Here is a 57,671-nt window from a genome sequence, read left to right on the forward strand (position 1 = left end):
ACAAACGGTACCTATACCTTCGATCCACTTCCGACCTTCCTTGGCGAAGTACCCGTACAGTACACGATCAGCGATCCAGGTGGCTTGATGGATAACGCGGTGCTGACGATCACAATGATCCCGAACCTGGGCAACGTGACCGTTGCAAACGACGACGCGAACTCGAGCCCACAAGGTGTAGTGCAAACGGGCAACATCCTGACGAACGACTTCGATCCAGAAGGCAACACCCAGACCGTAACGGCGGCGCAGAACAGCGCGAATGCTGCCTTGGTGGTTAACGGTTCTACCGCAAACCCGCTTCCAAGTGGTGGTACGCTGGTACTGGCAGCCAACGGGGCCTATACGTATACCCCTGCGGTAGGGTTCGTCGGAACGGAAATAGTGAGATATACGGCAACGGACAATGGCAGCCCAATTGCAACGGATGTGGCTACGCTGTACCTGACGACCTTGCCAGTGAACGTAACCTATGCGGAGAACGACATCAACCAGACGCCAATCAACATTCCGGCAAGCGGCAACGTGTTGACCAACGACACGGATCCACAGGGCGACAACCAGACGGTAACGTCAGCGAGAGCGGACACGGATGGCGACGGCTTGGTTGATGACAACCTGCCATTGGGTGTAGCCACTACGATTTATGGCCTCAACGACGCGGGCGTAGTCGTGGTAGCTGGTCAGGTGACTTTGAATGTCAATGGTAGCTATACTTACACGCCAGCCACTGGATTCACCGGTGATGTTCCTTTTACGTACACGGCCACGGACAACAATATCAGCCCTGCAAGTGACAATGCAACCGTCACCATCGAAGTAATTCCGCTATCGACACCAGGCACCAACGAGCCTCCCGTAGCGAATGATGATACGAATACTACGGAGAAGGATACCAATGTGAGCGGCAATGTACTGCCCAATGACTCTGACCCTGACGGGGATCCGATCACGGTAACGAGTGCCTTGGTGGCTACGGGTGTTGATGGAATCGTGAACGATCTATTGACCCTGGGCACACCGACCACGGTGTACGGCAAAGACCCAGCGGGTAACCCGGCAATTGCTGGTCAGTTGACCTTGAACCCGAATGGTAGCTACACCTTCGACCCGACTCCGACCTTCTTAGGAGAGTTGCCAGTGATTTACAAGATCAGCGATCCAGCAGGCTTGATGGATGCAGCGACCTTGACGATCACAGTGACAGAGAACCTGGGTAACGCTACTTATGCGAATGATGATGCGAAAGTTGGTCCAAAAAACGTGGCACAAACAGGCAACGTACTGACCAACGATAGCGACCCCGAGGGCAATACCCAAACGGTAGCAAGTGCAGTAAACAGCAACGGTACTGCACTGGTAGTGAACGGCAGCACGGCCAACACCCTGCCCAGCGGCGGTACCCTGGTGCTGGCAGCGAATGGCACATTCACCTACACTCCAGCCACAGACTTTGTGGGTACCGAACGGGTACAATACCGCATCGTAGACAATGGCAGCCCAGTGGCACGGGATACGGCGACGCTGTACTTAACCACTCTGCCAGTGAACTGTGTGACCATTGAAACCTGGGTGTATTTGGAAGGCGCCGCGGTAAAAACGGATGGATCGGCGAGCTATAATTTACCCATGCGGACTAACCTCAATGACTTGGGGATACTGCCGGGTCAGACCTACAATGACTTCTTCCTTGGTACATTCTATACGCCAGCTGGTCAACCTTACAATGGAGCACCCTGGAATTACAGTGGTACCGAAGGCAATGGCTACAATTCCAATGGCATGCTACCGAACGCAAAAGCCAATTATCCAAGCACGGTTGTGGATTGGGTGCTGGTATCCTTGCGCAACAATCCCAATGGTACGGGTGGCCCAATTTGTCAGGCTGCGGCATTGCTGCACAGAGATGGTCGCATCGAATTTGTCAATCAGTTCCAGTGCTGTGGGCTTGCCAACCAGAGTTATTACCTGGTCATAGAACACCGCAATCACTTGATTGTCATGTCGCATCAACCAGTTGCCATCGTGGACGGAAAGATTTCTTACGACTTCCGCACTCAGCAGAGCTACATCAGCGATCCATTTGGTTTTGGTACGTTTTCTGGCCAAAAGCAAATTCAGCCGGGTAACTATGCCATGCTAGCGGGTAATGGCAACCAAACACTGACCAATCGTTCTGACACGGACATCAACTTTGATGACCGTACTTTCTGGGAAATCCTCAATGGCACCATTGCGCGTTACCGAAGCAGCGATTACAACCTGAACGGTGATACGAACTTTAACGACCGGAGAGCCTGGGAATTCAACAATGGTAAGTTTACCAGTGTGCCCAGAAATTAAATAATGATTTTAAAGATGGCCGGCCCCAATGCAAATTGGAGACTGGCCATCTTTATTCGGCTTAAACAGTAAAAAATGGAAGTTCAGAAAAAAACAAAGATCAGGCTATTTCCGGGGCTGCTTGCATTGGGGATACTTCTGGCCAGTAGTGGCGTCATTTGGGGGCAAAGCCTCAGCAAATTGAACACTCGTTTTGCCAATCCACAATTTGATGAAAAGGCAGGCATCTACAGCTTGGATGTCGAAATGCGTTCTGATCGGGCCAACGAGCAGGTTTTTGGCATGAACGTACGCTTCTTTTATGATGAAACGCAGTTGTCCTTTTTGGATTTTGACCAATTTCAGGATGGCTATAAATTATTGGGTGAAGCACCTAAAAGTTTTGTAGGGAATCACGAAAGTGGCGCAGCCATGTTCGGCTTCGATGCCGCTGCTGCTTACATCAATGGGGCCATCCAATTGCAGCAATCCAAGACATCCTTTTCCATGTCTCCCGAGCGTTGGTCCAAATTTTTCCGGGTCAACTTTAAAGTTAAAGAAGGATTCCAAGGCTTGAAAAACTTCTGTCCTTGTGTGATTTGGGACATTAAGGCTGACGCTACGCGGCAAGGTTTTTTTGAAGGATCGAATGGGGTAGTGGTGACTGTTGTTGAAAAAAATACCCAAACTCCGCAAGAGTCAGCTCCTTCACTGGTTTCAGGAGAAGCTTTCAATTGGAATTATAACCGCTGGGGCACCATGCCCTATGGCAACCCTTTGACTAAATCTTGCCTGGATTTGAAAAAAGTGTCCATCAATGTTGCCAATGGAGCACCTAAGAACTTCCGCCTCTTGCAAAATAGCCCGAACCCGTTCACAGAAACAACTTACATCGAATTTATTTTGCCACAGGCAACAAAAGCAAAAATCAATTTCTACGATTTAACGGGCAAGTTATTGTCTCAAATCGAAGGCACTTATGTCGCTGGGTACAATCAACTAAAAGTAGATCGCCAATCCTTGTCTGAAAGTGCTGGGGTAGTCCTTTATCAGTTGATTACTGATGATTACTCTTCCGCTATGTTGAGAATGGTAATGGTGAACCATTGAGGTCTGGTAAAAACAACTAACCTCTAGCTTTTGGTATGCATTTTTAACGTTTTTTCACTTTTAAACCAAAAAAATGGATCATTTTGTACCCATTTTTCCAAGAATATTTATTACGCATAAAATGCTCAAATTGGGTGTTTTAGCCGCGATAATGTTCTTTTGTGGGATTCTGTATCTCTCCGCTCAAACGCAGCCAATTGTTACCGTTCGGTTTGCCAACCCTCGGTTCAATTGCGCAACCAACGAGTATTGCCTGGATGTTGAATTCCAATCCAATACCGCTGATCAGAGCTTGTTTGGCATGAACGTGCGTTTCTTTTACGATGATAGCGCACTTGAATTTGTCAATTTTCGCAACTTTCAAGGGGGATACGGAGCCGTAGCACCCAATCCACCCCAAATTATTACTGGTCCCTTGGCAAGCGCTGCCGCGTTTAATTTTTCGGGAGCTGCCGAATATGTAAATGGAGCAGTACAATTGACCAATGAATCTGCACCTGCAGTTGTGATTTCTACTTCGGGTTGGACCAAGTTGTACGAAGCTTGTTTCACGGTTGATGGTACTCCTAATTCAAGTAATTTTTGTCCAAGCATTGTTTGGGATTTAGAATCCGATCCAAGTCTCGGTGGCTATTCGAATGGTAGCGATGGAGTGGTGATTACTGTGGTTGATCCAACTCCACAGTTTGATTCAGCACCTGCCATTGAAAATGTTGCACAATTCAACTGGCAATATTCAGGCTCAGGAGCTGCGCCTTTTGGCATGCCTAATTCTACCAGTTGTATTTCTATTGATGTGCCTGCCCCAGTCGTAGGTACCATCACGCAGCCAACCTGTACCACGCCGACCGGATCGGTGGTTTTGAGCGGTCTGCCCAGTGGCAGTTGGACAATCACCCGGACACCGGGCAACGTGACAACCACGGGCAATACAACGAGCACAACGATCAGTGGTTTACCCGTGAGTGGCACCTATACCTTCACGGTAACCAATTCCAATAACTGTACCTCACCAGCCTCGGCGAATGTAGTGATCAATGCCATCCCTGCCAATCCTATACTTGGTGGCGCGACAGCTGTCTGCGTAGGCAGCACGGCGAACGTAACGCCGAACACAGGCGGCACCTGGATGAGCGACAACATGGCGATAGCGACGGTAACGGATGCGGGCGTGGTAACGGGCGTAAGCGCAGGTACCGTGACCCTGACCTTCACCGAAACGGCCACAGGTTGTTCCTCAACCAGAAGTGTGACGGTTACGCCGCTTAATACAGTCACGAGCAATGCAACGCGCACCTTGTGCATCAATACAGCCTTAAGCCCCGCGATCACCCATACGACGACGGGCGCTACGGGGATCGGAACCGCTACCGGCTTACCAGCGGGCGTAACAGCAGCCTTTGCCAGCAATACGATCACGATCAGTGGCACGCCAACAGCGGCAGGCACCTTTAACTACACGATCCCATTGACGGGTGGTTGTGGTACGGTGAATGCCACGGGTACAATTGTAGTGACCCCAGACAATACGGTGACCAGCAATGCAACCCGCACCTTGTGTATCAATACAGCCTTAAGCCCAGCGATCACGCATACGACTACGGGCGCTACGGGGATCGGAACCGCTACCGGCTTACCAGCGGGCGTAACGGCAGCCTTTGCGAGCAATACGATCACGATCAGCGGCACGCCAACGGCATCCGGCACCTTCAACTACACGATTCCATTGACGGGAGGTTGTGGTACGGTGAATGCCACGGGCACGATTGTGGTTTCGCCGAATAACACGGTGACGAGCAATGCGACCCGCACCTTGTGTATCAATACAGCCTTAAGCCCCGCGATCACGCATACGACTACGGGCGCTACGGGGATCGGAACAGCCACTGGCTTACCAGCGGGCGTAACAGCAGTCTTTGCCAGCAATACGATCACGATCAGTGGTACCCCAACAGCGTCAGGCACCTTCAACTACACGATTCCATTGACGGGAGGTTGTGGTACGGTGAATGCCACGGGCACGATAGTGGTGACTCCGGACAACACGGTGACCAGCAATGCGACTCGCACCTTGTGTATCAATACGGCCTTAAGCCCAGCGATCACGCATACGACGACGGGCGCTACGGGGATCGGAACAGCCACTGGTTTGCCAGCGGGCGTAACGGCAGCTTTCGGCAGCAATACGATCACGATCAGTGGTACCCCAACAGCGTCAGGCACCTTCAACTACACGATTCCATTGACGGGAGGTTGTGGTACGGTGAATGCCACGGGCACGATTGTAGTGAATCCGCTGCCATCAGCGCCAATTGTAGGCACCATTACGCAGCCAACCTGTACCACTCCGACCGGATCAGTGGTTTTGAGCGGCCTGCCCAGTGGCAACTGGACACTCACCCGGACACCGGGCAACGTGACGACCACAGGCAATACAACGAACACAACGATCAGTGGTTTACCAGTGAGTAGCACCTATACCTTCACGGTAACCAATTCCAACACCTGTACCTCACCAGCCTCGGCGGATGTGGCGATCAATGCCATTACTGCCAATCCAATACTTGGTGGCGCGACTACTGTGTGCTTTGGAATTACAGCGAACGTAACGCCGAATACGGGCGGTACCTGGATGAGCGACAACACTACGATAGCGACGGTAACGAATGCGGGCGTGGTAACGGGCGTAAGCCCAGGTACTGTGACCCTGACCTTCATCGAAACGGCCACTGGTTGTTCCTCAACCAGAAACTTTACTGTAGAAGCTTGCTGCGCATCTATTGAAACCTGGGTGTACTTGGAAGGCGCATCCATTGCAACTGATGGCTCGGCCAACTACAGCTTGCCAATGCGGACTACCTTGAATGGCTTGGGCTTGTTGCCAGGTCAGACCTACAATGATTTCTTCCTTGGTACATTCTATACGCCAGCTGGTCAACCTTACAATGGAGCGCCCTGGAATTACAGTGGTTCCGAAGGCGAAGGCTTCGATTCCGATGGCATGTTGCCTACCGCAAAAGCCAATTATCCAAGCACTGTTGTGGATTGGGTGCTGGTGTCCTTACGTGATACACCTGATGGCACTGGTGGTCCCATCTGTCAGGCTGCTGCACTATTGCACAACGATGGCCGGATTGAATTCATCGATGGATTCAAATGTTGTGGCTTGGATTTTGGCAAGAACTACTATATAGTGATTGAACACCGTAATCACCTGATTGTAATGTCGCATGTGCCAGTGGCAATTGTTGGTGCTAAGATCAGTTACGACTTCCGCAACCAGCAGAGCTACATCAGCGATCCATTTGGTTTTGGTACGTTTTCTGGCCAGAAGCAAATTCAGTCGGGTAAATATGCCATGTTAGCGGGTAATGGCAACCAGACTCTGACCAATCGTTCTGACACGGACATCAACTTTGATGACCGTACTTTCTGGGAAACCTTGAATGGTCAGATTGCCAGGTACCGAAATAGTGATTACAATCTGAATGGTGATTCCAACTTCAACGACCGTCGGGCATGGGAGTTGAACAATGGTAAGTTTACGAGTGTACCTCGGAATTAAATCGACTTATTGCTTTGGAGCTCCCTTTTCAGGGGGCTCCAAATAGTTTTTTAATACACTATGACTCTTCAATCTCTCATGACTAAAGACCTAAAATATGAGTAACTTTTCTACCATTCTTCGAGCAAGTCCAATCAGGACGGCGTATACGCTGGCCCTGTTTTTGCTTTTTTTGTTCAGCAGTATAGTGCTGTCGGCTCAACAACCGGTGATTTCGGTTCGTTTTGCCAATCCGCAGTACAATTGCGTCACGAACGAGTATTGTCTGGATGTTGAGTTCCAGTCAAACACTGCCAATCAAAGTTTGTTTGGCATGAACGTTCGTTTTTTTTACGATGAAAGCATCCTTGGATTTGTCAACTTTCGTGATTTCCAGGGTGGCTATAGTGCAGTTGCACCCACCCCCCCTTTCATCAACACCGGATCTGCTGGAAGTGGACCAGCCCTGTTCAACTTATCTGGTGCAGCCACATTTGTCAATGGCGCTGTGCAGTTGACCAACGAAGCAGCGCCCCCTATTGTCATTTCAACTACGGGTTGGACCAAGGTGTTTCAGGCTTGTTTTACTGTGGACAATACCGTTATTCCTACGGCTAGTTTTTGTCCCAGTGTAGTTTGGGATTTGCTTTCGCCCACCAGTGGACCTGGATTTCTGGCTGGTGATGATGGTGTCGTCATCGTTGTAGTTGATCCAAGCCCAATGTTCGATTCGGCACCTGCCATTGAAAATGTTGTTCAGTACAACTGGATTGACGACCCAAATGGGGATATTATGCCCTACGGTAGTCCATCTCAAATTACCTGCATTTCTACAAGTTGTGTTCCGTCGATTGCGATTGTGAAAACGGGTGCCTTCGTAGACAACGCGCCGTTTGGCGTCATCAACCCTGGCGACCAGATCAACTATACTTACACGGTGAGCAACCCCGGCGACGTAACTTTGTTAGATATCGCGGTTACAGAAGACGGGGGGATTTTTACAGGTACAGGAACGCTGCCTTCGCCTAGTTATGTGAGCGGGGGATCTTTCCTTGGCGGAAATGCTGGGGTTAGAGACCTGGCAGCAGGAGCTTCCATGACGTTTAGTGCAACATATACCATTACCCAGCCCGACATCAATGCGGGTAACGTAACAAACCAAGCCACTGCTACGGGAACGCCCCCTATCGGCCCGGACGTAACGGACTTGTCGGACAACAACAGTCCGCTGGAAAACGACCCCACAGTCACACCGCTGACGCCTACCCCTACTATTGCTTTAGTTAAGACGGGTACCTTTGTGGACAACGCGCCGCTGGGTGTCACCAACCCTGGCGACCAAATTACGTATGCGTTTACAGTGACGAACACGGGCAACGTAACTTTGACGAATGTAACGGTGAGTGACCCCTTGGCGGGCTTATCGGCGATCACTCCAGCGAGTGTAGCGAGCCTGGCACCGGGAGCGAACGCGGTATTTAATGCGACGTACACCCTTACGCAGGCGGATTTGAACGGCGGCAGTGTGGTGAACACGGCGACTGCGACGGGAACACCTCCGACTGGACCTCCGGTAACGAATACGGACACGGAAACTGTTCCAGTGAACCAGAACCCATCGCTCAATATCACGAAGACGGCGTCCCCTGCTATTTACGATGCGGTAGGTGATGTAATTACCTATACGTTTACGGTACAAAACACGGGTAACGTAACATTGACGAATGTAACGGTGAGCGACCCCTTGGCGGGCTTGTCGGTGATCACCCCAGCGAGTGTAGCGAGCCTGGCACCCGGTGCTACGCAGGTATTCACGGCGACCTATACCATTACGCAGGCGAACCTGAATAGCGGCAGTGTGGTGAACACGGCGACTACGACGGGAACACCTCCAACCGGGCCTCCGGTAACGGATACGGACACTGAGACTGTTCCAGCGGACCAGAACCCAGCGCTCAATATCACGAAGACGGCATCCCCTGCGATTTACGATGCAGTAGGTGATGTAATTACCTATACGTTTACGGTACAGAACACAGGTAACGTAACTTTGACGAATGTAACGGTGAGCGACCCATTGGCGGGCTTATCGGCGGTTACCCCAGCGAGTGTAGCGAGCCTGGCACCCGGTGCTACGCAGGTATTCACGGCGACGTACACCATTACGCAGGCTGATCTGAACAGCGGCAGTGTGGTTAACACGGCGACTGCGACGGGAACACCTCCAACCGGGCCTCCAGTAACGGATACGGACACAGAGACTGTACCAGCGGATCAGAACCCAGCGCTCAATATCACGAAGACGGCGTCCCCTGCGATTTACGATGCGGTAGGTGATGTGATCACGTACACGTTTACGGTACAAAACACGGGCAACGTAACTTTGACGAATGTAACGGTGAGTGACCCCTTGGCGGGCTTATCGGCGGTTACCCCAGCGAGTGTAGCGAGCTTGGCACCCGGTGCTACGCAGGTATTCACGGCGACGTACACCATTACGCAGGCTGATCTGAACAGCGGCAGTGTGGTTAACACGGCGACTACGACGGGAACACCTCCAACCGGGCCTCCGGTAACGGATACGGACACAGAGACTGTTCCAGCGGATCAGAATCCAGCGCTCAATATTACGAAGGCGGCATCCCCTGCTATTTACGATGTGGTAGGTGATGTGATCACGTACACATTTACGGTACAGAACACGGGTAAAGTAACCTTGACGAATGTAACGGTGAGCGACCCCTTGGCGGGCTTATCGGCGGTTACCCCAGCGAGTGTAGCGAGCCTGGCACCCGGTGCTACGCAGGTATTCACGGCGACGTATACCATTACACAGGCTGATCTGAACAGCGGCAATGTGGTGAACACGGCAACTGCGACGGGAACACCTCCAACCGGGCCTCCAGTAACGGATACGGACACAGAAACCGTAACTTCACGGTTGCAAAATTGTAGCTGTTTGGATGTTCAGGTTACCTTGGATGCCAATTGTAAATTCACGCTTACCCCTGCCATCATTTCGCCCAATTGTACTGGAGGCACAGTGCGTGTGATGGATAACGATCAATCAAATGGAGGCATCATCGATTGCCCTGGAGTCTGGACTTATGGTCTTTTTGACAATGAGGGCAATCTCATTTGCTGGGGTAAAGTAACTGCAGAAGACAAGACTGCACCAGTTCTGGTGTGTGCTCCTGCTGATTTTACTTTGGATTGCTACGATGTAAACTACGTGTTGAACAATTTCCGGACGATTGGTAATGTAGGTGCAACCAGCTCTCCACGTCCTGCTGCAACGGGTAGCCAAATCATCAACAACGCTGAAGGTGTTGCTGGTACTGGTGACAACTGCCAATTGGGCTTGATTCCACCGGTTTTGGTTGCTGACAACATCAAAAACCTGGGTTATGCTTACTTCCGTGACAACTGCCGCGAATGTGGTTGTCGGGTTACCTTGAAGTGGACTGACAAAGTGGTTTTCTACAACTGTGAAGATGCGGCGCGCAACAGCGGCATCTATGCGACCATCTCTCGCGAGTGGGTAGCTACTGATTGCAACGGCATGCGTTCTGATTACACGCAGAAAATCCACTTTACTCGTCCAAGCTTGGATGAATTTGTATTCAATGGTGATGGCGAAGGCAAGTACGATCGCGTAGTAGAGTACAACGCTTGTACTCCCGACAAGAGCCTGATCAAGAAGGAAGATGTAACGCCATATGTATGCAGCTACTTCAACACTTCTTCCAATCCACGTTGTTTGTTCCTCGACGAAGTGGAGTGTAACTACTCCGTACAGATCAAAGACACTGAGTTCCCCATCTGTGGCGGCAAAGGTGTGAAGATCGATCGGGAAATGTACGTATTTGATTGGTGCGCGGGGGGTATTGTTGATACGTTCCACATTTTGATTAAAATTGGAGACTTTGAAGCGCCTACTTGCGAGTATGCACATGGAGCACCTTACGACATTTCTACTGGCCCGATGGACTGCACGGCAGCCATTCCAGTGACTGTTGCTGGCATCAAGTCTGCCTTTGGTGTAACCATCAAAGACAACTGTACTTTGGGTAACATCAGTGTGAGTGTGTACACCAAAGATCGATATGTTAAAGGTATCCTCGTTTACGAAGGACCTGCAAACCCATTCTGTCCTACTCCTCAAGCTCGTGAAGAAGCTGGTGAACTGCGTGGCGACAATGATGCATACCGCCTTGGCGATTGCAGCAACAAAGCCATCTGCTGGGATAAAGTAGAGTATGCGGTAATGAACGGCATGATGATCGGTCTTCCAGTAGGCAAACACCTGATGGTGATCGACGCTTTCGATGGTTGCTACAATGCTTCCAAGTGCTGCTTCATATTTGAAGTGAAGGACAAAATTGCTCCGGTGATGAAGTGTGATGATGACCTGCACGTTACGCTTAGCAATGCCAATGGTTATACCAGCGGATATGCTCAGGTGAGTGCAGCGGACATTGATGAAGGCTCTTGGGACAATTGCAAACTGGCCTGGATTGCGGTACGTCGCAATGTACCTACTTCTTGTGCTGCCAGCTTCATCCAGAAAGGATATGACACCAATGGCAACGGCAAATTGGATGCCTTACCTGCTGATGGAGATGTAAGCAAAGCAGATGGATTTGACCTGAATGGCGATGGCGACATTGCCGACTTTGGCGAGACCTTCGTGCTCAAGGGTGGCAAGTTGATGACGCCACTGTTGGATTATGCGGAATTCTTCTGCTGCGATTTGACCGAAAGAGTAACGGTTGAATTGTGGGGTGGGGACATTTACGGCAATACGAACTATTGCTGGATGGACTTGCTGATTGAAGACAAAGTAGCCCCAACTTGTTTGGCTCCTTGGGCGATCACGGTTGATTGTGATGACAAAAACCTGGCTTTGATCGATGATAAAAAAGCCTCAGCTGCTGCTTTTGGCGATGTGACCATCACCACGGGTAGTGACTGTGCTGCTTTAGATACGGTTTATTCTACCGTTAAGAAATTGAAGTGTGGAGCAGGCTGGATCGATCGGGTTTGGACTTTGACCAAACAAACGGTTAAAGGGCCAATCAGCATCACTTGTACTCAGCGCATCTGGATCAATCCAGTCCACGAATACAACATTTGTTTTCCTAAAGATGTGTCTACCGATTGTAAGACACCCATCATCGATACGGTGCTTACTGACGAACTGGGCTGCGACATCCTGGCGGTGAATGTGCACGACAAACGTTACGATGCATCTGACGATGAGTGCTACAAGATTTTCCGGACTTACTCCGTGATCAACTGGTGTACTTACGATGATCGCTGTGGTGACCCACTCTTGCAAACCAACATTTCGATCATCAATCGGGCAGTGTTTGAGAACTACGGCAAAGCACCGATTTATGTATTGGTTCGTGACCGCGAGCGTGGCGTTCGGGATGGCGTTGAAGAGTTCTACATTTCGAAGGACTTGATCCACAACAATGCGGATGACATCCGCTTCACTCCAGCGTACTGCGAAGTAGCTGGAGAGTACTTCCACAGTTTCATCTACACCCAAATCATCAAGGTGTACGACGACACCCGTCCAGTGGTAACGGGCACCCGTGATACCTTCTGCACCAGCCCCACGGCTTGTACGGCGAACATCACTAAGGTAGTTACCCTGAAGGACAACTGTACGGACAAGGTGGAATTGGAGACCCAATTCCTGATGATTGCACCATTCCAAACTTTGGACGCTGGCCAGATGATCCTTTACTCAACGCCACGCTGGAGCACCAAGGATTTGGGCAACGGCCAGTTTGAGATCAAGGTAGCGAACCTTCCCGAAGGTACCCACGACTTGATTGTGGTGGGTCGAGACGAATGTGGCAATCTGAGTACTGCTACCCGGATTCCATTTGTAGTGAAAGATTGCAAGGCACCAGCACCGATCTGTATCAATGGCTTGAGTACCGAACTGATGCCCGACGGCACCGGTGGAGGTATGATGGCAGTATGGGCTTCAGACTTTGTCGCTTCCAAGATTTACGATTGCAACGGTCAAGGTCCCGAAACACAGAACGGCTTGAAATTGGTGACCAAGTACTCGATCAATCGGGTAGGGGCGCCAGTAGTAGCTACTCAAACGAGCATCAACCTGACTTGTGCCGACAAAGGTAAGGTTATTTTAGTCGAGCTCCATGCTTGGGATGAAGCAGGTAACCACGACTTCTGTGTAACCTTCATTGAAGTACAGGACAACCGCAATGTTTGTGCAGGCAGCGTAGCTGCAGGAGAGATCAGCGGGGTAATCACCACGGATGACTTGAAACCCGTATTGGGTGTCAACGTCGACCTGAGTGGTGGCGCACAAATGAATCAGAATACTGGTTCGAATGGCATCTACCTCTTCGGCAACCTGACTAAGGAAAGCGACTACACGGTGAGCCCACAACTGGACAAAGACCACATCAACGGAGTATCTACCTTCGACCTGGTTCAAATCCAGAAACACATCCTGGGTGTCAAAGCAATCGACAATCCCTACCGGATGATTGCGGCGGACGTGAACAACTCCAAGTCGATCTCGACCCTGGACATGATCCAGATTCGGAAGCTGATCCTGAGCATCGATACGAAGTTCACCAGTGTCCCCAGCTGGAAGTTTGTGGATGCGAGCTACCAATTCCCTGATCCAAGCAATCCATGGTCAGTTCCATTCCCCGAAGTGGTGAATGTGAATGACTTGGCAGGCAAGGTGAAGGCCGACTTCATCGCCATCAAGATGGGAGATGTGAATGGCAATGCCAGTGTGAATGGATCAGTAGCGGTGGAAACGCGCAGCGACAAAGCCATGATCATCAGCACGGATGAACAACAACTACAAAGCGGCCAAAACTACAGCGTAGTATTTAAAGCCAAAGATTTGGCCAAAATCCAGGGTTACCAGTTCACCTTGAACATCGACCCTAGCCTGGCTACCATCGAAGGCATTGATTACACTGGAGTAATGAAGCCAGATAACTTCGGGATTTTTACCAAAAATGGGATGATAACTACCTCCTTCGTGCGGGCACCCCTCGCGGGTGCCCTTGCAGGGAGCGCCGAAAGCGAAACCATCCTATTTACCCTCAAACTGAAGGCCGAATCCAATACCGCCCTCAGTAGAGCACTAATACTGAACAGCCGCCTGACCAACATGGAGGCTTACAACCAATCCGACGAAGTAATGGGAGTCCAACTGGCGTTTGGAGCAGGATCAGCCGCTGAGCGTGCTGTCCTGCGCCAAAACGTTCCCAACCCATTCTTCGAGGAAACTACTGTAAGTTTCTACTTGACTCAGGCTGCTAAGGCCGTACTCACCATCCGGGATGTCAAAGGAGCTTTGATCTATCGGGTAGAAGGCAATTACCCCAAGGGCAACAACCAGTTGCTCCTCAAACAGGAGCAACTGCGGGCCAGTGGGGTGTTGTACTACACTCTGGAGACGAGTGATTTTACTGATACCAAGAAGATGGTGTTGCTGCAAAAGTAGATTGTAGCGATGCCCCTTCAAAGTAGTGAAGCGCATTTTCTTAAAGAGATGATGGCCTCCTGCACAAAGAGCGTTTTTTTTTATGAGAATTTATTTTGTAAGGGGAGGGACTCTGTTCCCTCCCTTTTTTATGGTTCAAATTGATTTGGCAAAGAGGTGTAATACTGACATGCCAAATAAATAGCAACCTCATTGTTTTGAAAGTGATTATGATTCATATGGTCGGGTTGTCCTGTTTTAGGGCAGCCCCTTTTTTTATTCCGTTACGTAGGCAAAATGAAGAATTGATTTTGTCCCTCTTTTATGTAGGTTCATCGGCTATAGGCATCATTCATCCTTAAAACAAAAGTAAATAGTACATATTAGACTTAATCTTACACAGGTTCACATAGAAATGCTTCAGGACGTCCGAAGTTTTTCTTTCTATAAAATTTTGTAGGAGGGTTTTCTCTCCTACTTTTTATTGATTCATTTTAATGATGATTTGCTATTATTGGCACCATTCCTTTTTGTTTAAATACTTTTAGAGCTAATACATACCATATCAAGATCAATCGCATAGCACGCTCCCCCGCTGTGCGCATTCGATTCTAACAAGAATTTCTTCAATCAATGCAACAGTATTCCTTTTTGGTATCGAACCCAGATTGGAAACGCTTCTTTTTGCAAAATTTCAATCAAACAATTAAATTACACAACAATGAAGAACCTATTAATCGCCTTTTTACTGGTGATGGGAACCTTTGCTTTAAGTTGTTCTTTGCAAGCACAAGACTTAAAAAAGTATTCACCGCTCTTTCAAGCTTTGAATAAAGGCGAAAAAGTACAATTATTGGCCACGCTCAAAGATTTAACCAGCAGCGCTCAAGTAGGAGATCAATTGCAAAGGGATCTCTTTGCTGACCTCAAGAAAGGGTTGCCAGTCGCCAACCCTACTGCAGGGATTGATTCGCTTTTGAATGCCTGGAGTGCTGGGCGTTCCGAACTGACTATTTTCCTGCAGAAAAATCCTGCAGAATTTGATGCTAAAGCTATTGAAGCCATTCTTGGAGCCTATGATCAGGCCAATGTTGGGTGGATCCAAAATTTGAGTCAAATTCAAAATGGATTCTCACAATATCGGGATAGTATGCAGGTAGATCCAGCTTTGGTTGCGGAGGCAGAAATCAAGTATGAAGAGAGTTCTACCCAGATGCACAGCGCCCTGAACAGGCAGTATCAAGATTTTGCCAATGAATTGTTGTTGGTTAGCAATAGTCAGAATCGTTCCTGGGATAAAATTGTCAACAACTTGCTCAATGATTTTGGCGCCTTGGAAATAGGGGCGGGTTTTCAGTCCTTGTTGGCCACCTATTACGATGAGGCTCCGGATAGTACCACGGCTATTTTGCTTCGGTTTGGTTCTGCACCCAATTACAACCAACTTTGGGGCGCAGAATGGAATGCCTGGGTTTCTTTCAAAGGAGGGCAAGAAAATGCTGAGCAACCTACTACCGCTGGATTCAAGTCCTATTTGGCCGGAGGCAGCGTTTCCTTTCAATTTCGCCCGGAGGTACCCTTTACCCAGGGAGTGATGCGTTTGATCACTGGAGTTGGTGCCAACGTAGGGGCTTACATGCCTGCCCGGATTAACTCGGCCAAAACAGCTTCGTTCAATAACAAAGGGAAAACTACAGGTTTTGGGCCAGAGGTACGCCTGGGTTTTGCCGTGAATACCGGAAAATTAGGCTTTTATGCTTATTCCAATCGCAGTATAGGTTATGTTTTGCGTTGCCCCGACTATCCCTTCAATAGCTGGCAGGTAGTTAGTGGTATTCAATGGGAGGCATTACACTTAAGGTTTGCGCATGGTGATATTGATTGGGCAAAAGACAACAATCGACATGCCACGTACAATGAGCTATCTATGAGCGTTCGCATCAAGTAAATTCAATAGCTATGAGGTAAATATACACTGCACCGTAAACACACAAGAGGGATGTCATTTGGCATCCCTCTTGTGTGTTTACGTCCCTAAACCAAATGTTGTTTGCTTTCTTTTTGCCCATGCAGATGATAAGGCTCCGCTGAACGGGAAATAAAAAATTGATTGATTTTGCGGAGCGGTTTTAAAACTGCAGTAAAAAAATAAGGCTGGAGTCCGTTCATTTTCCAGGCTCGACGATCTTCTAAATTTGCTACAACCCGCTTTTTCCAGGACTGATTACTAGCTCCACCTACCCGCATACGTACAAGTAACTCGGGTAAATAATGGCTGGATACTTTGTGCTTGTACAAAAAACGCAACATCAACTCATAATCCGCCGAAGTTTTGAGCTGTGTATTGAACTGACCCAGAAATAGGTAGAGTTTTCTTTTTACAAAAAACGCTGGATGTGGTGGCATCCAACCAAATAGAAATTTACGCAGTTGATAATGGCCTGAAACCCAGTGACGAATGACCCTACTGGTATTCTCACGACCCACGTATTGGAGGTTGCCATAGATGGAATCAACCTCGTGTCGCTTAAAATTATCAACAACCTGACTGATTACATGCTCATTTACATAATAGTCATCAGAATTTAAGATCGCAATAATTTCTCCTGTAGCCATACTTATTCCCTTGTTCATTGCGTCATAAATGCCATGATCAGGCTCGGAGACCCAACAGGTAACCAGGTCTATATTTCTTTTGATGATGTCAATCGTTCCATCTTTAGAGCCACCATCAATGATAATGTATTCAAGATCAGCGTAAGTTTGCATCCCAATGCTGTGGATCGTATCTTGAAGGGTTTCTACACTATTGAATGTAGGTGTAATAATGGATACTTTCATTTTTTGGAGTGAGTTTAGATTTAATAAAAAATCAAAACTCAATATATACGAAAATTCAATAAACATATAAGCACTGAGGATGAACAAAGAAATGAAAGGGATGAAATAGGTTTTTTTAGCGATTCTAAAGAATCTAGCACTGCCGACGATTACAGATCGTAACTACACAACTGGACATTTTTTAAAAATGTGTAGTTGTGTAGTTACCCCCTCTACTTTATCTCACAAGTCAAAAATTGCTTATTTCCAGCTTTTAACTCAACAAAACCCTCCAAAGTATCCCCAACTTTCACCGGGCCAACCCCCGCAGGAGTACCCGTATAAATGATGTCCCCCATCTGCAATTTGAAAAACTTGGACACATAGACAATGATGTCTTCAAAGGAAAAAATCACATCAGCGGTGTCGCCCTTTTGAGCGGTTTCTCCGTTTTTCTTCAATTCAAAGCGAATGGATTTGGGGTCAGCGATTTGATCCATTGGAACAAAGTCGCTCAACACTGCGGAGCCATCAAAACCCTTGGCAATCTCCCAAGGCAAACCTTTGGCCTTACATTTGGCCTGGATGTCCCGGGCGGTAAAATCGATGCCAAAAGCAATTTCATTGTAGTACTCGTGGGCAAATTCAGGCTGCACGTGGCGTCCATTTTTGCATACTTTCAGTACAATTTCCCCTTCGTAATGCAAATCTTGGGTGAACTCGGGATAATAAAAGGGTTTATCGCCCACCAACAATGCAGAAGGTGGCTTCATGAAGACTACCGGATCTTCGGGTACGGCATTGTTGAGTTCTTTGGCGTGTTCAGCGTAGTTGCGTCCGATGCAGATGATTTTCATATGCTTTAATATTTGACATTCATCAAACCTGCCAACTCCTTTACTTCCTTCAAGGTTTGTTGCGCTCGGCGACGAATTTGTTCAGAAGATGCTTTGATTTCTTCCTTCACTTCCTTTTTGCGGGTATTGAGTTCGGCGCGTTTGTTGCGTGCAGCTTCGGAGACTTCTACCAAAGCTTCGGCGACGGCTTCTTTGAGTGGCGCATACTTCAGTGCGCCTGCATCATAATCAGCTTTGAGTGTACTGAAAGTATCCATTTTGCCACAAGCTTTGAGCAACTCAAACAGGTTTTTTACCCCTGGGCTCATTTCCGCTCCTGTGTTTTCCCCCGTATCCGTTACCGCTGAGCGCACCTGCTTGTGGATTTTATCACTTTCGGCAAACAAACTGATGTAGTGTTTCTCTCCCGCGCTTTTACTCATTTTACGATTGGGGTCAGCTGTAGAAGTGATTTTGGTAAACTCGGTGTACAAGGGCTCCGGCATCACCAAGTATTCTTTGCCGACCTGATTGTTGAAACGTTGTACGATGTTGCGGGCCAGTTCCAGGTGTTGTTCCTGGTCTTTGCCTACTGGGACGTAATCGGCGCGGTAAATGCAGATATCTGCAGCCTGGAGCACGGGATAGTCCAACAAACCCGCAGAGATAAAGCCGTCTTCACCCTCTGAAGAAGTGGCACTTTTGTCCTTAAATTGGGTCATCCGCGACAATTGCCCATAAGAGGCAAAGCAGTTGAATATCCAGCACAACTCCGTATGCTCGGGTACCAATGACTGTATGAACAGATTATTGGGCGCAATCCCTACTGCCATGAGGTTGAAGATCAGTTCCCAGGTATTTTCCCGCAATTTGATGGGGTTGTAGGGCATAGTCATGGCGTGGTAGTCTACTACGCCATACACACACTCATAGGTTTCCTGGAGATCTACCCAGTTCTTCACGGCCCCAAAATAGTTGCCGAAATGCATGTCGCCCGTGGGCTGGATGCAGGAGAGTACACGTTTTTTATCACTCATGATGCAGAAGTATAAAGCTTAGGGACAGAAACGAGATAAAGGTACTTTTCAGTTCCCTAGTCGAATGCGGCAATAATGGAAATTTCTACATTGCCCCCTCTGGGTAGTGCGGTAACTTGCACCAACTCCCGGGCTGGAGCAGTCGCTTCATCAAAATAGCTGGAGTACACCGCATTGATGCGGGCAAAGTTGTTGATGTCGGTGACAAAAACAGAGGCTTTGACGATGTCTTTGAATGAAAGCCCCGCTTCTTCCAGAATGGCCTGGATGTTCTGCATCACCTGGGTGGTCTCTGCCTCAATGGTGTCGGTGATGAGGACACCAGTAGCAGGATCAAGGGCGATTTGGCCAGAGGCATACAGGGTGTCATTGTGGATGATGGCCTGGCTGTAGGGGCCAACGGGATCGGGAGCCTTGTCGGTTTTGATGATTTTTTTCATGGACGTTGGTGTTCCCACGGATATACAAGAAAAGCCCCACATCAAATCAACTGATGGGAGCTATTTTCTTATGGTCTCCATGGACTCGTCAGGATGTTAAGCGACTTATTGTTGCTCTTCTTCCTGTGCTTGTTCTTTTGACTGGATAAACATCTTGCCGCGATAGAACATGTTACCTTCCGCGTCGAAATAAGCGCGGTGCATCAGGTGCTTTTCACCTGTGGTTTTACAAGTAGCTACGGTCGGCGGAACCGTTTTGAAGTGCGTCCTACGCTTATGCTTTCTCTGCTTCGATCCTCTACTCTTGGGATGTGCCATCGTTCCAAAATTTATCGGGAATCAATCCCGTTCGTTAGTGTTATTAATATTCAAATCTTTGAGAGCGCTCCAAATCGGATTTTCTCCGGCTTCTGGATTGCCCTGGGCATCGGTACTGTCGACTAGTTTTTTGCTCAACAAGTCGAGCATTTCCCGGTTGCATTGCCGATAGTTATCCGCTACACAATCGTACGTTTGGGTCATGGGGATTGCCAGAATGATGAATTCATAAGCAAACGTACCAACATTCAACTCCGAAGATTCAGGGTGGATGTAAACCACTTCATCATCTTCCACTTCGTTTTCTTCACTGAGTTTGACGATCAATGATTGACGATCGGCAATTGGAAGATCAATTTCGGCTAGGCAGCGGTCACAATCCGTACGGACGGTTCCAGCGAAGTCAAAATCGAGCACAAAGAGCGTTGGTTGTTTATCCAGTATAACTTTTAAAGAAAGTTTTCCATCTTGCACCGGCGATTCCGGAAACTCGGCAAAAAACTCAGCCCCTAGCTCATACTGGAACTCGTGTACCCCATTACGCAAACCCTTGATTGGTAAGGAAAAAGGTATGAGCCCGTTCATTGTTAAAGAACTTTTGTCAAAAGTGTCCGCAAAGATAAGTCTTTTTAGGAAAAAAAAAACTGAAAATAAACTTAATCTAAGCTTAACACTTTGAAAGTCGAGTTCAACGTTGGAAAGGGAACCTAAAACTTCCAGTCTCCCCAAATCCTATAAACTATTTTTTTCATGAAGCCATTAGCCGTACGGCCACTCCTAGTCACTGTTCTAGTTTGTCTACAAGTGTTTTGGATCAAAGCCCAAACTCGTCTGGAACCTGGTGACCTGGCCATTATCCAGGTAAACGCCAACAATTCAGCTTGTAGCGGAACCGCCGTCGATCGCATCAGTTTTATTTGTTTCAAAGACATCACTGCGGGTACCAGCATCGACATTACCGACAATGGTTGGGAGCGTTTGACTCCTGGCCGTTGGGGCAATTCCGAAGGATTTGTTAGAGCTACGCGTAGCGGCAATACGATCCCCGCAGGTACAGTGATCACTTTTGAATTTCCTCCAATTGGTAGCACAACCTATCGGGCTATTTTACCAGATGATACCTGGAGTTTTAGTGCTCAAGGTAGCACCAATACAGTCAACCTCAACTCAGGTGGCGATCAATTTTATTTCATGCAAGGCGGCATCTGGAACCAAGGAACCGGAACCGCGGGTAATTTTGACCACGATGCAACCTATACTGGAGGCCGGATTTTGTTTGGATTCAACACCAAAATGCAATGGCTCAACAACGATTCCTCGCAAGATTCTAAACTACATCCCGAGGTAGCCAACTGCTTCAATATGGCCCCTACTGGCAATGCAACCGACTTCATTGCCTACAATGGCCTCACTACTGCAACTACTCAACTGGAATGGATTTCCCGCATTGCCAATCCTGCCAATTGGCAGACGGCAAGTTCTTGCACCAACTTACCACTCATTCCATCGCGTTTTACCATCGCAAATAGTGGCATTGAACTAAAATGTACCACTTGTCAAGGTTGTGATACCATTAATGAAGTGCTGCGTTTGAGCTTGCCGACTACCGGTGGCCCATTTATCCTTGAATACAGTGATGGACTGGACACCTTCCAAGTCGCTCAAGCTCAAAACAACGATTCTATCTCCATCCAGGTAGGGGAGACGACGACCTTTTTTATCATCTCAGTTACCGACGCCAATGCCTGTCCAATTTATTCCAATTTTGGGCGACCTACTACTGTGACAGTTACCCCGGGCGTAAGCATTCAACCCATCGTTGACCCTGTCGTAGCCTGTACCAATGGCAATGCCCAAGCAACTTTCGCCCTGACCGCCCTGGATGGACAAATTCGGGGCAATACTGGACTGGTCGTGCAGTGGTACCGCGATCAAAACTTGCGCGATACCATCGTCGATCCTGATCAGTTTAACTCAGGTGCTGCCACCGTTTATGCCCTTACCACGGATGGGGTGTGCCGCAGTCGGGCCATTCCGGTTGTGTTGCAACTGGCCAATCCGCCCAGTTTGACAGTGCCTGCGGGTGACACCCTTTGTGGTGGGACTTGTACCCGCTTGCCCCTCTCTTTCCAAGGCAAAGCCCCATTTATTTTAGGCTTTATTGTGAATGAAGGAGGAAACATTCAACCTGGTGGCCTGGTTGCCAGTACGGATCAAGATTCGCTAGTGTTTTGTCCTTCGCGGAATGGATCCGCAACGATCCTTTTTTCCTCCATCATTGATGGCAATGGTTGCCCAGCGCTCATTGATCAGGCGGTCAATATTTTAAGCCAGGAAAGTGACACTACGCTGATTCAGCGCGACCTCTGTCAGGGTGAACAATTGATCGTCAATGGACAGGTTTATGATGCAAGCCGCCCCAGAGGTATGGAGTTTTTATCGACCACTGCTGGTTGTGACAGCATCATTTCGGTGGATTTGCGTTTTTCACCTCGACCGAACGGTAGTCTGAGTGGCGATACGACCATCTGTGGCGGAGGAGCGGGAAATTTGCGATTTCAGCTCAGTGGCGGTACCTTGTTTAACCTGATCATTACAAATGGAAGGGACACGATTCCTTTTAACAATGTGAGCAACGGAACCGTTTTACCGGTTATTTTATCCAGAACTTCAACTTTTACCTTGCTGTCGGTAAAAACAACCACCGGTTCTTGTGAGGCCAATCCCAGTAGTTCTGCCACCATTACCATCAGTGAACCAGTCGCAACAGCGCGATCGACCACTAACTTTGGTCGCTACAACATCAGTTGTTTTGGGGCTGCGGATGGCGCAGCAACAGCGGAGGTACAAGGTGGTAGCGCTCCCTATCGTTATGCATGGAACAACAACAGCAATACCCAAAGCATCAGTAACCTTGGGCCAGGAACGTATCAGGTGGTGGCGACGGATAGCGCGGGTTGTCAGGCACCACCCGTGAGTGTTACTTTAATCGAACCCGATTCTTTACTATTTCAGTTTGCCTTGGATACGGCAGTTTGTCCTGGGCAAAAAAATCAGTTGCGCATCCTCAACATTACGGGCGCAGGGGGGCCATATGCTTATTCCCTGGATGGAGGAGCTTTCGCCGCTTTTGGAGGGCCCTTGACCATCTCGGATTTGGCCTCGGGCAATCGGACCTTGCGCGTTAGTGACGGCAACAATTGTATTGCTTCCAGAAATGTTCGGGTCCCCAATTCCTCGGAATTGAGTCTGGATCTCGGCCCCGATCGCAGCATTTTTGCAGGTGATAGTGTATTGATTAAACCTCAAATCAATTTTAACCCTAGTTCCATCACTTGGCAACCGGGCACTGGATTTCAAAGCCTGGACTCAGCCGCCATCATCGCCCGCCCGACTACCACAACTGTTTTTCAGCTGACTGTACGAAGCGCCAATGGCTGTGTGTTGCGCGATAACCTCATGGTTTTGGTGGAAAAACGCCTGCGCATCTATGCCCCCAATGCCTTTAGCCCCAATGGCGACAACCAAAATGATTTTTTCACCTTGTATTACGCCCAGGAAGTTGAAAAAATCAACGTGTTGAGAATTTTTGACCGCTGGGGCAGCCAGGTTTTTGCTAGCGAAAATCTGGGCAATACGCCAGAGAGTGGCTGGGATGGATTGATCAACGGTGAAAAAGCACCAGTCGGAGTGTATGTCTTCATGGCGGAAGCGCTATTGCGTACAGGAAAAACGGAAATAGTTCGAGGCTCCTTGACCTTGCTGCGTTAATATGTACTATTTTTACCTAATTAAGCTAATTGATTATGGCCAACTCATTTTTCCCCAGTGTTCAATCCTATTACGAAGGCACCCGCTGGGACTACCGTTGGGTCTGGGGTGTTCGCAATACGTATGCAATCCATTTTGGATATTACGATGAGCATGCCACTCACCACCGGGCCGCGGTAGCCAACATGAATAAGGTCATGGCAGATTTGGTCGCTATTCAGTCTGGTGAAAAAGTGCTGGACGCTGGTTGTGGGGTAGGGGGCTCCAGTATTTGGTTGGCCCAAAACCGCAATTGTACCGCAGTGGGAATTACCCCGATTGAAAGCCAGGTGAAAGACGCCCTGCGCAATGCCCGCAAACAAAGGGTAGCTACTCAAACCTCTTTTTTACTGGCTGATTACTGCAAAACCCCTTTTGAAGACGGCAGTTTTGACGTGGTATGGGCCCTGGAAAGTGTTTGCCACGCTGATCGAAAATTGGATTTTTATCAGGAAGCAGCCCGTTTGTTGCGCCCAGGCGGTCGCCTGGTCATGGCCGATACTTTTCGGAACAAGCGACCTTACTCGGAAGAAGATGAATTTCAATTGCGGCGTTGGCTGAATAGTTGGGCCATTCCAGATTTGGATTCCCCATCAGAACACGCAGCACACGCCCAAAAAGTGGGTTTGGTAGATTTTACTTTTCGCGACATTACCCAGCACACGATGCGTTCCATCCTCAACATCAAAGAGCATGGCTACAAATGGTTGCCGATGGCCCTGTCTTTGAATAAATTGGGGATTGTATCTGATGTACAAATCAGCAATGTTTGGGGCTCTATTCATCAGTACCACGCGCTGGAAAAAAAATTGTGGAATTATGGTTTGTTGAGTGCGCGCAAACCAGTGTAAAATCAAGGCTGAAAGACTGCGTTTTCGCCAAAATCAGTCCTATTTTCTTCCTCATTCGTTAATCCCTCTTGCAACTGCCGGGAGGTTCGTACAAGTTAGGCTTGTCTTTGGTGTTGAAACATTTGATTATCAATTATTAGAAAAAAAAATATTGAAATAAAACACCTAATGGCCTTATCTTTAGGGATCGAAAAGTTCCTTTATAAACAAAGTTCAATCTTAATTATCTAGAGTATCCTTTACACTGGTTTTGCTCAAACCGATTCGGACTTATTGAATCATAAGCGATTGTGACTAATTAGTTAATTGCAGCATACGATGAGAAAACTACTAACAACATCCCTGGGTGGCCTACGGTTTTTTTTGCCATTGGCCTTATTTTGTTGTGGAATCACCCAACTCTACGCGCAACAAAATCAATCGATTAATCCCGATCTTTTGGCTTTTTTTCACATCAATGACGATCGAGTATGTGAAAAAGCCAGTATGAGCACAGCAACTCATGCTTTATTTCAACAAGCTTACGTGTTGAATACCCAGGTTACGACAACAGCTCAATTGAGGCTGGTCAAAAACTTGATTATCCCGCGTGGTGAAAACCTGATTCTGGAAGAGGACTTTGCCATTTACTCCGCAGGAGATGTACGCATTGATGGCAACATCCACGGGAAATCCATTTTGCACAGCAATGCACCCGGGCAAAACCTGATTATTTGTGCCGCCGGGACCATCGAAATCAATGGCAACATTCAATTGAGTAATGGTGGTAATGGCTATTTACCAGAAAACAACTCCACTGTGCAAACCACTTCATCACGAGGAGTTTGGGCCCAAATTGGTGTAAGTACCATGGGCTTTACCATTAGCAATCAAGCGGCTCAAAGCATCAATGGTGGTCGTGGCGGGAGTATATTTTTACAAGCCCCACGAATCGTCATCAACGGTCGGGTCGCAGTTGGTGCAGGGGGCAATGGAATCGCCGGTGGCCAGGGTGGCGACGGTGGTTCTGTGGTCTTTTTGTACGAACAATTCCAGGCTGGCGCGAAAGATCGCCGCTTCTTAGCCGGAAACGGTGGTCATGGTGGCAATGCTGAAGCCTGGCTAACCCTTGATGGCGGCACAGGTGGCAGTGGTGGCGAAACGTATTTTTTCGCTTGCAGCAATGGCAGCAATGGCAGCAATGGTCCTGGATCGCCTACTACAAATGGCGTAAATGGAACAAATGGTGGTCAAGGTGGCAACAGCACCGATGGAATTGCTTGTGGTGGCGGCAATGGCGGAAACGGTGGTAGTGGCGGCATTAATATGAGTGGCAACGGTCTCCGAGGCGGCCATGGTGGCCATGGTGGCGATGGCGGAGTCGCTTTTAATAGCGTCCCGGGAGGCTCGGCAATAGCTGGCAATGGCGGTCAGGGCGGCAATGGGGCACAGGGCGGCAATGGCTTTGGTGCAGATAAAAATGGTGGAAGAGGAGGTCAGGGCGGCGACGGCGGCGCTGGCGGTTTTGCCATTGGAGCAGATGGCTCTACTGGCGGAAGCTGTGCAACTACCACAGGTGGTGATGCCACCGGTGGGAATGGCGGCGACGGTGGCCCCGGTGGTGCTGGTGGTTTTGGCACAGGCATGGGCATCGGTGGCAATGGTGGCCGAGGCGGAGCCAGAGGTGCGGGCGGTGATGGCAATGGAGGTAGCGCTGGCTCTTGTACTGCGGTTACTTGTTCTACCCCCCAGGGTGGTACAGGGATTGGTGGCACCAGAGGCGCGCGTGGGGCAGGTGGCCCTGGTGGAACGAGTGGGGTAGGAGGGACAACTGGGAACAATGGTAACCAAGGTTCTAATGTGCCCACTAATGGAGCAAGTATAGATGGAAACGACGGGGTTTGCATCCTCCCCATCGAATTGACCCAATTCGACGCCAAACTCCAGGATCAAGGTATCCTGGTGACCTGGAAAACCGCTACCGAACTCAACAACGATTACATGGTACTGGAGCGCAGCGCCAACGGCCAAAATTTTCTGGAGGTCACCCGTATCAAAGGCAAAGGTACGACCCAAGAAACCCAGCATTACCAGTATTTTGATCCAAACCCATTGGCAGGCATCAACTATTACCGCTTGCGGCAAGTGGATTTTGATGGAACCACGGACCATTCCAAGGTAGTGGCCATCACGCTGGACAAAGGTGAATTGATGTCCATTTTCCCCAACCCAGCCAAAGACCGCATCAACATCCAAACTTCTTTGACCTTATTGGCCGAGGAAGTCTTCTTATTGGATGCACTGGGCCGAAGAATAAGCCTGAACCTACAGGGAAGCCCCGGTTGGTATGAAATCAAACTGCCCACTGAATTGCCTGCTGGAAATTATTGGCTGCGCTTGCAAGATCGGGCGCAAATCCATAGAGTAGTGGTCGTTAGAGAATAAATCAGGTTTTTTCAGGGAGGAATCTTAATAAAACGTCAAAGCTTAAGATGAGTAGACTAATACACATCTTAAGCTTCGTTTTTTAAGGTAAAGGCATATTTAAATAAAATAGGCTATGCAGCACTCGCGGAGAAAATTCATACAACAGACTGGGCAATTTGCCCTTGGGGCAGGATTATTTGGCACCTTGCCACTAGAACTCATCGCTGCACAACGTCGTTCGATCAGCCCCAATGACCGCATCGGAGTTGGATTGATTGGCTGCAATGGGATGGGTTTTGTTGATCTACAGTCTTTCCTGAAAAATGATCAATGTTTTTGTGCCGCCCTCTGCGATGTAGACAATAATGTGCTTAGCCGCCGGAAGGCCGACTTGGAAAAAGCAGGTTTGCCTGCGCCCAAATTGTACAAAGCCTACCAGGATTTATTGGCCGATCCGGCGGTAGACCTTGTGATCATTGGTACCCCAGATCATTGGCATTGTTTGATGTTTTTGGATGCGGTATCCGCGGGCAAAGACGTGTACGTGGAAAAACCCATCGGGAACTCTATCATTGAAGCCCGCACGATGGAACTGGCTGCAGCACGCTCCGGTCGGGTCATTCAGGTCGGGCAGTGGCAACGCAGCCAACCCCACCTGGAAGAGGCTAGGCAATTTCTGAGTTCCGGTAAATTGGGGCGGGTTCGCAGTACCAAAGCTTGGGCTTATGTAGGCTGGAAATCGAGTATTCCCAAAGCGCCTGACGGCCCGGTTCCCACTGGAGTAGATTACGATTTGTGGCTGGGCCCGGCACCCAAACGGCCGTTTAATCCCAATCGGTTTCATGGCAATTTCCGCTGGTATTGGGACTATGCTGGAGGGGTGATGACCGATTGGGGCGTACACATGATTGATACAGTGCTGCAATTTATGGAGCCCGAAATGCCCCATACCATCCTGGCGGCGGGAGGCAAATTGGGTTACCCCGATGACGCCCAGGAAACACCTGATACCCTCACCACCGTCTACAATTTCCGCGATTTCACCCTGACCTGGGAGCACATGATGGGCATTGGACTGGGCAATTATAACCGCGGCCAAGGGGCAGCTTTTATTGGAGAAAACGGCACCTTAGTGATTAGCCGGGAAGATTGGGAAGTAATCCCCCACAATAAAGCCATCGAAGCAGTACCTTCCCAAAAAGCAAAGAACTCTTTCGGTCTGGATTTACACGTACAAAATTTCCTGGAGGCGGTTAAAGTGAAAGAACCCGAAGCGGCAAAGGCGAGCATTGGCATTGGTGCTCGGGTATGTATGGTTAGCCAAATGGGCAATATTGCCTACCGCAGTGGACAAGCCTTGCACTGGAATGGCGAAAAAGGAAAATTTGAGGAGAAAGAGGTGAACGGGTATTTGAAGAAGAAGTATGAGAATGGGTATAAATTAGTAAGTGAAGAGTGAAGAGTGAAGAGTTGGTAGTGGAAAACTAAGTGTAAACGTGCTTTTCACTATTCACTATTCACTTTTCACTATTCACTTTCAAGCTGCATTTTGCTGCAGGAAAAAACTAGCATCCCGCACCGTGTCAATTTTTGCGGCTTGCTCTTGGTTGAGGAAAACGCCAAATTGAGATTCTAATTTTGCAATCAACAAGTCTTTGTCAACCGAGTCTAGGTATAAATCGTCAATGAGGTCAGTGTGGGGGTTAATGCGCGAGGATGGGATGTTGAGTTCCCATGCAATCAATTCAATGATACGGTCCTCGGCGGTCCATTTACTCTTTTTAGCCATTACCACAGTTTCACAGTTTAGGTGATGAAATATTTGGGTTAACAGGATCTTCAGTAAGACAACAGTCAGTAGAATTTGGTTTCTTTATTCATCCAAAATCGAATAAAGAACGAATCCAGATAGCGATAGGTTGCCTAGGAGTGACAATATTTTTGACAAAACCCAATGAAGCGACGCTGAACTGCGCTGAAATGACGATTATCTGCCTTGAATTGTAAACCTAGTTTTCAAAAAAGAGTCAGTCAACTTGTAATCTTATTTTGCTTCCTTTCCGTAAGGTTCGTCGGGTAAACGAATCAGCTGTTTTTTATCTTGTTCCAATTCCAACCAATGACAAAGCAGGATGCCAATGCCCGCTGCGCCTTGCATGTATCCTGTTTGGGCGGCCAATGCTTCGGGTTCTGCACGATTCTCTGCCTGGATCCAGCGCAGGCCCTGGGCGTCGGAGGTAGCGCGTTTGAGCAGGTCTTGGGTGTGTAACCAGGCGTAATCGCGGTATTTCTTTTTGCCCTCCATGCGGTACAAGGTCAAAAAGAACTCGGCTACTCCGGCATTGCCACAGCATTGGCTCACATTGTTCCAAAATCCTGGTGTACGCTTTTGGGGAATGGGCGATTTTAACAGGGTATTGATCGCAGCATCCCAGGGTTTTTTCCAGTTTTTGCGCTCTTTTTTATAAGAATTGTACAACACGTAGTACAAACGCGCCGTACCCACCGGGCCGTGGCAATAGCCGTAATAAAAGAGTTGTTTTCCATCGCCCTCTTCGTGGTGGGGAATTAGGCCTTCGGCATTTTTTAAGGTTTGTAAATACCGCGCGCCGTTCAGCGCAACCCGCAAGTAACGGCCTTCTTCCAAAATCGCGAAGACCTCCGCCGCGAAATAGGCTACCCCGGCGGTGCCGTGGGAAAAATTGGGCATGGTTTTCTCCGCCCCGGGCCACATGCGCCATTTCCATTGTTCGGTATTGACGCGTTGGGCCACGGTGATAAGCCAGTTACAGGTATTGGCGGCCAGTTCGAGGTAGGTGAAATTTTTGGTTTCGCGGTAAGCGTACAGCAGGAATAAACCAATGCCCGAGTTACCAGCAATGACATCGGTGACATAGCCCCAGTGGGTCGTTTCGCCCCGAGTTTCAGAGGCATTGAGCAGCAATTTGAGGACACGCTGAAATCCTTCGTTGTATTTGGTATCCTTGGTGGCTTTGTACACTTCTTGCAAGGTAAAACCTACGCCACAGATGCCGGAAAAAAGCCCGGTTTTGCCTTGCGCATCCATCTCGCTCAATTGTTCGGGCAAACGGGCGAGCAAAAAATTGGCCCCGTTTTTGGCTTCCTCCAGGTATTCGGCGTTATTGGTGGCATGATGGGCTTCGAGGTAAAACAGCACAATGCCGGGAATGCCACTGTACAAGTCCAAACTGATTCGTCCATTGCTTTCGCCGGGAATCACGGGCCAAGAGCTGCCTTCGGCACTGGTTTTGACGTGTTGGTGCAACCACAAATGAATGCGTTGAATGCTATCGGCCAGGCCACTTTGGGCCTGAAGCTGAAGGACAAAAAATAGCAAAAACAGGCCGATGATACTGCTGCGAAGGCGCATTGGCAATTGGTTTTTAGAAAAATAGTATAGAGACGATATTTTCCCCCGCTTATAACAGCTCAAAGTTCGGCTTTAGTTTATTGGTGTGCCCATAAAAGTCGTTGATGATCTTAATGACCTCTTCAGGATCGTCTGTCAGCGGCAAAAGATCCAAATCGCCGGGCGAGATGTTGTGCTCCTGTTCCTGCATCACTTCGAACATCCATTCTTTTAATCCTGACCAAAATTTGGTGCCAACCAGGATCACGGGCACTTTGTTGATTTTTTTGGTTTGGATCAAAGTGAGGACCTCAAAAACCTCATCCATGGTGCCAAAACCACCCGGTAGCGCAACAAAAGCCTGGGCATACTTCACAAACATGACCTTGCGGGTGAAAAAATAGCGGAAGTTCAGGTTTTTATCGTTGTCGATGTACAGGTTGTTGTTTTGTTCAAAAGGTAGGTTGATGTTCAATCCTACCGATTTACCGCCATACAAGGTTGCGCCCTTATTGCCTGCTTCCATGATCCCCGGGCCGCCGCCTGTAATCACGCCGTAGCCTTCGATGGTCAAGTGGCGGGCAATGTCTATGGCAAGTTTGTAATAGGCATGGTCGGGTTTGGTCCGCGCAGATCCAAAGATGGACACACATGGCCCAATGACATTGAGTGTCTCGAAACCCTGCACAAATTCTGAGATCACTTTGAACATGGTCCAGGAGTTCTGGCCCTTCAGTTCCTGCGACCACTCCTTCATGTGGGGGTGCGCTTGGGTTGTTGGTTTGTTTTCCGACATACGTTTCTGGTCGTTTTTGAGAAGAAAAAGGACGGAAATATAGTTTTTTTTGGGAAATGTAGGCGGGGAAAAGTGGGGAAAGTTTGTTCGTTGGAAAACAATGAGACCAGAATTTTATCATTTTGAGTTAATGCCGCTGGTCGATTCTAACTGACTGCCTTCAAAAGTTCACAATAAATCTCCAAATTCTCCTCATCAAAACAAACAAAAATCGCCCTTTCAATTCCTGCATTAGTCGCCAAAAATTCTTGAACAGTAGCCACCGCAATCTCCGCCGCCCGTTGCTTAGGAAAACGATAAATGCCCGTACTGATATTCGGAAAAGCGATCGTCTTTACCTCATGTTCAATGGCGAGCTTAAGACTGCTCAAATACGCTGACGCCAACAAGATTTCTTCATTTGATTTCCCCTGATTCCAAACTGGGCCTACTGTATGGATAACATACTTCGCCGGGAGTTTACCCGCAGTAGTGATCACAGCTGTACCAACCGGACAGCCTCCCTGTTTGCTGCGGATTTTTTTGCAATCCTCCAGAATTTCAGGGCCACCAGCCCGATGGATGGCGCCATCTACACCACCGCCGCCAAGCAGGGAGGTATTGGCTGCATTGACAATCGCGTCGACGGGGATTTTGGTGATGTCGCCTTGGATTAATTCGATCATGTAATATTGATGGCTAATCCACCTTGGCTTTATATTCTTCTATAGTGACTAAAGCTTCCATTTCACTTAACCCCTCTGCTTGTAGTAAGTTTACAATCACCTCAATCACTTTTTCCACCGGACTCTTGACCATCATAGCCATTTTTTCCAATGAAAACTCTTGGAGTGACCAGAGTGTTTGAATGAACTCTTGCTTTTCAATCTCAATTCCCTCTTCGCGTCCTTCCTCTCTACCCTGCTCGATACCTTGCTCAATCCCTTGTAGATATAGCCCATCAGTTTCTATGTCATAATGAATAGTCATGGCTTCAACTTGAGTTTTTACAATGAGTTCCATCTTTCTTAAACGTGATAAAATTAACAATTGTTTTTGATATTTTTTGACTCTGAAAGAGCCTTTTAGGATTTTGAATAGGCTGCTCAAAATTTGCCTAACGACCACATCTGGTGCGTCTTGTCCAAAATCGCAAAGAATAGCCAGAATCACTTCCTCGGGAATAGTTGAGTTTAAAAACACCTCCTTGGGTATATCTTTCAACACGATTACTTCAAACTGAAATTCCAAACCACTAAGGGATAAGTGGTTTTTCTTGATTTGAGTGCCCAGGCCCATGCCACCATAAATCACTACTTGTCTTAAGGGTAGAGCTGTGATCTGGTGAAAAAGGGCATAATGCAGAAAATTGCGTTTTCGCAAGTCTTCATCGCTAACATGAAATTCTATTTGCAGGCCGTAGTCTAATTTTATATCTTCATGTACTACTCGTCTAATATTGTCCATTTCTGCTTCTTGGGTTACCTGCATTTTTGCATCAATGGGGACGAGCTTGGGGGGCGATAATCCTAACACCTTATTTAATAGGTGCAGGAGTAAAGGTTCGATATTTTCCTTGAAAATGCGATCGTAGCTATTTGCCATAATTTACATTGAGGGCTATTTCAATGCAAAATTGGATGATCTGAATTTCCGAGTCACGTCACTTTATACAACTTTTGACCAGGGCAAATTTCCGCAATTAACCCTACCCATCGATCACTGCAGCCCCGCAATCATTTCAAACTCCTCCTCCAATTTCCCACTCAAGCGTTCAAAAACCTCAAAATACCGCATGTACAAGTCGTGATTTTGTTCATCGGGGCTATACGTCCCCGTAAAATGGGTACTTGCCGAAGCTTCCTCCAAACCACTGAAATACCCCATCTGGGTCAAGGCGATCAAGGCCGTGCCTTGTGCAATGCTGTCCACTGTGGTATTGACCTGTACCGGTAAACCATAAATGTCGGTCAGGATTTGCGCAAAGAGTGGCACACTGGCATAAGAGCCTGTCAAGCTGATGCTGTCAAAAGAGCGCTGCGTGCTCAGCAGTTTGCCAATGCTGTACATCTCTAACAAAATCCCTTCAACACAAGCCCTCAGCAGGTGTTTGGGCTCATGGGTGATGTTGAGCCCAAAAAACACGCCCCGGGCATTGGCATTCCAAATCGGGGCTCGCTCGCCCAATAAATAAGGCAAAAACAACAGCCCTTTGGCCCCAGCTGGTACATACACCGCATCCCGGATCAACTCTTCCCGCACCTGTTCAAATTCCTGGCCCTGGTGAAAATTGCCAAATTGCTGGGTGAACCAATCAAAAGCCACCCCGACGTTGTTGCTAGGGCCACCCGATACATAATAATCATCGGCGAGCAGGTAATTGAAAAAACGCTGTTGCTCGTCGACCAAAAACTCTTTGCCCGCTACCCGCACTGCGCCACTCGAAGCAATGGTCACGGTTGCCCGTTTGTGGCGAATGTCGCCCGAACCCAGGGTAGCCGAACAGCCATCACTGGAACCCAAAATTACTTTGGTCGTGCTGGCCAGGCGCAAGGACTTGTAATACTCCTTTTTTAAGCCCACCTCATCAAAATAGATCGAAACGGGGGTGGACAGCTGCTCTTTGTCGATGCCCGCAAAACTCAGTGATCGGGCATTCCACTGCAATTGATGGATGTCAAAAAGTCCGGTCGAAGAAGCAATGCTGTGGTCAACGAGGTATTCCCCCGTCAATTGCAAAATGATGTATTCCTTGAGCGAGATGAATTTATGGGCTTGATTGAACCGTTCCGGGTCTTGGTGCTGCATCCAGGCAATTTTTGCGAGGGGCGACATCGGATGGATTGGAGTGCCAGTGGCGTTGTAAATGCTGTTGCCTTCCGGGCTATTTTTCAACATTTTCGACTGCTTGATGGCGCGATTGTCGGCCCAAATGACTGCATTCCCCAGGGGGCGTCCGTTTTTATCGACAGCCAATACGCTGTGCATCGCTGCGCAAAAACAGATGGCTTGCACCTTGTATTTTTGGGGATGAATCTGCTCGTTCAAAAAGTTTTTCAACACATATAAGGTCGTGATGAATACCTGCTCTGGGTCTTGCTCGCTGTAATCTGCTTGGGGGTGAAAAGTGGGATACGAACCTTTGCGCATGCCCAATACTTTTCCATTGAGGTCAAATGCATGGATTCGAACTGCCGAAGTATTGATGTCAATGGTAAGAATACAATCCATGATCGTCGGTTATATCATTAGTCAAAGTAGTTCATTACTGGTTCTTCCGGTACGCACGTGGCGTATAACCCGTTAGTTTTTTAAAGGTTGAGGAAAAGTGCTGAGAGGAATAAAATCCAGTTTCGAGGGCAATCCGCGTCAAACTGTGGTTGCTTTGCCGCAACAACTTGATGGCTTCTGCAATCCGCAGGTTGATGAGGTAATGCAAGGGGGAAAATCCCGTAAACACTTTTACCTTTTCTGTAAATGCAGTGGTGCCCAAACCCACCAGGCCCGCCATTTCTTCCACAGTCCAGGGGTGAGCGAGGTTACTGCGCAAGGTTTGCTCCAGTTTCAGGAAAATTTGGGGGAAATCCCGCCTGAAATTTTCGGCCTTGCTCAAGTGCCGAACCATTTCGATGAACAGTTCATCCAACAGGTGATTGACCCGCGTGCGGTAGCCCATTTCTTGCTGCATGATTTCGTATTCGATGCTTTGCAAAATAGTCGCTCCAGCCCCAAAGCGGGTCAATACTGGCGTTTTGTTCATTGCTAAAATTTTGCCCATCACGCCTTGTTCCGATTCAGAAATTCCACTCCAAGTGCCCAATTGTAGTTTTCCCTGTGCGTCAAAAAACTCGGGTTGAATGCCAATCCAGGTCAGGGTGCCAATGTCCATGATTCCCTTGGTACTACCAATCGCTTGCCAGGGACAGGCCAATGCCGTATCCCCAGGAAAAAGGGTGTAACCTTGTCCTGCAATGTTCCAATCGAATTTTCCTTCGGTAATCAAACCTACCCTGAGCTCGGAGTGGGTTTTGATGGTAAATGAGTTCAATTGTATGTTCTGGACTTTTAGTTTTACCAACTCAGTGATGTAAGGAAAATGTCGAAGTTGTTCCGCCTGGCCTTGTTGCAACAACAATAAGTGATTCATAGTCGGCTTCAGAAAAGATTTTATGCACAAGCAACCTTGAGTACATAAAATCAAGCACGCTTGTTTAAGCTAATTTCCAACAAAAATAAGTCAAACTTTGAGTAAAAAAGTACAAAATTCGCCGCCAAGCTTATATGGAAGTTAGATTGTTTTGAATCCATGACATTTGTAACGATTTATTACGCACTTTAAAAACCTAATCATCGGATCATGGAACAAAATCAACTCACTGGTCGACTCTGGGCTATTAGTTTCCCCAGAGGCGCGTTACTTGCCGGCTTGTTTTTATTTTTTGCCAATTTTATTTTCGCTCAACAAATTACTGGAACCGTCAATGACAATTCGGGGGTAGGTATTCCCGGGGTATTGATCCTGGTGAAAGGTACCACCCGAGGCACTGTTACCGAGGTGAATGGTACCTTTAGTATTGCTGCCAGTAGCAATGACACCCTCGCTTTCAGTTCAACGGGTTTCGCTACCGTTTACGAACGGGTGGGCAATCGCACCCAACTTGTAGTGACCTTGGCAGAATCCATCCTGCAATTGGACGAAATGGTGGTTACTGCTTTGGGCATCCGCAAGGAGTCGAAAAAACTGGGATACGCCACCACTACGATTGGCGCAGAAGCCCTTACTGAAAACCGTTCCCCCAACTTTATCAACACCCTGCAAGGTAAAGTGGCTGGGGTAAACATTTCGGGCTTGGGTACCGGGCCTGCGGGAACCTCCAAAATTCGGATCCGGGGCCAATCTTCTATTTCTGGTCAAAACAACCCCTTGATTGTAGTCAACGGGGTGCCGATCGACAATACCAACTTTGGTACCAACCCGGGTAATGCTGCCGCCGATAACTCCATTGGCGTGCGCGGTGGTGGTAACACCTCTGACGGGGGCGACGGTTTGTCCAGCATCAACCCTGATGACATTGAAAGTATGACCATCCTGAAAGGTGCTACCGCTGCGGCGCTTTATGGCTCTCGTGCCAAGGATGGGGTCATCATGATCACTACCAAATCCAAGGGTACTGGTAAAGGGATTGGCGTCACTTTTAATTCCAATTACACCAATGAAACACCCCTGGATTTCACTGATTTTCAATACGAATACGGACAAGGTGAGAATGGTGTACGCCCTACAGCACCCAACCCTACTTCCGGGCAGTGGTCATTTGGGGAAAAATTCCAGCCAGGAATGACCCAGGTTTTGTTTGATGGGGTGACGGTACCCTACGCGCCAGTTCGCGACCGCATCAAGACCTTTTTCCAAAATGGCTCCAACTTGACCAATACCTTGTCCTTGGCAACAGGTGGCGACAAAGGAGGATTTAATCTTTCCTTTTCCAATATGGACAACCAGGGGATTGTGTCCAACAACAAATTCAACCGCAAAACCATCAATGTGGGCTTTGGTTATGATTTGTCCAGCAAACTCAGCTTTTCGGGCAATGTTAATTACTCCAACGAGTACAACCAAAATCCACCCAACATTGCCAACCAGGACAACTCGATTCCAACCGCAGTTTACAACCTAGCCAACTCTATGCCATTGGATTTGCTGGATGAAAAAAAATACGACGCTGCTGGTAATGAATTTGTGTATTCCCGTTTCCGCAACCGGACCAATCCCTATTGGACCCTTGCCGAACAGTTCCAAAACATCCGCCGCGATCGCCTCTTTGGCAATCTGGCTGTCAAGTACAATCTTACCTCCTGGTTATTTGTCCAAGGTCGGGTAGGCCAGGATTATTGGTCCCGGGATCAGGATTTCAACAACTTTCCAACTGGGCATGCCTCACTTGCAGCTGCTCCTGCTGGGTTCGTGAATGGAACCTATACCCAGGAGTCACGCCGTTTCCGGGAAACCAACATGGACATCTTGCTTTCAGGTACCCGTACTTTTGGCAAGATTGGTTTCGACTTCAACGTAGGGGGAAACCAGATGTATCGGCGCGCTGATTTGAATTCCGTCCTCGTAAACGACTTTGTCGTTCGTGATTTGTATACCGTGATGAATGGCCGGGTAAAAGATCCCATTTATGGCCTGTCCGAACGGGCGGTGAACTCCGTTTATGGTTCCGCTGAGGTTTCTTACAACCGGGTGTTGTATGTGAATGTAACCATGCGGAATGACTGGTTTTCTACCCTTTCGCCTGAAAACCGTAGCATTAGTTATCCCTCAGTATCGGGTAGCTTCATCTTTTCTGAGGCATTTGGAAAGGCTCCAAAGTGGTTGAAATTTGGTAAACTCCGCGCAGCCTACGCCGAAGTGGGGAGTGACACCGATGTATCGCCCTACGCCAATAACCTATTTTATGGCATCAATGCCAACTTGTATCCTAATCCATCTGGAGCCTTACAACCAGTGGGTGGCCCACAAGGCTCAACCTTACCCAACGCCGGGCTACGCCCCATGCGTGCTACTGAAGCGGAAATCGGAATTGAGCTAAAAATGTTCGACAACCGGGTTTCACTGGATGCAGCGATATACCAAAAAACCACCAACGACCAAATCGTCTCTGCCCAGATTTCGGATGCCTCCGGCTTTACCAATACGCTCATTAACTCAGGCAAAAGCCGCAACAATGGGGTGGAAATGTTACTGAACCTGGTCCCTGTACGCACTTCCAACTTCCGTTGGGATCTGAGCTTCAACGGATCGTACAACATCACCAAAGTATTGAGTTTATTGACAGATACACCTGGAGAACGCATCACTGTTGGTACCCACGTATTCAATGGTGAACTCCGGCAGGTAGTAGGTCAGGAAATGGGTCAAATTTATGGCTTCGGCTACCGCCGGGATGCTCAGGGGCGCATCATTTATGGTGGCAACGGGATTCCATTGCGTACCACCGACCTGATTTCTTTTGGTTCTGCCTTGCCTAAGTGGGTGGGTGGGATCAACAACGGATTTACCTACAAAAACCTGAGTGTTTCCTTCCTGATCGACTTCAAACTGGGCAACATGATGCTCTCTGGTACCAACTTTAACTTGACTCGCCATGGGTTGCACCAGATGACTTTGGCCGGGCGTGCCGAAGGAGGGATTATTGGTGAGGGCGTGAACCAACAAGGAGAAGTCAACACCGTAAGAGCGAACGTACAGCCTTATTGGGAGGTAGTGCGCTCTTTGGCTTTGATCGAACCAATTGTCTACAATGGCGGCTATTGGAAACTACGCCAGATCACCGCTGGATACGATTTTGGCAGATTTTTGCCAGCCACTTCACCCATCAAAGGTTTAAAACTCAGCTTCGTAGCCAACAACGTTTTGATGCTTAAAAAATGGGTGGACAACATCGACCCTGAAACCTTTGGTTACAGCTCTGACAACCTGGTGGGTATGGAATCTACCGGCTTGCCTTCTACCCGTAGCATAGGTTTTAACCTCAATGTTAAATTTTAAAAGAACCAGCACATGAAAAAGAATTTTCGCTATACGCTTCTCTTATTGTCGATGCTGGCCCTGGCCGCCTGTGATGAAGGTTTTGACGACCTCAACATCAATCAAACTGCGGCCACCAGTGTCAATCCGGTATTCTCTTTGAACAATGCTGTGATCAATGCTTCGTTTGTAGCCACTACGGTACAATACGAGATTGGGATTGTTCAACAAATGATCTCTCCCAACTCGGGGGTATTGACGGGTGCCAATTTTAACCAGGACAACCGCGATGCGACCCAGGCTGCCTGGCAGCGTTATTACCGTTCAACAATTCGCAATACTGTTGACGCACTCGAAGCGACCAAAGACCAACCCACCCGCAGCAATTTGTACAATATGTCGCGGATTTGGCTGTCCCACGCCATCATGGTGATGACCGACACGTACGGTGATGTCCCTTACAGCGAAGCAGGTAAAGGATACATCGAGCAGGTGCTTTTGCCGAAATACGATTCCCAGCAGTCAATATACACGGCACTGATCAAGGAATTGACGGAGGCTACCGCAGCATTGGACGCCGCTAAAACGGTTGAAACTGCCGATGTACTGTACGGTGGGAACATCACTCAATGGAAAAAATTGGGTAACTCTTTACTTCTACGAGCTGGGATGCGCCTCGTGAAAGTAGACGCCGCGCTAGCTCAATCAACCGTGCAAAAAGCGCTGCAAGGGTCCTTGATCGACGCCAACGCCGACAACTGTGTGATTCGGCACGATGCCAACTACGTGAATGGGATCGGACAAATGCTGAACTCAACGGAAGCCAATAACTTTTACCTGGCCAAACCATTTGCTGATCACCTGAAAAACACCAGTGACCCTCGTTTGGGCGCCATTGCAGTGCGTTATGTAGGGGCTAAATCAGGGCCAGAACAAAGTGCGGCAAAGGCTAACATCGACCCCGCTGTACAGATCGGGATGCCGCTTGGTTTTGACAACAGTGGCATTGTAGCAGAAGCCACCAAAGCAGGATTGGCCAGCTTTTATGACTTTTCTCAAGTGGATCGGACTCGGATGGTCAAAAACACGGCACCTATGTTTTTGGTTACGGCTGCTCAAACCCAATTGTTGGTAGCTGAAGCCATTCAAAGAGGGTGGGGGACTGGCAATCTTGCAGATACCTACCAAAAAGCCGTTCGCCTGCACATGGAGCAATGTGCTTTATATGACGCCAGATCAACCATTGTGGGTAGTGCCATCGATGCCTATCTGACGGCCAATCCATTTGACGCCAGCAAAGCCCTGGAGCAAATCAATACCCAATACTGGATTGCTTCTTTCCTGAATGGACCGGAGGCCTTTGCCAATTTCCGTAGGAGTGGATTCCCTGTACTCACTTCGAATCCTTTCCCAGGTAAAGCCATCAAGGGTGCATTTATCCGCCGATTAACCTATCCCAACTCTGAAATTTCGGTCAACAAGGCCAATGTGGACCAAGCCGTTGGCCGCCAGGGCGCCGATGACCTGGATAGCCGCGTTTGGTGGGATAAATAAGATAGGGTGTGAGTGTGATGGTGTGAATGTGTGGGTGTGTTGGGGTAACCCGATGTAGCCGCACAACATCCAATGTAGGGGCAACCCTTGCGGTTGCCCTAGACCGCATAGGGCAGCCGCAAGGTTGCCCCAACGAAAGCAAATAGTGTTTTGTCCAAGGAGGCTGTTCGGTTAAATCACCAATTGGTATTTTTTTACACCGAATGGCCTCTACTTTCTTCAACTCTCGTATAACTTTGCCGGGCTCCTCCCATTCGAAAAGGCATTAAATTGTTGTGGAGCAAGTTCAAATGTAAAAATGGTTCATTCATACATCGGCATTGACATTGGTACTACTGCGACCAAAGCAGTGGTTTTTTCTCCAATTGGACAAGTTTTGTATCAAACGAGTCGGGAGTACCCCATGTACCACCCCCAACCCAACTGGTGCATTCAGAAACCTGAGGACTTACTTCAGGCGGTGATGGATTGTATGCAGGAAGTGAACAACCGGTTTCCTGACGCTAGCTTCATCAGTTTCAGTGCGGCCATGCACAGTTTGTTGTTGTTGGATGAACAAGGCAAACCCTTGACCGATTGTTTGTTGTGGGCAGACAACCGTGCTACCACGCAAGCTGAACGACTACGTGACTCCGCAGAGGGGCTTTGTATTTACCAAAGAACTGGAATTCCACTACATTCTTTCAGCCCCCTTACCAAGTTGTGGTGGTTCAAAGAAGAAGCACCGGAAATTTTTCGAAAAGCACACAAGTTCATCAGCGCCAAAGAATACGTTTGGCACCACCTGACGGGGGCTTATCAGGTTGATTCATCAATGGCTTCAGGGACTGGAATGTTGAATTTGAAAAGCCTACAGTGGGATGAGGGAATATTGAAGAATTTGGAGCTTAAACCTGAGCAACTTTCGAGAGTAGTTCCTACAACCTATTCCACCCAAAGTTTAGATGGCCAGTATACCCTGGTCATTGGCGCTGGAGATGGGCCTTTAGCTAGTTTAGGTACCGGGGCTATCGGAGCAGGTAAAATGGCCTTGACCATTGGCACCAGCGGGGCCATCCGTCTACCCGTACGCGGCCCCAAAGTGGACCCGGAAATGCGCACTCAGTGCTACCACTTGATCGACGACCAATACTTGAGCCTGGGCGCGGTCAACAATGGAGCGGTAGTCTTGCAATGGTTGAAAGAAAATGTACTGCGCAGTGAAGCCAGTTACGAGACTTTATTCGAGCAGGCTGAAACAGTAACTGCCGGGGCGGATGGTTTGTTATTTGTACCCTACTTGTTGGGGGAAAGAGCGCCTATTTGGGACGCCAATGCACGGGGCTGTATGCTGGGCTTGAGTATCCAACATCGACAGGAGCATTTTGTGCGCGCTGCCTTAGAAGGGATTGTACTGGGTTTGCGCCATATTGCTGAGGTCTTGCTCCCTAGCGAAGCTGATCGGGCCAATGTAGAAATCTGCGCCAGTGGTGGTTTTGCCAAAAGTGAGTTATGGGTTCAAATTGTAGCTGATGTATTTCAAATGCGGGTGGTACTGGCCCAAACGGTGGAGGGCTCTGCCTGGGGCGCGGTGCTATTGGGCTGTAAGGCGCTGGGGCTGGATTGCAAGGAGCAAGTAGGGGAGGAGCAGGTTTTTGAACCGAATCCGGCGAATGCAGAGGTATATGCTGCTGCTTTTGAACGATTTCGGGCAGTGTATCCTATGTTGAACAATCTAAAAAAAATAGCTAGTTGGGAACTTAGCACTCCAATGGGCTAAATTCCCAACAAAATTACCATCAGGGTTTATTTACACGTCTTCGCATACTCGAACACGTGTTTTTCAATATCCCCCCAACTAGGATCTTTTCCGTATTTGCTGAACAAATCAGCACAATCTTCAAACAGCGGCTTGAATTCATCGTCATAGTCCGCTTTTTTCAAGCGGTATGCTGGTGCAGTGCCCTTGGCTACGTAGTACGACTTTTCATCGCCACCAACCATCTGAATACCACCTATACCCAAACTGGTCGTTTCTTTTGCCAATGGATCAAAGTAGACTTTCAGTTTGCCACTGAAAGAAGGGTTGACCAATTGCAGCAGCAAATTGCGCGTCTTTTTGCCCATTCGTACTGGAGCCTGCTCAAAAAAAACGTAGCCTTTGCCGATGATGTCTTTGTCCAGATCAACATTGTCCCACTGGGTCGCGTCGTTCAAAAAATCGAGGGATTTGCCCAGTTTGTCCCAGCCAGAGGGTGGCAAGTACATGTGTTTGATTTCCGCGGGCTTCAGCTTGCGTTTTTTAGTGGAGCCACCTACGTTTTCCAACACTACTTCTTCGATCAGGCCTTTTTTTCGATCAAGGTCTTTGATGTTGCCCTGCAATTGGGTGCCGTCCTGTAAAGTTACATAGGCGGTTTTTTTGCCAGAAAAACTGAAGGTTCCAGGTTGGAATTTCTGGGCTTGTAATACACTAAGAGTAGTGCTGAAGGTCAAGATGACCAGCACAAGTTGAATGCTTAACTTCATGGTTAGTAAAGATTTGTATGTAAACTGGTTAATGAAATAAATTAAATGATAATCGGTTGAAAATGAGACAGTGGTACACTGAATCAGTTAATTGTAAAACGATCTGTAAAGCAAGTCTCAAAATTAAAATACTTAAGCGTGAAGCTTTTTTGATGCGGCAAAGCTCTACTATTTTTTTGATTTAATAAAACATCAGGGGTTTTCTTTGTTTTAAAACGCCTTCATCAATTCTTTACTTTTCCTCTAGATGCAACGCCGTCAAAATTTGGTGTTTGTTTAAAAGAACTTAAAGTTTTTAATTTCTCCCTCCCCCTCAACCAAACGCCCCATTTGCGGGTTTCCAACTTATTGTGCATCTTTGTAGACTCGAACACCCGCATCCTGATTCAACATGAAGCAATTAGCTTACCTGAACAAATACTTTTGGAGATACCGTCGGCAATTTTTCCTCGGCTTTTTGTTTGTCTCCTTGTCCAATTATTTTCGGGTCTTGCAGCCCCAAACCATCCGCGAAGCACTGGATTTGGTGGTGGAAAACCTCTACCTGTACCGCGTATACGAGGGGACAGCTCTTGAGGCTGAGTTCTTTAAGATGCTGGGGCAGCAACTGTTTTATTTTGGCTTATTGGTTTTAGTATTGGCAGTGGTCATGGGTTTGTTCATGTACTGGATGCGACAAACCATCATCGTGATGTCGCGTTTGATGGAGTACGACATACGCAAGGAGGTTTTTGCTCACTACGAAAAACTCGACCTAGCATTTTATAGGCGCAACAACACGGGAGACCTCATGGCGCGCATTACCGAAGACGTGAACAAGGTGCGGATGTACCTGGGGCCAGCTATTTTATATGGTGTCAACCTCATTTCTTTGTTTATCCTGGTCATTTCTTCCATGCTGGTGGTCAGCCCGGAGTTAACCTTGTATTGTTTGATTCCACTGCCTTTTTTATCCCTCTCCATTTATTATGTGAGTACGCTGATCAATCGGCAGAGTGAAAAAATTCAGCAGCAATTGGCGGTGCTCAACAGCACAGCCCAGGAGGTCTATTCGGGGATTCGGGTGGTGAAATCCTATGTGCAGGAGGCACCTACGGTCAAACATTTTGCCGACCAGAGTGATCGATTCAAACAGCAGTCGTTGCGTTTGGCGTTGACCAACTCCTTGTTTTTTCCACTCATGCTGTTGCTCATTGGCATTAGCACACTCTTGGTCGTATATTTTGGCGGCTTGCAAGTAGTCAAAGGCACCATCACCCCGGGTAACATTGCCGAGTTTGTCATTTACGTCAACATGTTGACCTGGCCGGTAACTGCCATTGGCTGGATTGCTTCGATTGTACAGCAGGCGGCGGCTTCCCAGAAACGCATCAACGAGTTTTTGAATACCCAACCGAGCATCACCAACATTGGGCACAATACCGAAAACCTCAAGGGCGGCATCGAATTCCAAAACGTAACCTTTACTTATCCAGATACGGGCATTACTGCATTACAAAATGTGAACTTTAAATTGGCACCAGGCCAAAAAATGGCCATCATCGGGCGGACTGGGTCCGGCAAAACAACCATTGCCGACTTGCTCCTGCGTATGTACGATGTGAGTGCAGGACAAATTCTGTTGGATGGGCAGGCTTTGGTAACCCACGATCTAGCCAAAATCCGCCAGCGCATTGGTTATGTGCCCCAGGACGTTTTCCTGTTTTCGGATACCATCTCGGCCAATATTGCTTTTGGGAAAAAAGACGCGCCTCAGGCTGAAATTGAAGATTTTGCCCTCTATGCTTCGGTGTACAACGACATTGTGGAGCTGCCCCAGCGTTTTGATACCATGGTGGGCGAACGTGGGGTAACCCTTTCAGGTGGACAAAAGCAGCGGGTATCCATTGCCCGGGCCCTCATCAAACAACCGGATATTGTGATCCTCGACGATTGCCTCAGCGCGGTTGACACCAATACCGAAAAGCAGGTGCTGGAATATTTCACCACCGCCCTGGCCAACAAAACGGCCATCATCATCACGCACCGGATTTATTCGCTCTTACAATTCGACCAGATCATTGTGATGGACGGTTCGCGAATCGTAGAAGCCGGAACGCACGAGACATTGCTACAAAACAAGGGCTATTACGCCGACCTTTTTGAAAAACAAACCGAAGAGGTTCCTGCATCCAGCTTGTAGTCGATGGCGTTAATTTTCTGTAAACTCATTTTTTGTAGGCATGCCTAATCCATTCAGCTTTGGGGCTTTACTCCATCGTGCTAGGTTAGTTCCTTGCTGCTGGGGGGAACTTTTTTTACGAATTCTTTGATTATTCAGGCAATTACTTACTTTTGTACAGTGGTAATCTTATTTATCCGGTAAATTAAAACATCCAAAGCAGTGGATCAGGAGAGAAACCAACGGAGATTTGAGAGCGTGTATTCGAGGAAAATCCGCGCGGGTAAGAGAAGGACGTACTTTTTTGACGTTCGCAAAACGAAGGGTGAGGATTTTTATTTGACACTTACCGAAAGCACTCGTAAATTCAATGGTGATGGCTATGAGCGCCATAAAATTTTCTTGTATAAAGAGGATTTTAACCGTTTTATGGATTCGCTACAAGAGGTAGTTGAACACATCAAAACGGAGCTGATGCCAGAATACGACTACGACGAATTTACCCGTCGCCACGAAGAATACGACGCACAAGATTTCGATGAGCGGGATGACCGCGGCGAGGAAGAGTTTGACGATGAGCCAGTTAAAGAACAACGGCCAGCCACCCCGCCGGCTCAGCCAAGTACAAAAAAACTGGAAATATCGGGCACGCCCTTCAAGGAAGACGATATGGCTTGGTAATAAAAGTAATTCTTCTTTGAATTACCAAAAAGGAGATCACTGACAACGCAGTGATCTCCTTTTTTTATGCGCTTACTACAAAGTGTATACGTGTTTAAATGATTAGTCTCACGCCTCCTAGCTCCGACAATCGATAAGGAAATCGATCACCAGGAGAACCGATGAACATAAAGTTTTTGGGGATGCCCCATTTTTTGGAATATTCTTCAATAAGTTCTGGTCCAAATGTTCCGACAAGTTCCAAGTATTCAATTTTTACCTCAGGATATGCCCGATCCAGTACTTCAAGATCGTGACGCAAGGGTTCGTTGAAGGCCTGACCTGGGTTCATTACGGTTACAATTTTCAATCTTCCGGTTTTTTCATTGTTCTGCACATATTGCAATACCGTATTGAGCACCGCTACATCATCTCCTTTGGTAAAAAAAACAAACTCTTGGGAATTGATCTTGTGCAACATTTTCCGCAAATACAAGCTACTTTTGAGAACATAATGGCGGACTGGGCGATACAGGTAATCAATGGAATAAAGCAGTATCCGTAAAATGCGCCCACGGTTGAGCATAAGAAAAATAAAACCCAGGGAAGGCACCAGGTATTGAAAAAACACAAACAGCGAACTGGGATTGAGCAGTGCATTGCCCCAAAATGCTGCGGATACACAAACAACCGCTATCAATACAGCTATGGGATGTGCCTTTACTGGCCGGGGAAGTTTAGCGCGTTTTATTTTCAGGAGCAAATTACCCAAACCAAATAGCGCCATCACGGCCAGGAATGAAAAAGTATATACTCCTGCTAAAGCCCCCAGGTCCCCCTGTGTTGCAAACAATACCGATACGCAAAGAATGAAAAAACCAATCACGATGCGGTAATTGACTCCACGCTTGTTTCTCACCAGAAAAAAATTGGGTAAAATACGATCAAGGGTGATGCGTTCGATTAGGCCGGTTACCCCAACGAATGAGGTGAGTACTGCACCACTTAATACGAGTACAGCATCAACAGAAATAATCAGTCCCAGCCATCTTCCCCCTGCAGTTTCACCCAGAAATGCCAATAAAGACTCTTTGTGTGCTCCAACTTGCGCAAGCGGAATGATGCACAAAGCGAGCAAGGTTATGGCTGGATTAAAAAAGCTTACCACCATCCACATGTTGCGCAAGGTTTTGCGAAATACACCTGCTGCTTGTTCTTCGACAAAGTTTGCCGAGCTTTCAAATCCCGAAATGCCTAACATCGCCGCCGAAAACCCGAGAAACAAGGCCGTCATGATCCCTCCTGATGCGATGGGCAGCTGCCAATTGGCCTGAAAAACCTCTATACCATGGGTCAATAAATAAAAACACCCCACAATGACCAATAGCGACAATGCTGCGAGGTGAGTAATAAAAATAACAACTGCTACGATCGCTGATTCCCCAATGCCATTGAGGGCGAGTCCCATGAATATTGCCAAAAGGACAATGGTGGCAATGACAAGGGGGAGTACCGGGATCATATTGTGCAGGTAGTGCATTGCCTCACTGGCGGAGATGACCGCAGTCGCCATGTACGACAGGATCGTCAAACAAGCAGCAACCGATGCCATTTGTTTGGAGGTCGTGTTCAACAAAGCATTGTACGCCCCCCCATTGAGTGGCAATGCGCCAACGACCTCACCATAAATGCGTTGGAAAAGAAACAATACTACGGCCACTACAAGCAGTGAAATCCAGGCAAATTGCCCTGCGTAGAGGATGGTCAAGGCAGATACGTAGAGGCAGGAGGAACTGATGTCATTGCCACAGATTGCCGTGGCTTGCAATTCATTTAGCTTTGTCGATTTAGACTCTGTATGCATCAGGAAGTGTTTTATCTAAATTTAATTCAAAGGAGCTGATTTCTTGTGCCAAGGTAATAATCTTGATTTAGTACCAGCTTAATTTATCCTGACTTATTGGGAAAACCTGATTTATGTCAGGTTTTGGGCAAGCAGGAACCCCGAACTTTGTGAAAACTCAGCTTATGAATACAGACCAAAGCAAGCATCTTCTGGTACCTCTCGATTTTTCAGAGGCGTCTTTAAATGCCTTGGAATCGGCATTACAGATTGCAAAACGACAGGACTTAAACATTACTTTGATTCATGTAATCTCCCATGAATCGCTGATTCAAAGCGGTTATGAATCTATGCCAGTAGCTACCATCGTGTTTGATAGTATCAAAAAAGAGGTAAAAGACCGGATGCGTTCTTTGGCAAAGGACATCTTGGAAAGGCATGGTTTGGGAGTGAATATGCTGATGCCTACTGGAGCAATTGCGGTCGAAGTCACCCGAGCTGCCTCCCAAATGCAAGCTGAAATGATTGTGATGGGAACCCACGGTTCATCTGGACTGAAGGAGTTTTTTTTAGGCACCAATGCTTATGACGTCATCAAACGATCAACTTGTCCGGTGCTCACCATTCCTCCAAATCAAAAATGGAATGGTTTCTCCAAAATACTGTTTCCGGTGCGTGAGGTGGCGAATGCTTTGGATAAGTACCAGCACCTGCGTAAGATCATTCAGAAAAATAAAGCTAAACTCATCGTATTGGGCATCGTTAAAAGCCCTGCTGCGAAGAGCATCCAATCGATTCAGCACAGCATCAATTATCTGGATCATGAATTAAAAAGGGATGAGGTAAAAGCGGTGCTTAAAATTAGCACAAGCCCCAAACCTGCGGAGCAGGTGCTGCGATTCGCCAAGCAGGAATCCATTGATTTGATTGCCATTACTGCCGATTTTGACTACGAAATTGCTGATTTTTTCATCGGCCCCTTTACCCAACAAATTGTCAATCACGCTAGTGTCCCTGTTGTAAGTATCCGCCCGGGAGTAATGGCATCCGAAGGGGCAGAGATCATCAAACAAATGCAGGAAGCATTGTATCAATCAAAGTAAATTATGCAGGGATTTTTATCAAAAGCTACCATTTGGTTTGTCTTTATAGGGTGTTTCATGTGGTTGAGGGTTTTTGGGCAGGCCGATTCGATGTTGGTCAATAGCAGTCCACATGCAGTCATCCACAATCATCTGAGCAATTTAGACAGGGACTTTTACCACCCAGAGCAAGCTGCACTTTCTTTTCCAATCGATCGCGAGAAGGGCAAAATCCTGGCCGTCCAGTTGAAATACATCCTGGACGGCAAAGGATTGTTTATCGATCAAAACCGACTACCCAAAGACAAGCACTTTAGAGACTCCCTTTCTGGAGAAGCGATTTATTTTATTACCCGGAATGAACCCTTGATTTATTTGGAACAAATTGATTCAGTCTGGTATTATTCTCGCACAACGGTAGCCGCAATTCCCAAAATATATCAAAAGATTTTCCCACTGGGCAACTGGGCTGGGGTGTACTTTCAGTCCCCTGGTTGGCAAATCAGCATCTTGGGTATTCCACTTTGGAAATGGCTGGGATTGGGTCTATTTTATGTATGCGCAGTCATATTGTTTCGCCTGATTCGGTTTATTTTTGACAGATCAGTGGCACCCCGGTTGAACAAATACCTGGAACTTAAGCTCGAAAATGGCCCACCATTTCGAAAACTTTCCCGTTTGTTGGGTTTTTGGGTAGGGGTAGCATTTTTTCAATATGTACTACCCATGCTTTACCTGCCAGTGACATTCAATGCGCGAGGGTTGAAACTATTGTACATTTTGAACATTTTGGTAACCATTTTTATCGGCAACCAATTGATCAGAATTTTCATGGTCAAAGTACAAAGCGTTACCGAAAAGTCGGATACCCCTCTTGCTGATCAGTTTATGCCCATCATCAAAGTGGCCGCTTTCTCTGTAGTATGGGCCATCGGAATTTTTTACATCCTTAATTATTTGGACGTCAACATTACCGCTTTATTAGCAGGTATTTCAATTGGCAGTTTAGCAATTGCCCTAGCTGCTCAGGATACGATAAAGAATTTTTTTGGGTCAATTATGATTTTTGCGGATAAACCTTTTAGGGTTGGGGATGCCATTTTATTCAAAGACATTGCGGGTGTGGTGGAAGAAATTGGAATCCGGTCTACCCGAATTAGAACTTTTGCCAATTCATTAACGACAGTACCCAACAGCCAATTGGCCGACGAAGCCATTGAAAACCTTGGCTTGCGTTTGTTTCGTCGGTACAAAACAGAAATTGGCATTACTTACGATACACCGCCAGCTTTGATTGATTCGTTTGTAAATGGTATTCGAGTTATCCTTGAACAACATCCGTTTACCCGAAAAGATGTAATTGAAGTACACCTGAACGATTTTGGTGCCAGTGCACTGAATATCATGGTATTTACCTTTTTTGATGTATCCGACTATACGCTCGAACTCAAAAGTCGCCATGAAGTCATGACTGCGATCATCCAATTGGCCGAGGAATTGGGCGTACAATTTGCTTTCCCGACCCAAACCCTACATATCGAAACGCTACCAAGCCGGAAGGGGCATACTCAAATTCCAACCTCCAATTTGAAGGACGAAGCGCAGCTGGTTAACAAACCTGAAGAGCACGATTTTAAAAATGAACACAATTCCGAACCACAAAACAATTAGCGGCCAATCAGATCATGGATCAAAAATCACTTTCATTTTCAAGTGCAGTTTTGTTTCCAACCAATTTTGAAGCTGAATCTTTTCTTTGGAATTCAGCACTTTCGAAAATTGCAAAAAAGCCAGTTGATTTTCCAGGTTCTTGCCCTTGAGCGTATCCGGAGAACGCAGGGGCGTAATGGCAATATTCTCGAAGTTAGGATACAATGCCTTAATCTCTTTGGTGAGTTGTATTGTATTTACCTCTTTTGCCTCTAAGCTATCAATTCTTGCTTTTAGTGCAATCATTTCTATTTCTCTCTCCGCCAATATTTGCTTTAATGGGTTTTCTTCCGAGGTCTGTTTTATTTCATTTAAATATTCAAATCCTTGCCGGACCGTGACTGTTGCACCTTCCAATTGATAATAACCCAATTTCTTTTTCATCCCTTCGATTTCTGAATCGGTTATCCTTTTGCCACCAAAGGTAAGCACGATCGATTTTTGCCTTGCGTCGATTGACTTTTCCAATAAATAGTCATTCGGAAAACGGGTTTCGTTCTGGATAAAACGATGGGCGGATTGGGTGAATTTTTCTTGCTGTACGATATCATACCCTAGATATAAACTAGGCAACAATGTAGCTACCACTACTATCCAGGCTATTTGGTTTGCTCTTTTTTCATCCTGCGGATTCTGTAATTTTTTATAAGGAAATTTGAGTAATCGAACAACAACCAAGGTGGCCAATGCAATGAATACCGTGTTGATCAGAAACAAATAAAAAGCCCCAAAAAAATAAGACATCTGAAGGGTAGCGAGCCCATATCCTGCAGAACAAAGCGGAGGCATCAGTGCGGTAGCAATGGCTACGCCAGGGATGACATTTCCCTTGTGTTTACTGGAAGCAGCAACAATCCCGGCCAGGCCACCAAACAAAGCAATCAATACATCGTAGATATTTGGCGAGGTTCGGGCAAGGATTTCAGAATGTGCTGTACTGATCGGAGTAATTAAAAAATAAAGGGTTGAGGTACCCAGACTTACCCCCGCCGCAAAAAGATAATTGAAAAAAGATTTGCGCAGCAGCAATAAATCATTGATGCCTATCCCCAGCCCCAAGCCCATAATGGGCCCCATCAGTGGAGAAATCAGCATGGCACCAATGATCACCGCAGTTGAGTTTACATTCAACCCAAGTGAAGCGACAAAGATGGCAAAAATCAATAGCCAAAGATTTGTACCATAAAATTCAACATTGCTTTCAATGTCCTTGATAACCTTTTGGAAATCCTCTATTTGATTGCTGAGTGAAAAATAGCTGAAAAAAGTATTCATATCGATCAAGGTTGATTGAACTACCAGATAAACCTACTATTTTCCCAGTAATAATTTTACTGCGGTATCAAAACCACTGGGGCCTATTGCATCAATGCTGATCATGTGGGGTATTTCCAGCGCAGCCCAGGAGTGGTCTGGTCTTTGTACCAAAAAAGGGATATCCACAACTTCCAACATCGGCACATCATTGGGACTATCGCCAATCGCTGCAAAAACCACGCCTTGGGCATGGCTTTGCCGGAACAATTCCATCATCCACAGCACCGCTTTCCCTTTATTTACCTGTGCAGACTGCACCGTAAAAAAACGTCCACCCCTGCTGAGCGAATAGCCCATTGCTTGGAGTAGATTTTCGACTTCGAAAAAACGTTCTCCGTTCAAAGGCGAAAGCAGGGTTTCGGTGAACCAACGCTCACGAGCGCGGAGAAGTGCATCTCCACTCAGGCCAGTTGCCGCGGATAATTCGGCATCCGAAGCATACTTATACCCCTTGAGCCCCCCAATCTGTTCCAAAGCAGTACCTAAACTTACGGCATCGGCATGTGCAAAAACAACAACATCGTAACCGCCTTCACGGCGGGCAGCCGTGTACATTTTTTTGGGAAAGAACCCATCTGGGATGGCTACTGCACTACCGTTCTCAAAAATAAAGGGTTGGCGCATACCCAGTTGGCCCTGTAGGTCACTTTGTTCAGTAAAAGTTTTGGATGAACAAAATACCAAGGGCACCGACCGATCGACCAGCCGGCGTAAAGCCCCCTCACTTTCACGTGTGTCGTAAGTGTGGTAATCGATCAGGGTGCCATCCAGATCGGTGAAGAGCACTAGTGCCCGGTCGGTTGAAATGGGCAATGGGATCATAAGGGGGAATAATTGCCATGTTCTTGCCAATCTATTTTTCGGGCGGCGGCAGTGAAATTAAGCGATGAGAGCACAGGATATTGCCGAAGTTTTATCGGCTCTTCATTTTTACGTACAATTTTGAGCCGACTCAATTCATGGGAGATGTCCTTTTTTAAACCCTTCGGGCAAATAGAAGAATGCCAGAGCACTGAAAGGGAATACTCAATCATTTCCTGGATATGATCATCTCCTTTTGCTGCATCATGAAAGTGTGGATTGCGCGATTCTATTTGAAATACCTCTACTCCATTTTTCATGATTTCGGGAATTGGGCTTGGTAAGACTCCACCGAATTTCTCCATCAAACTAACGAAATGGTGCGTTTCTACCGAAAAACCGGTTGAATAATCCAAGGACAATGCCAATGGCATCGAAAGGGCATGCTCGCCAGCATTACCCGTGCGTAGTACTTCACTTTCGTATCCAGTGTAGTGGCTCAAAAACAAGTTCAGGTATTGATTGGTGATGCGCGAAACACGCCCCCATTTGGTAAAAAAAAGCTCCCCCTCTACGATTTTAGGCTTGCTGTGCCACTGGATACGGACCATCGAATAAGGAGACTTACTCTGCGATAGCCCAGCTGAGAAAATGCGCACGTACTCAAAAACTGCACCCGGGAAATAATTGTCCGAATCGATGAATCCGACATATTTTTTACCCGCCAAATGAGCAAGTGCAATCCCTGCCAACATGCCTTCCGCTTTTCCGTGGCGGATCAGGCCCTGGTCATCCAGCAGGTGTGGATAGCCACCATCTTTAAAAATCCGAGCCAGTTCTGCTGAACGTTGGTGGGCAATGATGTATTTTTTTTTCGCATGACGGCAAAAGGTGTCCACCATATTGCGTTCCATGCGGTATCGATCGATTGGTTCGTTTTTGCTATTTGAAATAACAATGGGCAAACAATTGTGGGGAATGCCACACAAAACACCTTCCAACAAGCGCAGGCGCTCGTCTTTCACGGGAATAACAATGGCCAGGTCTTTCTCAATCTCGTACAATCGCTCATAAGGAATCTGCTGAATGACATGAAAGGGACTATCAAACTCGGAATCTGTGCCATAGCCGCCTTCCAATTCATAGATTTTTTGAACCTCGTAAAAAAGATTGGCTCCAAAGCGTTCAGCATTGGTAGGAATTTCCAGACGCATAATTTTCAAATTTGGGAAACGTTAAAAAAAACAGCTTTCGGTTACACATTTTTTGTCTCATCAATTCCTGTAATCTCCACTGGACGGTCCCTGTAAAACAATGCACCGAGCATTAGAATAAGGCCCGTTGCTAAAATAACAAAAAACAACACCCCTTCATCAAAAGATTCAATACGTTGCCATTCTGGAATTTTGTAAAACAACAAAATGGTGATCAAACCACGTGGTATGTAAAACAACTCAGGTAGTAAGTTGTACCGGTGTACAATCCGCAGGTAGATGAATCTTAAACCTAACAGTGCCGCAACAATCAAAAGACCGAGTTGCAGTACTTGCATGTTCTGAAAATACGCTAAATCAATGCCATATCCAAATATTACGAAAAAGAAAGTCCGAATCAAAAAGGAAGATTCAGCGGTAATGGATTTTAAAAAGCGAACTTCGTTATTGACCCGCTCATCCGTAAAAAAGCGCTTAAGGGGTTTCCATTTAATCAATTCCCAGTTGTTGAATACCAATCCAAACATCATAATGGTAATGAGCGCAGGTAAGTGCAATATTTTACCCCCTACATAAACGGCAATCAGCACAGCGAATGACAGGAAAAATTTGATGTCCACCCGGTTTTGTATCAAAAGCCAGACCATGCCGAAACAAACGATCACCGACAAGACCAGCGCTACCACAATGCTGCCTCCAAACCAAAGGATCTCGGCACCTCCAATGTGATGCCCCGCTGTGAAAAAATTAAAGACCATAATTCCGATAATGTCCGAAAAAGAGGCTTCATAAATCAGGAACTCTTTTTTTTCGTGACTCAAATGGTGTACACTTGGCAACACCACCGCACTGCTTACTATGCTTAAAGGTATGGCATATACCAAACAATAGACCAGCGGAGTTTCAGGCAACCACCAGTACAAAATTCCTGCTACGCCAAGTGATGAAACGATAAAAATGACCAATGCGGACAAAAATGAACGGCCGATCAATGGCAATCTATCACGAGTAATTTCCAAGTCTAATCCCGCCTCCAACACGATCATGATCAGTCCCACCGTGCCGAGTAATTCGACCAACATCGGGGGAATTACAAAGTTTAGCCCCATCAAGTCAGACACATACCGCAATAAAATGCCTGTCCCCAGCAACAGTAATACAGAAGGTATCCGGGTAAGTCGGTTAATGACAGAGAACAAGTAGGAGAGAATGATCAGCCCACAAACCGCAAAAAGCCATGTATATGTAGAAATATTTTCCATATGGTAAAGATAACAAATCGATGAACTCGGTTTACAAAAAACCCTTACCCGTGAGTGTATAAAAGTGGACAAGGTCTCACTTTTTGTTTAGTTGCTATCACCATATGTATAAACATGACGTTTATCAGGTATGGCCTACTGCTTTGTGTTTATCTTAAAGTGGTTTTTCCAATAAATAATTGGCACGTAGAATGCAAATTGTTATTACTGATAAAAAACTATGACAGACTTAACTTCTTACACCAATGAGATAGCCACTGATGCCCTGGTTTCAGCCGCAAAAACTGTTCTTAAAAACAATAGACTCGGCTCCTTTACCAAACCAGCACCAAGCCTGTATCCTCATCAGTGGAACTGGGATGCCGGATTTATTGCCATCGGGTACGCCCGCTCAGATTACCAACAAGCTTGCGCTGAGCTGAGCGCACTTTTTCGCGGCCAATGGGCCAACGGGATGGTTCCTCAAATCGTATTCTCTGTTGAAAATACCGGGCAATATTCCCCCGGCTATTTTTTCTGGGATACCAAGGGGGTTCCAGGTAAACCCAGAAATGTGCGCACTTCGGGCATCACCCAACCGCCAGTTCATGGGTTTATCTTGCAGCGATTGATGGAATGTTCCCCTGATCTAAAAGCTTCTCGCCCCTATTTTCAGCGCATGTTCGACCGCATTGTGCTCCTTCATCAGTATTATTATCAGTTTCGTGATCCACAGCGGGAAGGATTGGCTTTTATTTGTCATCCCTGGGAATCCGGCATGGACAACCTCCCGACCTGGGAAGAAGTTTTTACCCAAATCCATTTTGATGCTTCCGAAGTCCCCGCTTATGAACGCCGTGACCTCGAACATGTAGATGCACCTTATCGACCCCGCAAACAAAGTTATGATCGTTACATGTATTTGGTCAATCTCCTCCGAAAAGGCCGTTACCAAGAACCGGAAATCTGGAAGGATTATCCTTTTCAGGTTCAGGAGCCGCTCTTTAATGCGCTCCTCAACCGCAGCAATGAGACACTGATTGAAGTTGGTCAATGGCTCGGTCGCGACACCAGCCAACTGCGCGAATGGCAAATCCAAACCAACCATGCCCTCAATACCAAGCTCTGGGACAAAGAAAAAAGTTGTTATACCTCTTTTGATCTTGTCCATCAGCGTTCCATTCCAATCCGCACTGCTGGCGGCCTGATGCCTTTGTTTTGCGGCGCGCCCAATGCTGCTCAAGCGGAGAAGATAGTGGCATTGTTGCAAAGCCCCTCTTTTGAAGGTACCGTGGAAAATCCTGCCTGGCTTTGCGCGTCTACAGCACTCGATGAACCAGGCTTTGATCCATGTCGATATTGGCGTGGTCCAGTGTGGATGAACATCAACTGGATGCTCATCCATGGGTTGAATCGTTATGGATATGCGGATTTAGCTACCCGAATGCGCAGCGACTCCCTGGATTTGGTGCGTAAATTTGGTTTTTGGGAATATTACAATCCATGGAAAAACCTGCCCGAAACGGAGAAGACAGGTGGCTACGGTGCCGATCAATTCTCCTGGACGGCAGCATTGGTATTGGATTGGTTGGAGGCTTAGGGGCGATAAAAAAATGAACACTTATTTTTGCCCTACTACTTAAAAGCGAAAAGCCTGTAGTTTGACCTACAGGCTTCCGCAATAACCCCATTTTAAATCACCTGTAGATTCTCTCATCTTATCATGAATGGTTCATTTGGTTGATTTTTGGCCAACACTACTTTTCGATGCATCTGATAAGGGACAAATGGCTCCGTCTGGATCAATGCCCTAGCTACTGCTGGCCGGGTACCGAAGGGCATTGAAAGTACGGGTACAGTAGAATGCTCAAGAAAAAACGGGCCAATCATTTTGCTAAATAAGCGGGCAAAAAAATTGGTTGGTTCCACACCAATACAAATCAAACCAACTTGCAATTGTTTCGCTCTTTCGAGTATTGCGCTTCCAAAATGAGTACCCTGCGCGGTGTCGGTTGTCACCTCAATACCAGCAGCGAGTAAAGTAGCCTTCATCTTTTCCATTAAGTAATGAACACGAAGCTCTTGGGTAGATGAAGAACCATTTTGAATAAAGCCAGATAGAACAACGGTACCCCCGTATTTCTTTGCCCAAGTAATGACGCTCGGAAGTTTCTGTTCGATCTGAGCGTTAACTCTCACTGGTACCAGTATTTTCAGCTGAGTTGGAGGGGTCATTCCTTCCCGGACAAAGAGAACAGGACAGGGGCTATTGTACATTAATGCAGTGAGCTTGCCCTTGAAAACTAAATTTGGTATTTCCGTAATTAACAAATCTGCTTCGTCATTGCGGATATGCCGGATTAAGTCCTGCCATTGATTACTAACTTCCACCGTAAATTTGGTCTTACGGACATGGGGTAAGGAATTTCCTATATTCCTTAACAACCCTAAGGTTTTTAGAATCAATTTTGAAATCTTTTTTCCTTGTCCTACGCTGGCATTATTGTAGGAGTTTTTTCTGTCTAGATGGATTGCGTTGTACAAATTCACTTCAGCTTTAAATCGTTTGGAAAGTTGTTCTGCCCAAGTGATTATGATTTGATTAGCGTGAAGCAGTTCCAAATTCGCGATAATCTTTTGAATGATATATGGTTTCATTGCTATTTGTTTGTAATCAATTAATACCCTACAAAGATCAAGGTTTTTGATGGACAAGAACTTGATAATAATCAGGTTACGGTTATTTTGATCGCAAAACTCTAAATCGCTATCCCGCTAGAGAATGTATTTTCAATTTTTTTATGCCCCAGATCAAAAGTCCCTTCGATAAACTGCTCCTGAAGAATGTGTAGCCCAAGAATGTGATTGAGTAGGGCATCTTTGCGCACCAGAGATATCGGGTTTTGGTCCAGATG

38 protein-coding genes (1 of these 38 running past the window's edge) are annotated in these 57,671 nt (G+C 47.2%); 17 read left to right on the forward strand and 21 right to left on the reverse strand.

Going from position 1 to position 57,671, the window contains the following annotated elements; genetic code table 11:
• The 5 genes from ACEW9O_RS09545 to ACEW9O_RS09565 form a co-directional block, all read left to right on the forward strand.
• Positions 1-2,343: Ig-like domain-containing protein (locus ACEW9O_RS09545; protein ID WP_373549926.1), on the forward strand; the 2,343-nt coding region annotated here is incomplete at its 5' end.
• A 75-nt stretch (positions 2,344-2,418) separates the two neighbouring features.
• Positions 2,419-3,432, forward strand: coding sequence for a T9SS type A sorting domain-containing protein (locus tag ACEW9O_RS09550; protein ID WP_373549927.1), 1,014 nt, complete (start codon positions 2,419-2,421; stop codon positions 3,430-3,432).
• Positions 3,433-3,505: 73 nt separating this feature from the next.
• Complete coding sequence (locus tag ACEW9O_RS09555; RefSeq protein ID WP_373549928.1) at positions 3,506-6,997, forward strand: beta strand repeat-containing protein; 3,492 nt, start codon at positions 3,506-3,508, stop codon at positions 6,995-6,997.
• 97 nt (positions 6,998-7,094) lie between these two features.
• Entirely contained in the window at positions 7,095-14,492 is a 7,398-nt protein-coding gene (locus ACEW9O_RS09560; RefSeq protein WP_373549929.1) for a hypothetical protein, read from the forward strand.
• A gap of 700 nt (positions 14,493-15,192) precedes the next feature.
• Positions 15,193-16,419, forward strand: a complete 1,227-nt coding sequence (locus tag ACEW9O_RS09565) for a hypothetical protein (protein WP_373549930.1) — start codon at positions 15,193-15,195, stop codon at positions 16,417-16,419.
• Positions 16,420-16,505: 86 nt separating this feature from the next.
• Here the strand turns inward: ACEW9O_RS09565 and ACEW9O_RS09570 are convergent, their stop codons facing one another.
• From ACEW9O_RS09570 to ACEW9O_RS09595, 6 genes are all read right to left on the reverse strand, one after another.
• Positions 16,506-17,312, reverse strand: coding sequence for a glycosyltransferase family 2 protein (locus tag ACEW9O_RS09570; protein WP_373549931.1), 807 nt, complete (start codon positions 17,310-17,312; stop codon positions 16,506-16,508).
• A gap of 212 nt (positions 17,313-17,524) precedes the next feature.
• Positions 17,525-18,148, reverse strand: coding sequence for a fumarylacetoacetate hydrolase family protein (locus ACEW9O_RS09575; protein WP_373549932.1), 624 nt, complete (start codon positions 18,146-18,148; stop codon positions 17,525-17,527).
• Between the two features lie 5 nt (positions 18,149-18,153).
• The gene (gene trpS / locus ACEW9O_RS09580; protein ID WP_373549933.1) at positions 18,154-19,164 is read right to left on the reverse strand and encodes a tryptophan--tRNA ligase; all 1,011 of its coding nucleotides are present in this window, start codon (positions 19,162-19,164) and stop codon (positions 18,154-18,156) included.
• A 56-nt stretch (positions 19,165-19,220) separates the two neighbouring features.
• Positions 19,221-19,604 (reverse strand): Rid family detoxifying hydrolase, encoded by a 384-nt coding sequence (locus ACEW9O_RS09585; RefSeq protein WP_373549934.1) that lies wholly within the window; start codon positions 19,602-19,604, stop codon positions 19,221-19,223.
• Positions 19,605-19,709: 105 nt separating this feature from the next.
• Complete coding sequence (gene rpmF, locus ACEW9O_RS09590; RefSeq protein WP_373549935.1) at positions 19,710-19,922, reverse strand: 50S ribosomal protein L32; 213 nt, start codon at positions 19,920-19,922, stop codon at positions 19,710-19,712.
• 21 nt (positions 19,923-19,943) lie between these two features.
• Positions 19,944-20,507, reverse strand: a complete 564-nt coding sequence (locus ACEW9O_RS09595) for a DUF177 domain-containing protein (protein ID WP_373549936.1) — start codon at positions 20,505-20,507, stop codon at positions 19,944-19,946.
• Positions 20,508-20,672: 165 nt separating this feature from the next.
• Here ACEW9O_RS09595 and ACEW9O_RS09600 point away from each other — a divergent pair, with 165 nt between their 5' ends.
• From ACEW9O_RS09600 to ACEW9O_RS09615, 4 genes are all read left to right on the forward strand, one after another.
• Positions 20,673-23,693 (forward strand): gliding motility-associated C-terminal domain-containing protein, encoded by a 3,021-nt coding sequence (locus ACEW9O_RS09600; protein WP_373549937.1) that lies wholly within the window; start codon positions 20,673-20,675, stop codon positions 23,691-23,693.
• Between the two features lie 35 nt (positions 23,694-23,728).
• Positions 23,729-24,583, forward strand: coding sequence for a methyltransferase domain-containing protein (locus ACEW9O_RS09605; protein WP_373549938.1), 855 nt, complete (start codon positions 23,729-23,731; stop codon positions 24,581-24,583).
• A 318-nt stretch (positions 24,584-24,901) separates the two neighbouring features.
• Positions 24,902-27,007 carry a hypothetical protein gene (locus tag ACEW9O_RS09610; protein WP_373549939.1) on the forward strand — a complete coding sequence of 702 codons (2,106 nt, stop codon included), beginning with the start codon at positions 24,902-24,904 and terminating at the stop codon, positions 27,005-27,007.
• Positions 27,008-27,122: 115 nt separating this feature from the next.
• Positions 27,123-28,448: a Gfo/Idh/MocA family protein gene (locus tag ACEW9O_RS09615; RefSeq protein ID WP_373549940.1), complete on the forward strand. Its 1,326-nt coding sequence runs from the start codon at positions 27,123-27,125 to the stop codon at positions 28,446-28,448.
• 78 nt (positions 28,449-28,526) lie between these two features.
• Here ACEW9O_RS09615 and ACEW9O_RS09620 read toward each other — a convergent pair whose 3' ends face one another.
• From ACEW9O_RS09620 to ACEW9O_RS09650, 7 genes are all read right to left on the reverse strand, one after another.
• Positions 28,527-28,778: an acyl carrier protein gene (locus tag ACEW9O_RS09620; RefSeq protein WP_373549941.1), complete on the reverse strand. Its 252-nt coding sequence runs from the start codon at positions 28,776-28,778 to the stop codon at positions 28,527-28,529.
• A gap of 255 nt (positions 28,779-29,033) precedes the next feature.
• Positions 29,034-30,380 carry a lanthionine synthetase LanC family protein gene (locus ACEW9O_RS09625; protein WP_373549942.1) on the reverse strand — a complete coding sequence of 449 codons (1,347 nt, stop codon included), beginning with the start codon at positions 30,378-30,380 and terminating at the stop codon, positions 29,034-29,036.
• A gap of 49 nt (positions 30,381-30,429) precedes the next feature.
• On the reverse strand, positions 30,430-31,155 hold the full coding sequence (locus ACEW9O_RS09630) for a TIGR00730 family Rossman fold protein (RefSeq protein ID WP_373549943.1): 726 nt from the start codon (positions 31,153-31,155) through the stop codon (positions 30,430-30,432).
• Positions 31,156-31,301: 146 nt separating this feature from the next.
• Positions 31,302-31,820 (reverse strand): O-acetyl-ADP-ribose deacetylase, encoded by a 519-nt coding sequence (locus ACEW9O_RS09635; RefSeq protein WP_373549944.1) that lies wholly within the window; start codon positions 31,818-31,820, stop codon positions 31,302-31,304.
• A gap of 13 nt (positions 31,821-31,833) precedes the next feature.
• A complete protein-coding gene (locus ACEW9O_RS09640; protein ID WP_373549945.1) occupies positions 31,834-32,739 on the reverse strand; it encodes a hypothetical protein in 906 nt (301 codons plus the stop codon).
• Between the two features lie 114 nt (positions 32,740-32,853).
• Positions 32,854-34,365 (reverse strand): gluconokinase, encoded by a 1,512-nt coding sequence (locus ACEW9O_RS09645; protein ID WP_373549946.1) that lies wholly within the window; start codon positions 34,363-34,365, stop codon positions 32,854-32,856.
• Between the two features lie 34 nt (positions 34,366-34,399).
• Positions 34,400-35,281, reverse strand: coding sequence for a helix-turn-helix domain-containing protein (locus tag ACEW9O_RS09650; protein ID WP_373549947.1), 882 nt, complete (start codon positions 35,279-35,281; stop codon positions 34,400-34,402).
• Between the two features lie 210 nt (positions 35,282-35,491).
• Between ACEW9O_RS09650 and ACEW9O_RS09655 the strand changes: the two genes are divergently transcribed.
• The 3 genes from ACEW9O_RS09655 to ACEW9O_RS09665 all read left to right on the forward strand — a co-directional run bounded on the left by ACEW9O_RS09655 (position 35,492) and on the right by ACEW9O_RS09665 (position 41,978).
• Positions 35,492-38,686, forward strand: a complete 3,195-nt coding sequence (locus ACEW9O_RS09655) for a SusC/RagA family TonB-linked outer membrane protein (RefSeq protein ID WP_373549948.1) — start codon at positions 35,492-35,494, stop codon at positions 38,684-38,686.
• 12 nt (positions 38,687-38,698) lie between these two features.
• Positions 38,699-40,219 carry a SusD/RagB family nutrient-binding outer membrane lipoprotein gene (locus tag ACEW9O_RS09660; protein ID WP_373549949.1) on the forward strand — a complete coding sequence of 507 codons (1,521 nt, stop codon included), beginning with the start codon at positions 38,699-38,701 and terminating at the stop codon, positions 40,217-40,219.
• Positions 40,220-40,517: 298 nt separating this feature from the next.
• Positions 40,518-41,978: a gluconokinase gene (locus tag ACEW9O_RS09665; protein ID WP_373549950.1), complete on the forward strand. Its 1,461-nt coding sequence runs from the start codon at positions 40,518-40,520 to the stop codon at positions 41,976-41,978.
• 26 nt (positions 41,979-42,004) lie between these two features.
• Here ACEW9O_RS09665 and ACEW9O_RS09670 read toward each other — a convergent pair whose 3' ends face one another.
• Positions 42,005-42,727 carry a hypothetical protein gene (locus tag ACEW9O_RS09670; RefSeq protein ID WP_373549951.1) on the reverse strand — a complete coding sequence of 241 codons (723 nt, stop codon included), beginning with the start codon at positions 42,725-42,727 and terminating at the stop codon, positions 42,005-42,007.
• Positions 42,728-43,118: 391 nt separating this feature from the next.
• On the opposite strand from ACEW9O_RS09670, the gene ACEW9O_RS09675 reads away from it, so the two are divergent.
• Positions 43,119-44,909 carry an ABC transporter ATP-binding protein gene (locus ACEW9O_RS09675; protein ID WP_373549952.1) on the forward strand — a complete coding sequence of 597 codons (1,791 nt, stop codon included), beginning with the start codon at positions 43,119-43,121 and terminating at the stop codon, positions 44,907-44,909.
• Positions 44,910-45,110: 201 nt separating this feature from the next.
• Positions 45,111-45,569 carry a DUF3276 family protein gene (locus ACEW9O_RS09680; RefSeq protein WP_373549953.1) on the forward strand — a complete coding sequence of 153 codons (459 nt, stop codon included), beginning with the start codon at positions 45,111-45,113 and terminating at the stop codon, positions 45,567-45,569.
• A 94-nt stretch (positions 45,570-45,663) separates the two neighbouring features.
• On the opposite strand, the gene ACEW9O_RS09685 is transcribed toward ACEW9O_RS09680, so the two are convergent.
• Complete coding sequence (locus tag ACEW9O_RS09685) at positions 45,664-47,412, reverse strand: APC family permease (protein ID WP_373549954.1); 1,749 nt, start codon at positions 47,410-47,412, stop codon at positions 45,664-45,666.
• 164 nt (positions 47,413-47,576) lie between these two features.
• Here ACEW9O_RS09685 and ACEW9O_RS09690 point away from each other — a divergent pair, with 164 nt between their 5' ends.
• Together ACEW9O_RS09690 and ACEW9O_RS09695 are read left to right on the forward strand one after the other, a co-directional pair.
• Positions 47,577-48,494, forward strand: coding sequence for a universal stress protein (locus ACEW9O_RS09690; RefSeq protein WP_373549955.1), 918 nt, complete (start codon positions 47,577-47,579; stop codon positions 48,492-48,494).
• Positions 48,495-48,497: 3 nt separating this feature from the next.
• A complete protein-coding gene (locus ACEW9O_RS09695; protein ID WP_373549956.1) occupies positions 48,498-50,144 on the forward strand; it encodes a mechanosensitive ion channel family protein in 1,647 nt (548 codons plus the stop codon).
• Between the two features lie 12 nt (positions 50,145-50,156).
• On the opposite strand, the gene ACEW9O_RS09700 is transcribed toward ACEW9O_RS09695, so the two are convergent.
• Genes ACEW9O_RS09700 through ACEW9O_RS09715 form a run of 4 tightly spaced genes read right to left on the reverse strand, consistent with a single transcriptional unit; the run spans position 50,157 to position 54,777 of the window.
• Positions 50,157-51,458, reverse strand: a complete 1,302-nt coding sequence (locus ACEW9O_RS09700) for a TIGR00341 family protein (RefSeq protein ID WP_373549957.1) — start codon at positions 51,456-51,458, stop codon at positions 50,157-50,159.
• Positions 51,459-51,494: 36 nt separating this feature from the next.
• Positions 51,495-52,322, reverse strand: a complete 828-nt coding sequence (locus ACEW9O_RS09705; protein WP_373549958.1) for an HAD-IIB family hydrolase — start codon at positions 52,320-52,322, stop codon at positions 51,495-51,497.
• Positions 52,319-53,515 (reverse strand): mannosyl-3-phosphoglycerate synthase, encoded by a 1,197-nt coding sequence (gene mpgS, locus ACEW9O_RS09710; RefSeq protein ID WP_373549959.1) that lies wholly within the window; start codon positions 53,513-53,515, stop codon positions 52,319-52,321. The genes ACEW9O_RS09705 and mpgS overlap by 4 nt, the downstream gene beginning before the upstream one ends.
• A 41-nt stretch (positions 53,516-53,556) precedes the next feature.
• Positions 53,557-54,777, reverse strand: a complete 1,221-nt coding sequence (locus ACEW9O_RS09715) for a cation:proton antiporter (RefSeq protein ID WP_373549960.1) — start codon at positions 54,775-54,777, stop codon at positions 53,557-53,559.
• Positions 54,778-54,997: 220 nt separating this feature from the next.
• Here ACEW9O_RS09715 and ACEW9O_RS09720 point away from each other — a divergent pair, with 220 nt between their 5' ends.
• The gene (locus tag ACEW9O_RS09720; RefSeq protein ID WP_373549961.1) at positions 54,998-56,356 is read left to right on the forward strand and encodes a trehalase family glycosidase; all 1,359 of its coding nucleotides are present in this window, start codon (positions 54,998-55,000) and stop codon (positions 56,354-56,356) included.
• A 113-nt stretch (positions 56,357-56,469) separates the two neighbouring features.
• Here ACEW9O_RS09720 and ACEW9O_RS09725 read toward each other — a convergent pair whose 3' ends face one another.
• Together ACEW9O_RS09725 and asnB are read right to left on the reverse strand one after the other, a co-directional pair.
• Positions 56,470-57,414, reverse strand: coding sequence for a universal stress protein (locus ACEW9O_RS09725; RefSeq protein WP_373549962.1), 945 nt, complete (start codon positions 57,412-57,414; stop codon positions 56,470-56,472).
• Between the two features lie 101 nt (positions 57,415-57,515).
• Positions 57,516-57,671: the 3' end of an asparagine synthase (glutamine-hydrolyzing) gene (gene asnB, locus ACEW9O_RS09730; protein WP_373549963.1), read on the reverse strand. It continues 1,839 nt past the right edge of the window; the window shows 156 of its 1,995 coding nt (coding positions 1,840-1,995); its start codon lies off the right edge, out of view; the stop codon is at positions 57,516-57,518.

The organism is Haliscomenobacter sp. (assembly GCF_041740695.1).
GTDB lineage: Bacteria > Bacteroidota > Bacteroidia > Chitinophagales > Saprospiraceae > Haliscomenobacter.

What these genes read in the sequence shown, in the direction of transcription:
- ACEW9O_RS09550 (WP_373549927.1), top strand. Translation starts at nt 2,419, where the DNA reads ATGGAAGTTCAGAAAAAAACAAAGATCAGGCTATTTCCGGGGCTGCTT.
- ACEW9O_RS09555 (WP_373549928.1), top strand. Translation starts at nt 3,506, where the DNA reads ATGGATCATTTTGTACCCATTTTTCCAAGAATATTTATTACGCATAAA.
- ACEW9O_RS09560 (WP_373549929.1), top strand. Translation starts at nt 7,095, where the DNA reads ATGAGTAACTTTTCTACCATTCTTCGAGCAAGTCCAATCAGGACGGCG.
- ACEW9O_RS09565 (WP_373549930.1), top strand. Translation starts at nt 15,193, where the DNA reads ATGAAGAACCTATTAATCGCCTTTTTACTGGTGATGGGAACCTTTGCT.
- ACEW9O_RS09570 (WP_373549931.1), bottom strand. Translation starts at nt 17,312, where the DNA reads ATGAAAGTATCCATTATTACACCTACATTCAATAGTGTAGAAACCCTT.
- ACEW9O_RS09575 (WP_373549932.1), bottom strand. Translation starts at nt 18,148, where the DNA reads ATGAAAATCATCTGCATCGGACGCAACTACGCTGAACACGCCAAAGAA.
- trpS (WP_373549933.1), bottom strand. Translation starts at nt 19,164, where the DNA reads ATGAGTGATAAAAAACGTGTACTCTCCTGCATCCAGCCCACGGGCGAC.
- ACEW9O_RS09585 (WP_373549934.1), bottom strand. Translation starts at nt 19,604, where the DNA reads ATGAAAAAAATCATCAAAACCGACAAGGCTCCCGATCCCGTTGGCCCC.
- rpmF (WP_373549935.1), bottom strand. Translation starts at nt 19,922, where the DNA reads ATGGCACATCCCAAGAGTAGAGGATCGAAGCAGAGAAAGCATAAGCGT.
- ACEW9O_RS09595 (WP_373549936.1), bottom strand. Translation starts at nt 20,507, where the DNA reads ATGAACGGGCTCATACCTTTTTCCTTACCAATCAAGGGTTTGCGTAAT.
- ACEW9O_RS09600 (WP_373549937.1), top strand. Translation starts at nt 20,673, where the DNA reads ATGAAGCCATTAGCCGTACGGCCACTCCTAGTCACTGTTCTAGTTTGT.
- ACEW9O_RS09605 (WP_373549938.1), top strand. Translation starts at nt 23,729, where the DNA reads ATGGCCAACTCATTTTTCCCCAGTGTTCAATCCTATTACGAAGGCACC.
- ACEW9O_RS09610 (WP_373549939.1), top strand. Translation starts at nt 24,902, where the DNA reads ATGAGAAAACTACTAACAACATCCCTGGGTGGCCTACGGTTTTTTTTG.
- ACEW9O_RS09615 (WP_373549940.1), top strand. Translation starts at nt 27,123, where the DNA reads ATGCAGCACTCGCGGAGAAAATTCATACAACAGACTGGGCAATTTGCC.
- ACEW9O_RS09620 (WP_373549941.1), bottom strand. Translation starts at nt 28,778, where the DNA reads ATGGCTAAAAAGAGTAAATGGACCGCCGAGGACCGTATCATTGAATTG.
- ACEW9O_RS09625 (WP_373549942.1), bottom strand. Translation starts at nt 30,380, where the DNA reads ATGCGCCTTCGCAGCAGTATCATCGGCCTGTTTTTGCTATTTTTTGTC.
- ACEW9O_RS09630 (WP_373549943.1), bottom strand. Translation starts at nt 31,155, where the DNA reads ATGTCGGAAAACAAACCAACAACCCAAGCGCACCCCCACATGAAGGAG.
- ACEW9O_RS09635 (WP_373549944.1), bottom strand. Translation starts at nt 31,820, where the DNA reads ATGATCGAATTAATCCAAGGCGACATCACCAAAATCCCCGTCGACGCG.
- ACEW9O_RS09640 (WP_373549945.1), bottom strand. Translation starts at nt 32,739, where the DNA reads ATGGCAAATAGCTACGATCGCATTTTCAAGGAAAATATCGAACCTTTA.
- ACEW9O_RS09645 (WP_373549946.1), bottom strand. Translation starts at nt 34,365, where the DNA reads ATGGATTGTATTCTTACCATTGACATCAATACTTCGGCAGTTCGAATC.
- ACEW9O_RS09650 (WP_373549947.1), bottom strand. Translation starts at nt 35,281, where the DNA reads ATGAATCACTTATTGTTGTTGCAACAAGGCCAGGCGGAACAACTTCGA.
- ACEW9O_RS09655 (WP_373549948.1), top strand. Translation starts at nt 35,492, where the DNA reads ATGGAACAAAATCAACTCACTGGTCGACTCTGGGCTATTAGTTTCCCC.
- ACEW9O_RS09660 (WP_373549949.1), top strand. Translation starts at nt 38,699, where the DNA reads ATGAAAAAGAATTTTCGCTATACGCTTCTCTTATTGTCGATGCTGGCC.
- ACEW9O_RS09665 (WP_373549950.1), top strand. Translation starts at nt 40,518, where the DNA reads ATGGTTCATTCATACATCGGCATTGACATTGGTACTACTGCGACCAAA.
- ACEW9O_RS09670 (WP_373549951.1), bottom strand. Translation starts at nt 42,727, where the DNA reads ATGAAGTTAAGCATTCAACTTGTGCTGGTCATCTTGACCTTCAGCACT.
- ACEW9O_RS09675 (WP_373549952.1), top strand. Translation starts at nt 43,119, where the DNA reads ATGAAGCAATTAGCTTACCTGAACAAATACTTTTGGAGATACCGTCGG.
- ACEW9O_RS09685 (WP_373549954.1), bottom strand. Translation starts at nt 47,412, where the DNA reads ATGCATACAGAGTCTAAATCGACAAAGCTAAATGAATTGCAAGCCACG.
- ACEW9O_RS09690 (WP_373549955.1), top strand. Translation starts at nt 47,577, where the DNA reads ATGAATACAGACCAAAGCAAGCATCTTCTGGTACCTCTCGATTTTTCA.
- ACEW9O_RS09695 (WP_373549956.1), top strand. Translation starts at nt 48,498, where the DNA reads ATGCAGGGATTTTTATCAAAAGCTACCATTTGGTTTGTCTTTATAGGG.
- ACEW9O_RS09700 (WP_373549957.1), bottom strand. Translation starts at nt 51,458, where the DNA reads ATGAATACTTTTTTCAGCTATTTTTCACTCAGCAATCAAATAGAGGAT.
- ACEW9O_RS09705 (WP_373549958.1), bottom strand. Translation starts at nt 52,322, where the DNA reads ATGATCCCATTGCCCATTTCAACCGACCGGGCACTAGTGCTCTTCACC.
- mpgS (WP_373549959.1), bottom strand. Translation starts at nt 53,515, where the DNA reads ATGCGTCTGGAAATTCCTACCAATGCTGAACGCTTTGGAGCCAATCTT.
- ACEW9O_RS09715 (WP_373549960.1), bottom strand. Translation starts at nt 54,777, where the DNA reads ATGGAAAATATTTCTACATATACATGGCTTTTTGCGGTTTGTGGGCTG.
- ACEW9O_RS09720 (WP_373549961.1), top strand. Translation starts at nt 54,998, where the DNA reads ATGACAGACTTAACTTCTTACACCAATGAGATAGCCACTGATGCCCTG.
- ACEW9O_RS09725 (WP_373549962.1), bottom strand. Translation starts at nt 57,414, where the DNA reads ATGAAACCATATATCATTCAAAAGATTATCGCGAATTTGGAACTGCTT.